The 57,671-nt window shown below is 38.5% G+C and carries 56 protein-coding genes (2 of these 56 running past the window's edge); 24 read left to right on the forward strand and 32 right to left on the reverse strand.

The genetic code is table 11. The features are described from left to right. From BTA34_RS02020 to BTA34_RS02040, 5 genes are all read right to left on the reverse strand, one after another. Nucleotides 1–120 carry the 5' portion of an aldehyde ferredoxin oxidoreductase gene (locus BTA34_RS02020; RefSeq protein ID WP_151434294.1) on the reverse strand. Its footprint begins 1,983 nt before the window's first position, so the window shows 120 of its 2,103 coding nt (coding positions 1–120); it begins with the start codon at nt 118–120; its stop codon lies beyond the left edge, outside the window. Nucleotides 121–172: 52 nt separating this feature from the next. Continuing rightward, complete coding sequence (locus BTA34_RS02025) at nt 173–802, reverse strand: ferredoxin-like protein (protein WP_151434295.1); 630 nt, start codon at nt 800–802, stop codon at nt 173–175. 614 nt (nt 803–1,416) lie between these two features. Further along, nucleotides 1,417–3,177 carry a gamma-glutamyltransferase gene (gene ggt / locus BTA34_RS02030; RefSeq protein ID WP_151434296.1) on the reverse strand — a complete coding sequence of 587 codons (1,761 nt, stop codon included), beginning with the start codon at nt 3,175–3,177 and terminating at the stop codon, nt 1,417–1,419. A 304-nt stretch (nt 3,178–3,481) separates the two neighbouring features. Continuing rightward, nucleotides 3,482–4,084 carry a peroxiredoxin C gene (locus BTA34_RS02035; protein WP_151434297.1) on the reverse strand — a complete coding sequence of 201 codons (603 nt, stop codon included), beginning with the start codon at nt 4,082–4,084 and terminating at the stop codon, nt 3,482–3,484. 527 nt (nt 4,085–4,611) lie between these two features. Next, nucleotides 4,612–5,199: an ACP phosphodiesterase gene (locus tag BTA34_RS02040; protein WP_151434298.1), complete on the reverse strand. Its 588-nt coding sequence runs from the start codon at nt 5,197–5,199 to the stop codon at nt 4,612–4,614. Between the two features lie 107 nt (nt 5,200–5,306). On the opposite strand from BTA34_RS02040, the gene queA reads away from it, so the two are divergent. The 10 genes from queA (at nt 5,307) to thiL (ending at nt 14,989) form a co-directional block, all read left to right on the forward strand. Then, the gene (gene queA, locus BTA34_RS02045) at nt 5,307–6,380 is read left to right on the forward strand and encodes a tRNA preQ1(34) S-adenosylmethionine ribosyltransferase-isomerase QueA (protein WP_151434299.1); all 1,074 of its coding nucleotides are present in this window, start codon (nt 5,307–5,309) and stop codon (nt 6,378–6,380) included. 182 nt (nt 6,381–6,562) lie between these two features. Then, a complete protein-coding gene (tgt, locus tag BTA34_RS02050; protein WP_036911729.1) occupies nt 6,563–7,705 on the forward strand; it encodes a tRNA guanosine(34) transglycosylase Tgt in 1,143 nt (380 codons plus the stop codon). Nucleotides 7,706–7,790: 85 nt separating this feature from the next. Further along, entirely contained in the window at nt 7,791–8,126 is a 336-nt protein-coding gene (gene yajC, locus BTA34_RS02055) for a preprotein translocase subunit YajC (protein WP_006535133.1), read from the forward strand. Nucleotides 8,127–8,158: 32 nt separating this feature from the next. Further along, nucleotides 8,159–10,006: a protein translocase subunit SecD gene (secD, locus tag BTA34_RS02060; protein WP_151434300.1), complete on the forward strand. Its 1,848-nt coding sequence runs from the start codon at nt 8,159–8,161 to the stop codon at nt 10,004–10,006. Nucleotides 10,007–10,016: 10 nt separating this feature from the next. Further along, a complete protein-coding gene (secF, locus tag BTA34_RS02065) occupies nt 10,017–10,985 on the forward strand; it encodes a protein translocase subunit SecF (RefSeq protein WP_151434301.1) in 969 nt (322 codons plus the stop codon). A gap of 116 nt (nt 10,986–11,101) precedes the next feature. Further along, a complete protein-coding gene (nrdR, locus tag BTA34_RS02070) occupies nt 11,102–11,551 on the forward strand; it encodes a transcriptional regulator NrdR (protein WP_006535128.1) in 450 nt (149 codons plus the stop codon). A gap of 70 nt (nt 11,552–11,621) precedes the next feature. Further along, nucleotides 11,622–12,776, forward strand: a complete 1,155-nt coding sequence (gene ribD / locus BTA34_RS02075) for a bifunctional diaminohydroxyphosphoribosylaminopyrimidine deaminase/5-amino-6-(5-phosphoribosylamino)uracil reductase RibD (protein ID WP_265576153.1) — start codon at nt 11,622–11,624, stop codon at nt 12,774–12,776. Between the two features lie 213 nt (nt 12,777–12,989). Beyond that, entirely contained in the window at nt 12,990–13,460 is a 471-nt protein-coding gene (gene ribE, locus BTA34_RS02080) for a 6,7-dimethyl-8-ribityllumazine synthase (RefSeq protein WP_036932916.1), read from the forward strand. 28 nt (nt 13,461–13,488) lie between these two features. Then, nucleotides 13,489–13,902 (forward strand): transcription antitermination factor NusB, encoded by a 414-nt coding sequence (gene nusB / locus BTA34_RS02085; RefSeq protein ID WP_006535124.1) that lies wholly within the window; start codon nt 13,489–13,491, stop codon nt 13,900–13,902. A 103-nt stretch (nt 13,903–14,005) separates the two neighbouring features. Next, nucleotides 14,006–14,989, forward strand: a complete 984-nt coding sequence (gene thiL / locus BTA34_RS02090; protein ID WP_151434303.1) for a thiamine-phosphate kinase — start codon at nt 14,006–14,008, stop codon at nt 14,987–14,989. Between the two features lie 62 nt (nt 14,990–15,051). On the opposite strand, the gene BTA34_RS02095 is transcribed toward thiL, so the two are convergent. The 13 genes from BTA34_RS02095 to xseB all read right to left on the reverse strand — a co-directional run bounded on the left by BTA34_RS02095 (nt 15,052) and on the right by xseB (nt 27,264). Then, nucleotides 15,052–15,948: a hypothetical protein gene (locus BTA34_RS02095; RefSeq protein WP_151434304.1), complete on the reverse strand. Its 897-nt coding sequence runs from the start codon at nt 15,946–15,948 to the stop codon at nt 15,052–15,054. Nucleotides 15,949–16,408: 460 nt separating this feature from the next. Continuing rightward, complete coding sequence (locus tag BTA34_RS02100; RefSeq protein ID WP_151434305.1) at nt 16,409–16,744, reverse strand: zinc ribbon domain-containing protein YjdM; 336 nt, start codon at nt 16,742–16,744, stop codon at nt 16,409–16,411. A 439-nt stretch (nt 16,745–17,183) separates the two neighbouring features. Continuing rightward, nucleotides 17,184–17,588: a type II toxin-antitoxin system tRNA(fMet)-specific endonuclease VapC gene (gene vapC, locus BTA34_RS02105; protein WP_151434306.1), complete on the reverse strand. Its 405-nt coding sequence runs from the start codon at nt 17,586–17,588 to the stop codon at nt 17,184–17,186. Next, nucleotides 17,581–17,823 (reverse strand): type II toxin-antitoxin system VapB family antitoxin, encoded by a 243-nt coding sequence (vapB, locus tag BTA34_RS02110; RefSeq protein ID WP_099074198.1) that lies wholly within the window; start codon nt 17,821–17,823, stop codon nt 17,581–17,583. The genes vapC and vapB overlap by 8 nt, the downstream gene beginning before the upstream one ends. Before the next feature lie 129 nt (nt 17,824–17,952). After that, the gene (gene rbsR, locus BTA34_RS02115; RefSeq protein ID WP_265576156.1) at nt 17,953–18,960 is read right to left on the reverse strand and encodes a ribose operon transcriptional repressor RbsR; all 1,008 of its coding nucleotides are present in this window, start codon (nt 18,958–18,960) and stop codon (nt 17,953–17,955) included. A 4-nt stretch (nt 18,961–18,964) separates the two neighbouring features. After that, on the reverse strand, nt 18,965–19,891 hold the full coding sequence (gene rbsK, locus BTA34_RS02120) for a ribokinase (RefSeq protein ID WP_151434307.1): 927 nt from the start codon (nt 19,889–19,891) through the stop codon (nt 18,965–18,967). Nucleotides 19,892–19,969: 78 nt separating this feature from the next. Then, the gene (gene rbsB, locus BTA34_RS02125; protein ID WP_151434308.1) at nt 19,970–20,860 is read right to left on the reverse strand and encodes a ribose ABC transporter substrate-binding protein RbsB; all 891 of its coding nucleotides are present in this window, start codon (nt 20,858–20,860) and stop codon (nt 19,970–19,972) included. 42 nt (nt 20,861–20,902) lie between these two features. Further along, complete coding sequence (gene rbsC, locus BTA34_RS02130) at nt 20,903–21,868, reverse strand: ribose ABC transporter permease (protein WP_069368591.1); 966 nt, start codon at nt 21,866–21,868, stop codon at nt 20,903–20,905. Nucleotide 21,869: 1 nt separating this feature from the next. Further along, nucleotides 21,870–23,378, reverse strand: coding sequence for a ribose ABC transporter ATP-binding protein RbsA (gene rbsA, locus BTA34_RS02135; RefSeq protein WP_151434309.1), 1,509 nt, complete (start codon nt 23,376–23,378; stop codon nt 21,870–21,872). 7 nt (nt 23,379–23,385) lie between these two features. Then, nucleotides 23,386–23,805, reverse strand: a complete 420-nt coding sequence (rbsD, locus tag BTA34_RS02140; RefSeq protein ID WP_151434310.1) for a D-ribose pyranase — start codon at nt 23,803–23,805, stop codon at nt 23,386–23,388. Between the two features lie 339 nt (nt 23,806–24,144). Beyond that, a complete protein-coding gene (dxs, locus tag BTA34_RS02145) occupies nt 24,145–26,010 on the reverse strand; it encodes a 1-deoxy-D-xylulose-5-phosphate synthase (RefSeq protein WP_151434311.1) in 1,866 nt (621 codons plus the stop codon). 66 nt (nt 26,011–26,076) lie between these two features. Beyond that, nucleotides 26,077–27,000: a (2E,6E)-farnesyl diphosphate synthase gene (gene ispA, locus BTA34_RS02150; protein ID WP_151434312.1), complete on the reverse strand. Its 924-nt coding sequence runs from the start codon at nt 26,998–27,000 to the stop codon at nt 26,077–26,079. Beyond that, on the reverse strand, nt 27,001–27,264 hold the full coding sequence (xseB, locus tag BTA34_RS02155; RefSeq protein ID WP_023580876.1) for an exodeoxyribonuclease VII small subunit: 264 nt from the start codon (nt 27,262–27,264) through the stop codon (nt 27,001–27,003). A 201-nt stretch (nt 27,265–27,465) separates the two neighbouring features. Between xseB and thiI the strand changes: the two genes are divergently transcribed. Then, nucleotides 27,466–28,917 (forward strand): tRNA uracil 4-sulfurtransferase ThiI, encoded by a 1,452-nt coding sequence (thiI, locus tag BTA34_RS02160; RefSeq protein ID WP_151434313.1) that lies wholly within the window; start codon nt 27,466–27,468, stop codon nt 28,915–28,917. Between the two features lie 71 nt (nt 28,918–28,988). On the opposite strand, the gene BTA34_RS02165 is transcribed toward thiI, so the two are convergent. From BTA34_RS02165 to panE, 4 genes are all read right to left on the reverse strand, one after another. After that, nucleotides 28,989–29,369, reverse strand: coding sequence for a type II toxin-antitoxin system YafO family toxin (locus BTA34_RS02165; RefSeq protein WP_151434314.1), 381 nt, complete (start codon nt 29,367–29,369; stop codon nt 28,989–28,991). A 6-nt stretch (nt 29,370–29,375) separates the two neighbouring features. Then, a complete protein-coding gene (locus tag BTA34_RS02170; protein WP_151434315.1) occupies nt 29,376–29,957 on the reverse strand; it encodes a hypothetical protein in 582 nt (193 codons plus the stop codon). Between the two features lie 181 nt (nt 29,958–30,138). Beyond that, nucleotides 30,139–30,756 carry a protein deglycase YajL gene (yajL, locus tag BTA34_RS02175; protein ID WP_151434316.1) on the reverse strand — a complete coding sequence of 206 codons (618 nt, stop codon included), beginning with the start codon at nt 30,754–30,756 and terminating at the stop codon, nt 30,139–30,141. After that, a complete protein-coding gene (gene panE / locus BTA34_RS02180; RefSeq protein ID WP_151434317.1) occupies nt 30,725–31,645 on the reverse strand; it encodes a 2-dehydropantoate 2-reductase in 921 nt (306 codons plus the stop codon). The genes yajL and panE overlap by 32 nt, the downstream gene beginning before the upstream one ends. A gap of 226 nt (nt 31,646–31,871) precedes the next feature. Between panE and BTA34_RS02185 the strand changes: the two genes are divergently transcribed. Beyond that, a complete protein-coding gene (locus BTA34_RS02185) occupies nt 31,872–32,363 on the forward strand; it encodes a YajQ family cyclic di-GMP-binding protein (RefSeq protein ID WP_109391993.1) in 492 nt (163 codons plus the stop codon). Between the two features lie 77 nt (nt 32,364–32,440). On the opposite strand, the gene BTA34_RS02190 is transcribed toward BTA34_RS02185, so the two are convergent. The 7 genes from BTA34_RS02190 to BTA34_RS02220 form a co-directional block, all read right to left on the reverse strand. After that, nucleotides 32,441–33,811: an MFS transporter gene (locus BTA34_RS02190; protein WP_151434318.1), complete on the reverse strand. Its 1,371-nt coding sequence runs from the start codon at nt 33,809–33,811 to the stop codon at nt 32,441–32,443. A 174-nt stretch (nt 33,812–33,985) separates the two neighbouring features. Next, nucleotides 33,986–34,870: a heme o synthase gene (gene cyoE / locus BTA34_RS02195; protein ID WP_100159245.1), complete on the reverse strand. Its 885-nt coding sequence runs from the start codon at nt 34,868–34,870 to the stop codon at nt 33,986–33,988. A gap of 11 nt (nt 34,871–34,881) precedes the next feature. Beyond that, complete coding sequence (locus BTA34_RS02200) at nt 34,882–35,214, reverse strand: cytochrome o ubiquinol oxidase subunit IV (protein WP_006535101.1); 333 nt, start codon at nt 35,212–35,214, stop codon at nt 34,882–34,884. Beyond that, nucleotides 35,214–35,825, reverse strand: a complete 612-nt coding sequence (locus BTA34_RS02205; protein WP_036932890.1) for a cytochrome o ubiquinol oxidase subunit III — start codon at nt 35,823–35,825, stop codon at nt 35,214–35,216. The genes BTA34_RS02200 and BTA34_RS02205 overlap by 1 nt, the downstream gene beginning before the upstream one ends. Further along, a complete protein-coding gene (gene cyoB, locus BTA34_RS02210; RefSeq protein ID WP_151434319.1) occupies nt 35,825–37,807 on the reverse strand; it encodes a cytochrome o ubiquinol oxidase subunit I in 1,983 nt (660 codons plus the stop codon). The genes BTA34_RS02205 and cyoB overlap by 1 nt, the downstream gene beginning before the upstream one ends. Nucleotides 37,808–37,811: 4 nt before the next feature. After that, entirely contained in the window at nt 37,812–38,762 is a 951-nt protein-coding gene (cyoA, locus tag BTA34_RS02215) for a cytochrome o ubiquinol oxidase subunit II (protein WP_151434320.1), read from the reverse strand. A 496-nt stretch (nt 38,763–39,258) separates the two neighbouring features. Further along, complete coding sequence (locus BTA34_RS02220; RefSeq protein ID WP_151434321.1) at nt 39,259–40,020, reverse strand: outer membrane protein OmpK; 762 nt, start codon at nt 40,018–40,020, stop codon at nt 39,259–39,261. Between the two features lie 386 nt (nt 40,021–40,406). Here BTA34_RS02220 and dbpA point away from each other — a divergent pair, with 386 nt between their 5' ends. Then, the gene (dbpA, locus tag BTA34_RS02225; protein WP_151434322.1) at nt 40,407–41,780 is read left to right on the forward strand and encodes an ATP-dependent RNA helicase DbpA; all 1,374 of its coding nucleotides are present in this window, start codon (nt 40,407–40,409) and stop codon (nt 41,778–41,780) included. Nucleotides 41,781–41,872: 92 nt separating this feature from the next. Here the strand turns inward: dbpA and ampG are convergent, their stop codons facing one another. Together ampG and BTA34_RS02235 are read right to left on the reverse strand one after the other, a co-directional pair. Then, nucleotides 41,873–43,393: a muropeptide MFS transporter AmpG gene (ampG, locus tag BTA34_RS02230; RefSeq protein ID WP_151434323.1), complete on the reverse strand. Its 1,521-nt coding sequence runs from the start codon at nt 43,391–43,393 to the stop codon at nt 41,873–41,875. 56 nt (nt 43,394–43,449) lie between these two features. Then, nucleotides 43,450–44,028: a YajG family lipoprotein gene (locus BTA34_RS02235; RefSeq protein ID WP_151434324.1), complete on the reverse strand. Its 579-nt coding sequence runs from the start codon at nt 44,026–44,028 to the stop codon at nt 43,450–43,452. A 340-nt stretch (nt 44,029–44,368) separates the two neighbouring features. Between BTA34_RS02235 and bolA the strand changes: the two genes are divergently transcribed. From bolA to BTA34_RS02280, 9 genes are all read left to right on the forward strand, one after another. Beyond that, nucleotides 44,369–44,683 (forward strand): transcriptional regulator BolA, encoded by a 315-nt coding sequence (gene bolA / locus BTA34_RS02240; protein WP_151434325.1) that lies wholly within the window; start codon nt 44,369–44,371, stop codon nt 44,681–44,683. A gap of 321 nt (nt 44,684–45,004) precedes the next feature. Next, entirely contained in the window at nt 45,005–46,309 is a 1,305-nt protein-coding gene (gene tig / locus BTA34_RS02245) for a trigger factor (RefSeq protein WP_023580863.1), read from the forward strand. 256 nt (nt 46,310–46,565) lie between these two features. Continuing rightward, a complete protein-coding gene (gene clpP, locus BTA34_RS02250) occupies nt 46,566–47,189 on the forward strand; it encodes an ATP-dependent Clp endopeptidase proteolytic subunit ClpP (protein ID WP_100159251.1) in 624 nt (207 codons plus the stop codon). Between the two features lie 146 nt (nt 47,190–47,335). Then, nucleotides 47,336–48,607, forward strand: a complete 1,272-nt coding sequence (gene clpX, locus BTA34_RS02255) for an ATP-dependent protease ATP-binding subunit ClpX (protein ID WP_023580862.1) — start codon at nt 47,336–47,338, stop codon at nt 48,605–48,607. Between the two features lie 259 nt (nt 48,608–48,866). Beyond that, complete coding sequence (gene lon / locus BTA34_RS02260) at nt 48,867–51,227, forward strand: endopeptidase La (RefSeq protein WP_075671981.1); 2,361 nt, start codon at nt 48,867–48,869, stop codon at nt 51,225–51,227. 214 nt (nt 51,228–51,441) lie between these two features. Further along, nucleotides 51,442–51,717, forward strand: coding sequence for a nucleoid-associated protein HU-beta (gene hupB, locus BTA34_RS02265; protein WP_151434326.1), 276 nt, complete (start codon nt 51,442–51,444; stop codon nt 51,715–51,717). Between the two features lie 476 nt (nt 51,718–52,193). Continuing rightward, a complete protein-coding gene (gene ppiD / locus BTA34_RS02270; RefSeq protein ID WP_151434327.1) occupies nt 52,194–54,071 on the forward strand; it encodes a peptidylprolyl isomerase in 1,878 nt (625 codons plus the stop codon). A 290-nt stretch (nt 54,072–54,361) separates the two neighbouring features. Then, on the forward strand, nt 54,362–54,733 hold the full coding sequence (locus BTA34_RS02275; protein WP_265576157.1) for a ComEA family DNA-binding protein: 372 nt from the start codon (nt 54,362–54,364) through the stop codon (nt 54,731–54,733). Nucleotides 54,734–54,983: 250 nt separating this feature from the next. Beyond that, nucleotides 54,984–55,388 carry an acyl-CoA thioesterase gene (locus BTA34_RS02280; RefSeq protein ID WP_099074223.1) on the forward strand — a complete coding sequence of 135 codons (405 nt, stop codon included), beginning with the start codon at nt 54,984–54,986 and terminating at the stop codon, nt 55,386–55,388. 172 nt (nt 55,389–55,560) lie between these two features. On the opposite strand, the gene queC is transcribed toward BTA34_RS02280, so the two are convergent. After that, nucleotides 55,561–56,259, reverse strand: a complete 699-nt coding sequence (queC, locus tag BTA34_RS02285) for a 7-cyano-7-deazaguanine synthase QueC (RefSeq protein WP_100159254.1) — start codon at nt 56,257–56,259, stop codon at nt 55,561–55,563. 158 nt (nt 56,260–56,417) lie between these two features. On the opposite strand from queC, the gene BTA34_RS02290 reads away from it, so the two are divergent. After that, a complete protein-coding gene (locus BTA34_RS02290; RefSeq protein WP_036911686.1) occupies nt 56,418–56,879 on the forward strand; it encodes an Lrp/AsnC family transcriptional regulator in 462 nt (153 codons plus the stop codon). A gap of 55 nt (nt 56,880–56,934) precedes the next feature. Continuing rightward, nucleotides 56,935–57,671, forward strand: partial view of a SmdA family multidrug ABC transporter permease/ATP-binding protein gene (locus tag BTA34_RS02295; RefSeq protein WP_151434328.1) — the start only. 1,009 nt of this gene lie beyond the right edge of the window; only the first 737 of its 1,746 coding nucleotides appear in the window; the start codon lies at nt 56,935–56,937; its stop codon lies off the right edge, out of view.

Here is a 57,671-nt window from a genome sequence, read left to right on the forward strand (position 1 = left end):
GATTTTGTAGCCAAAGCCCATACCACCAATTAAGGATTTATATTGGCTTGAGCTTGCACGAGTGATGGCACCGGTAGTTAAATTGATCCTTAGAATATTTCCAGTCCAGCCGTTAGTCATAATATTGCTTCCTAATCTAAATGTGGGTCAGTGATGTGATTGTCTGGATTTATTAAATAGTAATTTCTTTCCATTCAATGATTTGCAGAGCGCCTGTTGGACACGCGGATGCACACTCACCACATAAATTGCATTTTCCGGATTTTTTAGTTTGTGGATTGACGGTAGCCATCATCCACGGGCAAGCTGTTGTACAGGCGGCACAACCAATACAACGACGAGTATCAACGACAATACAGCCGAACTCTTCTTGATAACGGATAGCTTTGACTGGGCAGACCTTCATACATTCAGGATCTTTACATTGGCGACATGTATCCGTTGTAAAGTTTAAATCGCCATAAAGCCCCCCACCGGAGCCAATACCTTTATCACCAAAATAAAAATGACGATGGATTTTGGTGCGTGAGAAGAATGATCCAACGCTTCCATCATTCCATGTTGTACATGCTGTTTCGCAGCGGTGGCATCCTGTGCAACGCGCTCTATTTGTGACTAAAACGCCTTTAGGTGTTGTGGTTAATTGAATTATTCCGCTGTCTATTTCTTCTTGCTTACAACCTAAAAGAGAAAGCAATGCGGGTGCTATTGTGATCCCTGCAAGCCCTTTACCGGATATTCGCAGAAACTCTAGTCTTGATAGTCCAATATCTAATATTGGACGATGATGTGTATCAGACATTAATATTTATCTCCGCTTAACTAATTTTATTAAGAAATAAGTTGTGATGATAAATTCTTTATTTACCCGCTTGCTTTATCGTTATATAAAAAATATAATAACGGTATCGTTAGCAGATAGATTATAGATTTCAACTCTTTTTATGATTAAAAGACACGTTGTAAGAAAATGTTAAATATTTGTGTTTACAATGTGTTATCTCCATTTTTTACGTATTTTTATTATCCTCTTTGATAGTGTGGGTATTAATAAATTAATACTGTGACTGTTATCATAGAAATAAAAACATCGAGTGTTATTAATTTTATTTAATTAAATGATTATTATTTTTATCTGTAATTAAGAAAGAGAATAAATACCATTTATATATATTCTATTATTGAAATTAAATTAAAGGTGATTTGTTCTTGTATTTTATTTGATATTATTATTTTAATAATAAATTGATATTCGATATTAATTATCGATTAAATGAAATGTGAGTTTTGATTATTATTAATAGCTCTAAATATGAATAAATTGTAAAACCATGACTAGATCATTTTTATAAAAAAAGAAACCTTATCTAATTAAGAGAAGGTTTCTTTTATTTGTTTTATCATTTGGTTTTATGGTTAGTAACCCACTGCTTTACCCGCAGGGCGACGCACATCATTTGATCCATAAAGATAACCTTCACGTACAGCACCAGAAACAGCAGAATCATTACCTGATGAAGCTGGGATCACACCTTCTTCTCCAGGAAGCCCAACCATAATCAGTTCAGCGGCTCCCCATGGTGTTTGTTCTACCATTTTATATCCCATAGCAGAGAGTTTTTCTAACGTGTCTTTTGATAATCCTCGTTGTTCATAATAAACCTCATCTGGTAACCATTGGTGGTGAATACGAGGGCTATTAACGGCTTCTTGTGGTGGCATACCAAATTCAATAATATTCAGTGCGGTTTGTAAGGTGATTGAGATAATACGAGAACCTCCCGGTGATCCTAAAATAAGGAAAGGTTTGCCTTCTTTAGTCACAATCGTTGGGCTCATTGACGACAATGGGCGTTTTAATGGTGCAATGCTATTGCGCTCACCTTGTACTAAACCATAGAGATTTTTTTCGCCGACTTTGGTTGTAAAATCATCCATCTCATTATTGAGGAAAAATCCGGTTCCCGGTGCGATGACAACAGCACCAAAACGACCATTTATAGTGTAAGTGGTTGACACTGCGTTACCATCTTTATCTATAACTGAGTAGTGTGTTGTTTCAGGGCTTTCATGAGGCGCGATACCAGGTTGTACATTTTCTGATGGTGTGGCTTTGTTGGGTTTTATTTGTTGGCGAATTTCTGTGGCATAAGCTTTGCTAAGTAACTTTTCTGTTGGATTGTTAATAAATTGAGGATCACCAAGAAAAGTGTTTCTGTCCATATAAGCATGACGCATTGCTTCCGTTAGAGTATGAACATATTCCGCTGAATTAAAACCCATCGATTTAAGATCATAACCTTCCAAAATATTCAGTGTTTGGCAGATAGTGACTCCGCCTGAACTTGGAGGTGGGGCAGAAATAAACTCATAACCTCGGTAAGTACAGGTGATAGGTTTGGTTTCTGTAATAGTAAAATTAGCAAAATCTTCTTGAGTTAACAGTGCATTATGTTGTTTCGACGCTTCTTCAACTTTTTTAGGGATCTCGCCTTGGTAAAATGCGTCAGAGCCTTGGTTTGCGATGAGTTCCAATGTATTGGCTAAGTCAGTTTGAATTAGGCGATCACCGGGTTGCCACGGTGTTCCATCTGGTTTCAAGAAAATTTTTGCCGACTCAGGATCTTGTTTAAAGCGCTCTGTTGTTGTTTCTAATACATCAGTATCGGCACGCGTTAAAATATAGCCTTCTCTTGCAAGTTTAATCGCAGGTGCCATCACTTCTTGGCGTGAAAGGGTGCCGTATTTCTCTAATGCGGAATTTAATCCTTTTACTGTACCGGGTACTCCTGAGGCGAGATAGCCATAAAGACTGGCATCTTTCACTAAATTTCCGTCTTTATCTAAATACATATTTTTAGACGCAGAAGCGGGTGCAGTTTCTCTGAAATTAATAAAGGTATTTGTGCCATCAGCAAGGTGTATTGTCATAAAACCACCGCCACCAATATTACCGCAGCAGGCATTAACGACAGCTTGTGCATAACCAACTGCAACAGCGGCATCAATCGCATTTCCCCCTTTTTGTAAAATATCACTTCCAACTTGTGAAGCTAAATGTTGAGAAGAGACAACCATACCATGCTGTGCTTCAACTGCGGGTTCATAGGCAGCATAAAGTGAATGTGAAAAAAGGGCAGTGAGCAACAGTAGATGAGTTTTTTTTATACTAATCATTATTATCCCCATTAATAACAGTGAGTTATATTGAATAACGACAAATAAAAATAGATGTGTATACGCTGTTATTAATATTAATTAACAATTGCGTAACAATAAGTATAGAGAGAGGTTATTGGTGAGGAGAATTTTTTTTGATGTGATGATCACAAAATCATCTTTAAGCAGACAAACAATAATCTTGCGTATAACAAATTGTAATAATAAATAGAATTGATAAGAGATAAATAGATAAGTGCTGAATAAATAAAAAAAGCCTGTTTTGCACAGGCTTTTAGAAAAATTGTAGCTTACTGAAATATTACAGTTTGCCAGAGTTTGCTTTCAGGTATTTAGCAACGCCATCTGGAGATGCGCCCATACCTTCTTGACCTTTTTCCCACTGTGCGGGGCAAACTTCACCGTGTTCTTCGTGGAATTGCAGTGCATCAACCATACGGATCATTTCGTCGATATTACGACCTAATGGCAGATCGTTAACGACTTGGTGACGAACAACGCCTTCTTTGTCAATCAGGAATGAACCACGCAGAGCAACGCCAGCTTCTGGGTGTTCGATACCATAAGCTTTGATAATGTCATGTTTGATATCAGCAACCATTGGGTATTTAACTTCACCAATACCGCCATCATCAATTGGTGTTTTACGCCATGCGTTATGAACGAATTCTGAGTCCATAGAAACACCGATGATTTCTACGCCACGTTTTTTGAATTCGTCAAAACGGTGATCAAATGCAATCAGCTCTGAAGGGCAAACGAAAGTGAAATCCATTGGCCAGAAGAAAATAACGGCAGGTTTGCCTTTGATAAATGAATGCAGGTTGAAATCGTTAACAATCTCACCATTACCTAAAACGGCAGCAGCTGTGAAATCAGGGGCTTTGCGAGTAACCAGAACCATAATGTACTCCTGTAAATTGAAAGAGTTTGTACTCGTCATATTTCAAGTTGTCGCGTTGTTGACTGCGTTCATTCGCACTAGTCACATACTTCTTGTATGCTCCTAGCGACTCATTCACTTGTCGCCTAGCTACACCTCGAACTATTTAGAGTAAATTCAGGATGTGTACCCTGTTTTTATTCGTCATATTTCAAGTTGTAGCGTTATCTTGAACTATTTAGAGTAAATTCAGGGTGTGTATCCTGCTTTTAAATGATGCATACAGCATAAATAATCAATCGCTATTGATAAAGTTAAACAGAACAATCTATTTGATAGATTGTAGCTATCAACTTAATACAATAAAGTAGGATTATTTATGACTCCTTGTATAGCGATTCATTCTAATCAACTTTGAAAATGAATACTATGCTTGTTAACAAATCGTTACGAATAATATGATAAATTGACTGAGTATCTTTTTGATATATCAAATGTAATCCTACGAGATGACAAAAAGATGAAATCCAAAATGGTAGTTAAATGTATCAGTCATCAAGTTGGTGATGCTGTGCTCTTTCTAGCAATTGTGGATAAAACTGCCAAAAAATCTCACTTAATTCATCGTAATGAGTTTCGAGTACGATATAAGAGCCTGCGAGTGCGCTTAATCGTGGTCTTCTTCTCGCCATGCCTTTCAATGTTTGAGCAATATATGCCTTATCAGCATAACGAATTAACCAAGATTGTGACCATAGATACTCATTAAGCTCTTGGAATTTTTCAGGTGTTTGCCATAAATCAGGTTCAATAATATTTCGGGTCTTGGTGACAAATTCTGCCAACGGCATATTTGGTTCAAATTTCAACCAATTTAAAGAAAGAAAATGATCCCAAAAAACATCTAAGGTAATTGGCGAAACTCGGCGATATTCATCAGGAAATAAAAGGCGAGCTTGTTTGACTAATGGATGAGTGTCAGTAAGCACATCAATACGTCTATGCATACGAATGCCCTCAATAACAGCTTGGCTGTAATCAGAGCTAGGTGCGCCTTTAACGTAATCTGCCATCATATTGCCTAATAGAGAGCTTTTTGCTCTAAAGGCCAGATGTAAGTGAGCAAGATAATTCATCACAGCATCATAGCGCTTTTTGAATAAAAAAGGGCTTCTTTCTTGCACTGATAAGCTGGCAGCACTAGACTAGTCCGCCTGTTTTTTATGAAAGTAGTCGTTTAATTATGCGTGTATCAGACTTTACATTTGAATTGCCAGAAGCCTTGATTGCTCACTATCCACAACCTCAACGCAGTGGTTGTCGTTTGCTCTCTTTAGAAGGTGAGACTGGTGCTTTATCACACGGTATTTTTACCGATGTATTAGATAAAATAAATGCCGGTGATCTGCTGGTTTTTAATAATACGCGCGTGATCCCTGCGCGTATTTATGGGCGTAAAGCGTCAGGTGGTAAAATCGAAGTGTTAGTTGAGCGTATGCTTGATGAACATCGCGTTCTTGCACATGTTCGAGCCTCTAAATCACCGAAAGAAGGCGCTGCGCTTGTGTTAGGTGAAGATGAAAGTGTACAAGCAACTATGGTTGCGCGTCATGATACACTTTTTGAAATTCGCTTTGATGATGAAAGAGATGTTCTTACTATCCTGAATAGTATTGGGCATATGCCTTTACCTCCTTATATTGATCGTCCTGATGAAGAATCTGATAAAGAGCTTTATCAAACGGTTTATAATGAGCGTCCAGGCGCTGTTGCCGCACCTACTGCGGGATTACACTTTGATGAACCATTACTTCAAGCCTTAAAAGAAAAAGGTGTTGAGATGGCATTTGTCACACTGCATGTTGGAGCGGGAACTTTCCAACCAGTGCGTGTTGATAATATCGAAGAACACACAATGCATTCTGAATACGCAGAAGTACCACAAGAAGTGGTTGATGCTGTATTAGCGTGTAAAGCGCGTGGTAATCGAGTGATTGCGGTGGGGACAACATCTGTTCGCTCATTAGAAAGTGCCGCTAAGGCAACAAAAGATGCGTTAATAGCACCTTTCTTCGATGATACCCAAATCTTTATTTATCCGGGTTATCAATATCAAGTTATTGATGCATTGATTACCAATTTCCACTTACCTGAATCTACTTTAATCATGCTGGTTTCTGCTTTTGCTGGGTATAAAAATACCATGAATGCTTATAAAGAAGCGGTTAAGCAAGAGTATCGTTTTTTCAGTTATGGTGATGCGATGTTTATTACGGGTAATCCTTTAGCTATCAATGAAAAAGTAGGACAAGAATAAAGATTTATTATTTTTTTAGTGTTTTTCTTCTTTTTATGAATTGTTATTTCAATTTTATTGCTTAATCCCTTTGACTAAGCACGGGTTTTTGTTGAAGTAACATATACAGCCGTCTAACAAATGATTAGAATATGCTGTTTTTTAATGCGCATTGGACTGTTTTTCTGATGCTTGGAGGATGAGTGAAATACGAATTAGACAAAACCGACGGTAATGCTCGTCGCGGTCGCCTTATTTTTGAACGTGGTGTTGTTGAAACACCTGCATTTATGCCTGTGGGTACTTATGGCACAGTAAAAGGAATGACACCTGAAGAAGTGAAAGCGACAGGTGCACAAATTCTTTTAGGTAACACCTTCCACTTATGGTTACGCCCGGGTCAAGAAATCATGAAATTACATGGTGATTTACATGATTTTATGCAATGGCAAGGTCCTATTTTAACGGATTCAGGCGGTTTCCAAGTCTTTAGTTTAGGCGCAATGCGTAAAATTAAAGAAGAGGGCGTTCATTTCCGTAACCCTATTAATGGCGAAAAGATTTTCTTAAGCCCAGAAAAATCAATGGAAATCCAATACGATTTGGGTTCTGACATTGTGATGATTTTTGATGAGTGTACGCCATATCCTTCAGATTGGGATTATGCGAAAAACTCAATGGAGATGTCATTACGTTGGGCTAAACGTAGTCGTGCGCGCTTTGATGAACTCAATAACAAAAATTCATTATTCGGTATTATTCAAGGCGGTGTTTACGAAGATTTACGTGATATCTCAGTAAAAGGGCTAGTCGAAATTGGTTTTGACGGTTACGCTGTTGGCGGCCTTGCAGTCGGGGAGCCTAAAGAAGATATGCATCGTATTTTAGAGCATGTCTGCCCTCAAATTCCTGCGAATAAACCGCGTTATTTAATGGGTGTTGGTAAACCAGAAGATTTAGTTGAAGGTGTTCGTCGTGGTATTGATATGTTTGACTGTGTTATGCCAACACGAAATGCACGAAATGGCCATCTGTTCGTAACCGATGGTGTTATTAAAATTCGTAATGCGAAACATCGCTCTGATACATCAACGCTTGATGAACATTGTGACTGCTATACCTGTAAAAATTATAGCCGTGCTTATTTACATCATCTTGATCGTTGTAACGAAATTTTAGGTGCAAGGCTGAACACTATCCACAACTTACGTTATTATCAGCGTTTGATGGCTGAAATTCGTCAGTCTATTGAAGACTCGCGTTTTGAAGAGTTTGTACACGAATTCTACGAACGTATTGGAAAACCTGTCCCACCGCTAAATGGCAGTGCGACTAAGTGTGAATAATGTATACGAGAAAGCCCAATACTGTGTATGATATTGGGCTTATAACTTGAATATCGTCGATATCGACAACAATGAGGAAAAGTGAATGAGTTTTTTCATTTCTGATGCTGTTGCTTCTGCTGGACAAGCAGCACCTGAAGCTAGCTTTATGTCTATTTTACCGATGTTAGTGATCTTTATTCTGATTTTCTATTTTATGATCCTACGTCCACAGCAAAAACGTACTAAAGAACATCGTAAACTGATGGATTCTATTGGTAAAGGTGATGAAGTTTTAACGACGGGTGGTTTAATTGGTCGTGTTGTTAAGGTTTCAGATAACGGCTATATCGTTGTTGCTCTGAATGAAACAACTGAAGTAACTATCAAACGTGACTTTGTTGCCGCTGTATTACCTAAAGGCACAATGAAAGCTATTTAATAACATTTCCCCAAAGGGAAAAGGGAACTGCCGTGCTAAACCGTTATCCTTTGTGGAAGTACCTGATGTTGATATTCGCTATCCTCATCGGTCTGCTTTACGCACTTCCTAACCTATATGGAGAGGATCCGGCTGTTCAAATCACTGGCGCGCGGGGAACCGCCGCCAATGAGCAAACACTGGATCAAGTTCGATCTTTATTAGATAAAGAAAAAATTGAAGCGAAATCTATTGCACTTGAAAATGGTGCGATTTTGGCTCGTTTCGGTAACCCTGATATTCAGTTACGTGCTCGCGAAGTGTTGTTGCCTGCATTAGGCGACCAGTTCATTGTTGCACTTAACCTTGCTCCGGCAACACCAAAATGGTTAGAAGCCATTGGTGGGGAGCCGATGAAACTGGGATTAGACTTACGTGGTGGTGTTCACTTCTTGATGGAAGTTGATATGGAAACCGCGTTAGGTAAACTTCAGGAACAAAATGTTGAAAGTCTACGTACATTATTACGTGACGAAGGCATTCCATATTCATCTATCCGTAAAACGGATAACTATGGCGTTGAAATCCGTTTCCGTAATTCGGATGATCGCTCTAAAGCTTCAGATTACCTAACTCGTCGTAATCAAGATCTCATTTTTAGAGATGGCGCAAATAACTCATTAAGAGCTATTTTTACTGACGAACGTTTACGTGATGCGCGTACTTATGCAGTACAGCAAAATATCACAATCTTACGTAATCGTGTTAACCAGCTAGGTGTTGCAGAGCCATTAGTCCAACGTCAAGGTGCTGACCGAATTGTTGTTGAATTACCAGGTATCCAAGATACCGCGCGTGCTAAAGAAATCTTAGGTGCGACAGCAACATTAGAATTCCGTTTAGTCAATACCACTGTTGATCCTTCTGCTTTAGAAACAGGTCGTATTCCGGGTGATTCAGAAGTGAAATATACCCGTGAAGGTAGACCAACTATTCTTTATAAACGCGTTATTTTAACGGGTGACCACATTACTGATTCAACTTCTCAAGCTGATGAATATGGTCAACCTCAAGTGAATATTTCACTTGATAGCGCGGGTGGTTCTATCATGTCTAACTTTACGAAAGACAACGTCGGTAAACCGATGGCGACACTGTTCGTAGAGTATAAAGACAGCGGTAAGCGCGATGAGAATGACCGTGCGGTATTAGTTAAAAGCGAAGAAGTTATCAACGTTGCGAATATTCAGAGTCGTTTAGGAAATAGCTTCCGTATTACGGGTATTTCAAATGCCAATGAAGCACGCCAATTGTCTCTGTTATTACGTGCTGGTGCGTTGATTGCACCTATTCAAATCGTTGAAGAAAGAACGATTGGTCCAACTTTGGGTCTGCAAAATATTACCCAAGGTTTAGAAGCGTGTTTATGGGGTCTGATTGCGTCTGTTGCCTTTATGATAATTTATTATCGTAAATTTGGTGTGATTGCGAGTACTGCATTAATGGCAAACTTAGTGTTAATCGTTGGGGTAATGTCACTATTACCGGGCGCAACACTGACTATGCCGGGTATTGCAGGTATCGTATTAACACTTGCCGTCGCCGTCGATGCCAACGTACTGATAAACGAACGTATCAAAGAAGAGTTACGTAATGGACGTTCAGTACAACAAGCAATCCATGAAGGTTATAAAGGTGCCTTCTCCAGTATTATTGATGCGAACTTAACCACATTAATTACAGCTGTGATCCTTTATGCAGTCGGTACCGGCTCAATTAAAGGCTTTGCTATCACAACTGCAATCGGGGTTGCAACATCCATGTTTACCGCTATCGTCGGTACTCGTGCGATTGTAAACCTGTTGTATGGTGGTAAACGCGTTAAGAAACTGTCTATTTAAGGAGCACGTTGTGGCACAGGATTATACTGTTGAACAATTAAACCATGGTCGTAGAGTCATTGACTTTATGCGTTGGGACAACGTCGCCTTTACTATTTCGTTTCTGCTTTTGATAGCGTCAATTGCTATCATTTCCGTGAAAGGATTTAACTGGGGACTGGATTTTACAGGTGGTACAGTAATTGAGATCAATCTCAGTCAACCAGCCGACCTTGATAAAATGCGTGATAGCCTAGATGCAGCGGGTTTTAAAGATCCTCTGTTACAAAACTTTGGTAGCAGTCGCGATATTATGGTGCGTATGCCTCCTGTTGAAGGACAGGCAGGTCAAGAATTAGGTAAGAAAGTCATCGATGTTATCAATGCTGAAGTTGATAACGATGCAGTGGTAAAACGTATTGAATTTGTGGGGCCTAGTGTTGGTAGTGAATTGGCTCAAACAGGTGCAATGGCGTTATTATCCGCACTTATCTGTATTCTTATCTATGTTGGATTCCGTTTTGAATGGCGTTTGGCGTTAGGTGCGGTTATTGCACTTGCGCATGACGTGGTGATAACACTGGGTGTTCTTTCACTGTTCCACATAGAAGTTGACTTAACCATTGTGGCGTCATTGATGTCTGTTATCGGTTACTCACTGAACGATAGTATCGTTGTATCAGACCGTATTCGTGAGAACTTCCGTAAAATTCGTCGAGGAACATCATATGAAATTATGAACGTTTCTCTTACGCAGACGTTAAGCCGTACCATCATGACATCAGCAACAACATTATTAGTTGTATTAATGCTGTATATCTTTGGTGGTTCAATGCTTCAAGGCTTCTCTTTAGTTATGTTAATCGGTGTTTCAATCGGTACTATTTCTTCTATTTATGTGGCTTCTGCATTAGCACTGAAAATGGGAATGAAACGTGAACACTTGATTGTGCAAAAAGTGGAAAAAGAGGGTGCCGATCAGACAACACTCTTACCATAATAGAGCGTTTTTCTGATAAAACATCGCAAACACCCTGCCAGTATATACTGACAGGGTGTTTTTTGTTCACTGAACAGGTACACTGTTTATGAGTGTTGTCAAAAGTAGGAATAACTATGCATTGCCCATTTTGTGGAGCCGTAGATACCAAGGTAATTGATTCCAGACTTGTTGGTGATGGTTCACAAGTGCGCCGTCGTCGCCAATGTCTTGTTTGCCATGAACGTTTTACTACCTTTGAAGTAGCAGAGTTAGTGATGCCTCGTGTTGTGAAAAGTGATGAAATACGTGAGCCTTTTGATGAAGAGAAACTTCGTCGAGGCATGCTTAAAGCATTAGAAAAGCGTCCAGTGAGTTCAGACGATGTTGAAGCTGCAATAAGCCATATTAAATCACAATTAAGAGCCACGGGTGAAAGAGAAATCCCTTCAAAAGAAATTGGCAATTTTGTTATGGAACAACTAAAGAAACTCGATAAAGTGGCTTATATTCGCTTTGCTTCTGTTTATCGTAGTTTTGAAGACATCCGTGATTTTGGTGAAGAAATTGCAAAATTACAGGATTAATACATTAATATTGTGCTTTATTTAATGATTTGAAAAATAACGATAAATAATAAAATTACATGTAATTATTATGATAAATAACAACAGCAACAATCCAAGTGAAAATGAAAGTCTGCAAGATGAACACTATATGCGTCGAGCCATAGAGCTTGCAGCATTAGGTCGTTTTACAACATCGCCTAATCCTAATGTGGGGTGTGTGATTGTAAAAGAAGGTGAGATTATTGGTGAAGGTTATCACCATCACGCAGGTGGTCCTCATGCTGAAGTCAATGCCTTAAGAATGGCTGGAGATAAAGCAAAAGGGGCGACAGCTTATGTCACACTAGAGCCTTGTAGCCACTTTGGTAAAACACCACCTTGTTCTGATGCTTTGATTAATGCAGGCATAAAACGCGTTGTTGCTGCGATGCAAGATCCCAATCCTCTGGTTGCAGGACGAGGATTACACAAATTATTATCAGCCGGAATTGATGTTTCACACGGTGTTTTAATGCAAGAAGCTGAGAAATTGAATGTTGGCTTTTTTAAACGCATGAGAACCAGTTTCCCTTATATCCAGCTAAAATTAGGTGCATCTTTAGATGGTAAAACGGCATTAGCGTCAGGTGAAAGCCAATGGATAACCTCTAAAGCATCTCGTCGGGATGTACAAAATTTCCGAGCAAAAGCTAGCGCTATTTTAACCACAAGTGCGACAGTGCTTGCTGACAACCCTTCTATGAATGTACGTTGGGAAGAGCTTTCAGATGAGATAAAAGCCATTTATCCAGAAGAAACATTACGTCAACCTATTCGTATTGTTGCTGATAGCCAAAATAGAGTGACTGAAGATCATAAAATCACTCAAATTGAAGGCGAATGCTGGTTGGCGCGTACAAAATCACAGCCAAGTGACTGGCAAGGCAATGTATCTGAAATCCTATTGCCAACGAATGGCAAAAACAGTGGCGTGGATTTAGTTTTATTAATGATGCAATTGGGTAAACGCAATATCAATACCGTATGGGTTGAAAGTGGCGCTCATTTTGCTGGTGCATTATTAGAGGCTGGGCTTGTTGATGAGCTTATTATTTATATTGCACCTAAAATTTTAGGCGATGATGCGCGTGGATTATTTGCACTTTCTCCACTTTCATCATTATCAGAAGCACCTGAATTTACAGTAGATTCTCTTCAACAAATTGGCTCTGATATCAGAGTTTGTTTAAAACCTCGTTATTAATAGACGTAAATAAGTGTGTCTACGGCGCTATTTGTAGTAAAATGGCGCCGTGTGTGTTATTTCCTGTCGTTACGACATCGTTATCAGCCAACTAAATGCCTTGATTTATCAAGGGTTTTTGGCTCCTTTGCTGTGTAATAATAAAACAGAGCGCAGTAAGGGAAAGAATATGATAAAATCCGCGCCCCCGCGGATAGGAGAAAAAGGTAACCTATGAACGTAATCAAAGGTGTTGTCGCGGCGCCAAACGCACGCGTAGCAATTGCAATTGCCCGTTTTAATAACTTCATCAACGACAGCCTATTAGAAGGTGCGGTTGATGCATTAGAACGCATTGGACAAGTTTCCTCTGAAAATATTACCGTCGTTTGGGTTCCAGGCGCTTATGAGTTGCCCTTAACGGTTAAAGCATTAGCCGAAAGCGACAAATACGATGCAGTTATCGCGTTAGGTACTGTTATCCGTGGTGGAACCGCACATTTTGAATACGTTGCTGGCGAATGTAGTTCTGGTTTATCTCAAGTTGCGATGCAAAGTGAGATCCCTGTGACTTTTGGTGTTTTAACCACTGAAAATATTGAACAGGCTATTGAACGCGCTGGAACGAAAGCGGGCAACAAAGGTGCTGAAGCGGCAATGACAGCACTTGAAATGATCAATGTACTTAAAGCCATAAAAGGCTAATCATCTGTTTTAACTTAAGGGGAATTTTGTGAAACCTGCTGCTCGTCGTCGTGCTCGTGAGTGTGCTGTTCAGGCTATCTACTCATGGCAATTATCCGGAAATGACATCGCGGATGTGGAATTGGAGTTTTTATCCGAGCAGGATACCCAAGGTGTAGATATTGCTTATTTTCGTGAGCTTTTAGTGGGTGTTGCCATTAATGCAACACGTTTAGATAAGGCGATGGAACCTTATTTATCCCGCCAACTTGAAGAGTTAGGTCAAGTTGAAAAAGCAATTTTACGTTTAGCAATGTTTGAACTTAGCTTCCGTGAAGATGTTCCTTACAAAGTTGCGATTAACGAAGCGATTGAACTGGCTAAGGTATTTGGTGCTGACGATAGCCATAAATTTGTTAATGGCGTGCTTGATAAAGCTGCACCAACTGTACGTAAAAAATAACGTTTTTCACGTTTCCTCTATGGTAAATAATTCAAGGCCGGTATTTCCGGCCTTTTGTTTAATAAAACTCGTTTAGTATGCACAGCTAAATAGGAAATAGATAATGCCTTGTGGTGAATTCTCCCTTATTAAGCAATATTTCACTTCACAGCCTGTAAAACGAAAAGATGTGAGTACAGGAATTGGAGATGACTGCGCAATCTTGACGGTACCTGAAAAGCAGCAAGTCGCGATTAGTACCGATACTTTAGTGAGTGGCATTCACTTTCTTCCATCTATCTCACCTGAAGATTTAGCCTATAAAGCACTTGCTGTAAATATTAGTGATTTAGCTGCCGTTGGTGCAGATCCTTCTTGGGCTTCATTGGCTTTAACGCTTCCTGATACAAACAGTGAATGGCTTGAGGCATTTAGTCGCTCCTTCTTTGCGTTAGCTGAGTATTATGCAATCCAGCTAATCGGTGGTGATACCACTCGTGGCCCTCTGAGCTTAACAATTACAATACAAGGGCTTGTCCCACAAGGAACTGCATTACTTCGTTCCGGTGCTAAAATTGGCGATTGGATCTATGTTACGGGTTTTTTAGGTGATAGCGCGGCAGGGCTTGCTGTATTACAAAATCGATTACAGCCGACAGAAAAAGAGCATAGTGATTATTTTGTTGCAAGGCATTTACGTCCTCAACCTCGTTTATTGCAAGGTCAAGCATTACGCCATTTAGCGACATCTGCGATTGATATTTCTGATGGGCTGATTTCAGATTTGGATCATATTCTCACAGCAAGTGGTTGTGGTGCGCGTTTAAATTTAGATGCATTACCTTACTCACCAGCGATGAAAGCGGAAGTGAGCGAAGAACAAGCAGAGGTTTGGGCATTAAGTGGCGGTGAAGATTACGAGCTTTGCTTTACCGTACCTGAAATCAACCGTGGCGCTTTAGAGATTGCATTAGCGCATACAGGTGCAGATTTTCATTGTATAGGGCAAATAATGCCGATTGCTGAAGGTATTCGTTATTTACGAAATGGCAAAGATGTTTACCCTAATCTTAAAGGTTTTGATCACTTTAGTGAGAGTAACGAGTAAAGTTTATCTACACAAAAGGCGCTTAATAAGCGCCTTTGAAGATCTTTTGAAGAAACCGCTAATTAGCTTCTCGTAGCTTTACGTTTAGCTATACGATTTTTTATTGAAGCTATATCGAGTATAACACCTCTGTTTGCGCCTGATGTTTTTACTGCAACTCTTGTTGGGGGCTTAGTCGAATCATTCATGCGAGAGTCTCCTTTTAGTTGCGGATCCTTGATTGGATTATGCTCATGAGAAAATAAGCTGTCAATAGATTTGATTTCTCGTTCTAATTCCTCTTGATCTCTTTCTCGTTCATCATCCATCATTGATATTAGTTCACTCAATTCTTTTTTATTACCACAATTTTCTCTAATTAAATCGAGAATTTTTTGATTATATTGCTCTATTGTTTCTGTATCCAACCAATTGAGTTTATCAATAATGAGATCTTCTTCTAACCACTTAATATAATCAAATCCACCACCTGAACATCGATCTCTTGTAGACGCTGAATCCATACTTATTTTAATAAAATGATCGCCATATTTGATAAAATCATAATAATGACCATTTATAGTGATAACTTGGATACTATTAATATAACATTCAATCGCATATTCAGAGCCGGAGCCAGCACCATAAAAAATATAATTACCGTTTTCTTGTGTAATTGCACCTTGAAAATAGACAACTTCCCCATTAGTTCTATCTACTTCAATAAATTCACAGATATCTTCATCCATATTTGAAAGAATGCCTATTAATGTAGCGTATTCTTCATCTATACCTATATTATCTCCAATATAAAATGCTAATATCGCTAATATTGCATTGATATAACCTGAATAGAATATAATACTATCGTCAAGAATATAAAACTTTTTAAAAGGAGGTGGAGCAGGATTATCATTACAATCAGTCCATAATCTATCGGCAGCTACAAATGTTAAATTCTGAGAGATAATCGTTGTCATTAGTTGTAATGGTATGATCTTATTAAAAAAAGAGAATTTAATTATTCTATAGTGTTGAGGGTAAAAAGTGAAAATAATTATGATGTTTAAATACTTAAATACTTAAATACTTAAATACTTAAATACTTAAATACTTAAATACTTAAATACTTAAATACTTAAATACTTAAATACTTAAATACTTAAATACTTAAATACTTAAATACTTAAATACTTAAATACTTAAATACTTAAATACTTAAATACTTAAATACTTAAATACTTAAATACTTAAATACTTAAATACTTAAATACTTAAATACTTAAATACTTAAATACTTAAATACTTAAATACTTAAATACTTAAATACTTAAATACTTAAATACTTATTTATAATTTTATATAAAAAGGCGCTTAATAAGCGCCTTTGAGAATGCTGATAATATCTGAATGAATTAATAAAAGTATTATTAATTTATCTTAGTTTTTCTTCACAAATTCAGATTTTAATTTCATTGGTCCAAAACCATCAATTTTACAATCAATGTTATGGTCGCCTTCCACTAAACGGATACCTTTTACTTTAGTACCAATTTTTAGCATGGTTGAGCTACCTTTGACTTTGAGATCTTTAATCACAGTCACTGAATCGCCATCGGCTAATAAGTTACCGTTAGCATCTTTAACAATCAATTCATCGCTTTCAGCAACAGGTTCAGCATCGTTCCATTCATGGGCACATTCAGGACACATATACATTGCACCATCTTCATAGGTGTATTCTGAATTGCACTTAGGACAAGAAGGTAATGACATAATAATACTCTCAAATTTTATCAAAATGGGAAGCGATTAATCGTCACAATGAGGATAACACTTGCCCCATAAATTAAAGGACACATTATCGTTTAAGAGTGAAAGTTCTAAGCAATCCCCTAAATGGTACTGCTTCTGATAATGTGAAAGGGCGATAGTATAATAGATTTGATGGAAATTTGCATCTTTCACGGGTTATGACATAACGAATGAGGAAAAGTAGATTAGATATAGAGAGCTAAGTTGAAAATAAAGACAAATAGAGGTGATTTTAGTTTTTAATTAACTTATTGATATTAAATTAATAATTTTATAAATATCACTAAAAATAAATGCCCTCATCTTAAATGAGAGCATCATTAATAATAGTGTTAATCTTCTTGTTATTATTTTATGAAATCTATCACCGAGTCACGCTCTATAAGTTTGGATATCTGAATTAATGATGAGTCCAATCCTCAATCCTTAATCCATCAACTCTTTCAAATTCTCGAGTATTATTTGTCACTACGATTAGCCCTTTACTTCTAGCATGTGCTGCTATGTGTAACTCATTATCACCAATGCGTTTTCCTTGTTTCTCAAGTGTTGCTCTTATATCTCCGTAATGAAAAGCGGCTAGCTCATCGTAAGATAAAACAGTGAGTCGAGAAACAAAGTCGTTAACTGTAGCTAAGTTTTTAGTTGAATTTAAACTTTTTTCAGCACCAAAAACTAGCTCAGCGAGTGTGATTGTAGAAATAGCTAATTGTTCTGCATGTTGATTAAATTTCGGTAGCAAAAACTCAGGTCTGCGTTTAATGGTAAATATAACGATGTTTGTATCTAACAGGTATTTAATCATCAAAGGATTCTCTTTCACTTGTGACTTGATCAGGTCTTTCAGATAAAAAATCATCTGTTACAGACTGATCTGATAAGAAAAAGCTATCCCATGCATTTTGTATAGGTGTGATTATTCTTTCTTTTCCTTTGACGCGAACAAAAACTTCTTTTACATCATCAGGAAATCGAGTCTCAGCGGGTAAACGAACATTTTGTGTTCTATTGCTCATAAATACTTTGCCATGCTGGATCATAGTAATAGCTCCTATCAATTACTGCTATATAGCATAAGTATATAGCATAAGTATATAGCAGTTTTAATAGGATACCAAACATGTTGTATTTAATATATACACATCCTAGTAACTTATTAATATAATAGGTTATTTTCTATTATTTATCACCGAGCCACGCTCTATAAGTTTGGGTGTAAGCACCAGAACATTATCATCAGCATCGATATTTTCCATGCGATGTAATAATTGGCTGACAGCGAGTTTTCCCAATTCATCTTTAGGTTGGTGAATAGTCGAAAGCGGTGGGATCATATAAGAGGCTAGGTCGATATCGTCATAACCCATGACGGAAATATCATCTGGGACACGCAACCCCTTTTGATAAATGGCTTGATAAGCACCAACTGCCATCGCGTCATTACAGGTAAAAACAGCTTGCGGTAAGACAGAAAGTGAGAGTAATTTTTGCATTGCGTTAAATCCACCTGCAAATTCAAAATCACTGGTCAACACAAACTCTTCTCGAATAGCTAATCCCGCTTTTTGCATCGCATTGTAATAACCTTGCAAACGATGTTTTGCCGGGAGTTTATCTTGCGGACCTGCAATACAGGCAATTTCAGTAAAGCCTTTTTCAATCAGATAATGGGTTGCGATTTCTCCTCCGAGCAAAGAGTTATCTTGAATAATATCTCCCCCGTATTCAAACGGGGACCAATCCATCATAACCATAGGTAAACGAGGATAACGATTTAGAACTTCATGAGAAGGCGCTCTGGCTTCTGTTGACATCAATAATAAGCCATCAACACGTTTTTGTAGCAAGGTTTCAAGGCTACTATCCATGCGCTCGTAATCACCTTCGGTGTTACATAAAATAAGGCTATAACCTTTTTCGTAACAACTGCGTTCAACACCGCGAACAACTTCTGCATAGAACGGGTTACTACTGGCTGTTACTAACATTCCAATAGTGTGAGTACAGTTCATTTTTAAACTGCGTGCTAAAGCAGAAGGCGCGTAATTTAAGGTTTCGATAGCGTCGTTAACCTTTTTACGAATACCTTCGCTAACATAACGATTGTTATTGATAACGTGAGAAACAGTTGATGTCGAAACGCCCGCCAAACGGGCGACATCTTTCATTGTTGCCAAAGTACTATGCTCGCTCTGCTAAAAATGATCCGATTTCATGACGCCAAGGAACAGAAGATTGCGCACCATGACGTGTAACTGCAATTGCTGCTGCTGCGTGAGCAAAACGGATAGCCTCAACGGAAGGTTGCCCTTCTAATATTGCAGTGACAAATGCACCGTTAAATGTATCACCTGCGGCAATGGTATCAACAGCATCGACACGAAATCCAGGAATTATCATGCCTTGCCCATGTTCACTAAACCATACGCCACGGCTACCCAAAGTGATAAGTACTTGTTTGATACCTTTACGATGTAAAATTTCGGCCGCTTTTGCTGCACCCGCTTCATCATGCACAGAAACGCCTGTTAATATTTCGGCTTCCGTCTCATTTGGAGTGATAACATCAATAAAACTCAGAAATTCATCAGATAAAGGTTGTGCTGGTGCGGGATTTAAAATGACTTTAGTTTGATGTGATTTTGCCAGTTTTGCGGCTTCAAAAACAGTCTCTAACGGTGATTCTAATTGCATCAGTAAGGCATCAGCATGCTCTACAACATGATGATACTGCTGAAAATGTGTAGGCGTTAATGCGCCATTCGCACCTGCAACAATACTAATTACGTTTTCACCTTGCTCATTAACAAGGATCATCGCAACACCCGTTGGTGTCTGCGGAATAATACTAATTGCATCAATATGAATATTATCTGTTTTAAGCTGAGAGATTATTTCACTACCAATTGCATCATCACCGACACAAGCAATAAAGGTAATATCAGCGCCACTTCGACCACAAGCCACAGCTTGATTTGCACCTTTACCACCAAAGGCTATTTTGTATTGATGACCAATAATGGTTTCACCGGGTTTTGGAAATTGTGAAATATTCATAATGTGGTCAACATTGATGCTACCTAGAACAGCAAGGCGAGGTGTTGTCATAGCCTTTATCCTTGTGAAAACGTGTTTTAATGATTAAAACTACCACGGAGCAATATCACTCCGTGGTATTTATTGTTGTTATTTTTTAATAACTAACTCAAGCTCGACAGGGATTGTTGCATCCACTTTCTCGCCTTTGAGAATTTTATCTGCAGTTTGAATGCCGATAATACCAATTTGATCTGGGCGTTGAGCAATGGTTGCACCTAACATGCCACGGTTTACTGCTTTGATCCCATCATCGGTACCATCGAAACCAATGACTAATACATCAGTACGACCGGCAGTTTGCAATGCACGTAATGCACCTAATGCCATTTCATCATTTTGCGCAAAAACAGCTTGAACCGCAGGATATGCAGTTAACAGATTTTGCATCACGTTAAGACCTTTTGTGCGATCAAAATCAGCGGGTTGGCTTGCAAGTATATTCAGTTTATGAGCATCAACGGCTTGTTTAAAACCTTCACCACGCTCACGAGATGCCGATGTTCCAGTGATCCCTTCTAATTGAATGACTTTGGCGTCATTAGCAACTTTTTCAGCAATATAATCGCCCGCCATTTTACCGCCAAGGCGGTTATCTGAAGCGACGTGGCTGACGACTTCACCTTTGTTTGCAACACGGTCTAAGGTGATAACTGGGATTTTGGCTTTATTGGCTAAAATAACGGCATTCCCCACAGCATCTGAATCTGTTGGGTTAATAAGCATTAAGCGTGTGCCTTTCACTGTGAGATCTTGCACGTTAGCAAGCTCTTTAGCCGGGTTATCCATAGAGTCTAGAACAACAAGGTCGTAACCTAATCTATTTGCCTCTTTCTGCGCACTGTCTTTCATGGTGACAAAGAAAGGGTTGTTCAGTGTTGAGATAACAAGCGCGATCGATTCTTTTGCTAATGCATTGGCGCTGATTGTGGCGCTTAATGCAACAACAGAAAGAAGTGTCGCCATTTTTTTGAGTTTCATAATATAAGTTCCTGTCGGGGTTCGGATTAAGAGAATAGAGAGTTATTTTTTGTTATCTACCAAAACAGCAAGTAAGATGACCACCGCTTTTACTATCATTTGATAGTTTGATGATATTCCTAATAAATTCAGTGCATTATTTAAGAAGCCTAGAATAAGCGCACCAATTAATGTACCGATAATACGACCTTTACCGCCCGCAAGACTGGTGCCACCCAGAACAACGGCAGCAATTGCATCTAGCTCATAACCATTACCTGCCATTGGTTGTGCTGATGAAAGTCGAGCAACTTCAATGACACTCGCAAGGGCGGCTAATAAACCACATAATGAATAAACGATGATTTTGATTTTATCGACGCTAATGCCTGATAAGCGAGTGGCAGATTCATTACCCCCTAGTGCATAGATATAGCGACCTAAACGGGTGTGATGTAGTAAATACCATGCGCTCAAAAAGACAATCATCATGAGCCAAATTGGGGTTGGAATACCAAACGGGCGACCAATACCAAACCAACTAAACAGATCAGCATTATCGCTAAATCCAGTATTTATTGGGCTACCATCGGTATAGACGCGAGTCACACCGCGTAGTAATAACATCATGACTAAAGTTGCAATAAAGGCTTGAACTTTACCTTTAGCAACGATAATTCCTGTTACACCACCAATCGCGGCACCTAACGCTAATGCCCCAACAACAGCAACAAGCGCATTAACATCTGCCCCCACCATAGAAGCGGCAACGGCACCTGTTAATGCAAGCAATGACCCAACAGAAAGGTCAATGCCTGATGTTAAAATAACTAGCGTCATTCCAACCGCCATAATGGCGTTAACCGAGGTTTGTTGGAGAATATTGAAAATATTATTTAAGGTAAAAAAATTAGGGCTGAGGGTAGAAACCACAACAATCAGCAGTAGCAATGCAATTAGCGATTTTTGCTCTAATAGCCAAGCTTTTGAGAACCAACGTTTTGACGCTGGAATTGAATTCGTGCTCATATCAAACTCCTACTTTAGCGTCATATTGTTTACCAACAGCCGCTGCCATTAGCATTTCTTGTGTGACATTGTGAGCGGAAAACTCACCACTAATACGACCTTCATGCATAACCAAAATACGGTCACTCATTCCCATTACCTCAGGCATTTCAGAAGAAATTAAAATGATGCTTAATCCTTCTTGTTTAAATTTATTAATTAGCTGATAAATTTCTTTTTTAGCGCCTACATCAACGCCACGAGTGGGTTCATCAAGAATAAGCACTTTAGGGCGAGTCATTAGGCCTCTTGCGATAGCCACTTTTTGTTGATTTCCCCCAGATAAAAAGCCAATAGTTTGATCCATTGAAGGGGTTTTTATATTGAATAATTTAATAAAATCACCGACAGTGAGTTGCTCTTCTTTATGATTAAGAACCCCCATACCGCGGCTAAAATAGCGCAGTGCAGTCAAAGACATATTTTCTTTTACTGACATGCCAAGCACTAAACCATCACGCTTTCTATCTTCAGAGATGTAAACAATACCTTGTTCTAATCCTTCAACCGGCTTTTTGATTTGGCAGGGTTTACCATCTAATTCAACAGTGCCATTGGTTTTGGGTAATGCACCGTAGATAATTTTCATTAACTCAGTACGACCAGCGCCCATTAATCCTGAGATACCCAGAATTTCGCTTTCATGTAATGAGAAACTAACATCGTGAACATCTTCACCACTGAGGTTAATGACGTTAAGTTTGGTTTTTCCTTGAGGGATATTAATACGGGGGTATTGGTCTTCTAACTTACGGCCCACCATCATTTCAATCAGAGTGTCTTCTTTTAATGAGGCAACAGGTTTTTCACCAATAAACTGACCATCTCGCAACACTGTCACATCATCACAAATCTCAAAGATCTCTTTTAAGCGGTGTGAGATATAAACAATGCCACAGCCTTGATCTCTTAGCTCACGAATAACACTAAACAGCGATTCTGTTTCAGTATCCGTTAAGGCATCCGTGGGTTCATCCATAATAATCACTTTGGAACCAAAGCTAAGCACTTTGGCGATTTCAACCATTTGCTGATCACCAATCGATAATTCAGACACTAAACGATGACTACTGTAAGCAAGGTTTAATCGGGCTAATAACTTATCAGCCTCTGCATACATTTTCTTCCAATCTATAGCGCCAAAAGCGCGTGTAAACTCACGACCTAAGAAGATATTTTCTGCGATGGTTAATTCTGGAATAAGGTTAAGCTCTTGATGAATAATACCTATTCCTGCTTCTTGGGAAGATTTGGGACCATTGAAAGCACAACTTTCACCTTGATAAATCACTTCGCCAGCATCTTTTTTATAGATCCCAGTGAGTACTTTCATCAGTGTTGATTTGCCTGCCCCGTTTTCACCGACTAAAGCCATTACTCGGCCAGGGTAAATTCGCAAAGTTGCACCTGATAGTGCTTTTACACCGGGGAATGACTTATCAATATCTTTAAGTTCAAGTAAAGGTTTCATATTGCCCTCAAAAAGTCACACCAGAAAACAACACAATATTGGCATAAGGCGTACATTCACCGGTTCTGATAACAGCTCTATTTTCAGTGAGTTGCTTTTTAAATGCTTCATGTGAAACATATATGATTTGAATAGGTTTCTTCTGCTCTTGTTCTAATAAATGAAGGTAAGAGATGATTTCATTAAACAGAGAAGGATTGATGGTTTTAATTTCTTCCGCCAGCATCACCGCTTCGATTTGCATTTCATGAGTAACGGTTTGCAAGACTGACATAAAGTCAGGAATACCCTGAGTAAGAGCAAGATCAATACGTTCAACAGAGGAGGGAATAGGCAATCCGGCATCTGCAATAGTGATTTTGTCAGTGTGCCCTAAACGTGAAATGACACTCGAAATAGGACTATTAAGTAATACACCTTTTTTCATGTTTCCTCCTCAGCGAAACGTTTCGCTGTCTACATAGTAGAAAAGAAAGGTGGGAAAACAAGTCTGATTTATTCAGATTGTGAGCGTGATCGAAACGTTTCGTTGGCAGGCAAAAAGAAAGAAAAATCTAACTGATTGAATAAATTAACGCTGAATGGATTCAAGAAGGGAAGTGGTTATTTTCAGTGAATTACATAAAAATGTGATGGCTAACAAGATTGTAATGGGGCGGCAATATGGGGTATGAAGACGTAAACCAGTATATAAAAGACAGCTTAGAAAATATATTAACCTCTCCTGTATTTAATTAGGAGAGGTTTTTTAATCATTTTAATTCAATCAGTTATCTTGATAAGCTTTAATCGATTTCTCAATACCTGCTGCATCTAATCCTAAGTCAGATCTGATCTCTTCTTGTCCACCTTGTGGTACAAACAGATCAGGTATACCTAAGTTTAAGACAGGTACTAAGCAACGCTCTTGCATGAGTAACTCATTAACACCACTGCCAGCACCACCCATAATGGCATTCTCTTCCAGTGTTACCAACATATCATGCTGTTCAGCCAGAGAAAGGATAAGTGATTTATCAAGAGGCTTAATAAAACGCATATCAGCCACAGTTGCATCAAGTTTTTCAGCCACTTCTAACGCTTCTGGTAGTAATGTACCAAAGTTCAAAATTGCGATGCCTTTGCCTTGGCGACGAATAATGCCTTTACCCATAGGCAGTGGATTCAGTGGTTGCAATTGCGCCCCAACACTAGAGCCTCTTGGATAGCGTACGGCAACAGGGCCATCTTGATAGTGATAACCGGTATGAAGCATTTGGCGACACTCATTTTCATCACTTGGTGCCATAATGACCATATTAGGAATGCAGCGTAAGAATGAGAGGTCAAAAGCACCTTGGTGAGTTTGCCCATCTGCGCCCACAATACCACCACGATCGATAGCAAATAAAACAGGGAGTTTTTGAATGGCAATGTCGTGGATCACTTGGTCGTAGGCGCGTTGTAAGAATGTTGAGTAGATCGCAACAATCGGCTTATAACCACCAATAGCTAAACCTGCTGCAAAGGTAACGGCATGTTGTTCTGCGATCGCAACATCAAAGTATTGTGATGGGTATTCTTTTGAAAAACGCACCATACCAGAGCCTTCACGCATAGCCGGGGTAATCGCCATGAGTTTTGGATCGGTTAAGGCTTCTTCACATAGCCAGTCACCAAAAATTTTGGAAAATGTAGGTCGTGCATTCGGGCTTTTAGGTAATGTACCAGCTTGTGGATCAAACTTAGGTACAGCGTGCCAACTAATAGGATCACGCTCTGCAGGGGCATAGCCACGACCTTTTTTAGTCATAATATGCAGAAGCTGAGGACCTTTTAGATCACGCATATTGGCGAGTGTTTGTACTAACGCAATAACATCATGACCATCAACAGGGCCGATATAGTTGAAGCCCAACTCTTCGAACATAGTGCCTGGAACAACCATACCTTTAATATGTTCTTCGGTCTTTTTCAGTAATTCCTTAATGGGTGGAATACCAGAAAAGACTTTTTTTCCACCTTCACGCAAGGTGGTATACAGTTTGCCAGACAACAATTGTGCAAGGTGATTATTCAATGCACCAACGTTTTCTGAAATTGACATCTCATTGTCATTAAGTACAACGAGCATATCTGGTTCAATATCCCCTGCGTGATTCATTGCTTCAAAAGCCATACCCGCAGTAATTGCACCATCACCAATCACACAAACTGTTTTTCTGTTCAGCTTTTCTTGTTCGGCGGCGACAGCCATACCTAAACCAGCACTGATAGAGGTTGAAGAGTGACCGACACAAAGTTTGTCGTATTCGCTCTCTTCACGCCAAGGAAAGGGGTGTAACCCATTCTTTTGACGGATAGTATCAATGCGGTCACGGCGACCTGTTAAGATCTTATGAGGATAGGCCTGATGACCCACATCCCAAATCAGGTTATCAAAAGGGGTTTTGTAGACGTAATGAAGAGCAACCGTTAACTCAATAGCACCTAAACCTGAGGCGAAGTGACCACTTGAGCGGCTGACACTGTTAAGAAGAAATAGCCTTAGCTCATCACAGAGTTTAGGTAAACTCTCTTTTGGTAATAGGCGCAAATCTTCTGGTGTTTCAACCAACGCCAATGTGGGATATTTTTCGATATCAATGCTCATGTGATGCCTATTAATTAATCACTTGTAATAGGGAAAGAACAGGTAAGCTGCTCTCTTTATTTTTTATTAGTTTTTCCGTTCGACGATAAAACTCGCTAATTGTTTAAGCGTGGTCGTATCGTACTCGTATTGCTCAAGAAACGCTAAGGCATCCAGTGCTTCGTTATACAATTCCTGTGCTTTCTTTTGAGCTTGCTCTAATCCAAGGAGTGCTGGATATGTGCTTTTCCCTGACTCTTGGTCGCTACCTTGGCGTTTCCCTGTTTCTTCCGTACTGCCAATGACATCTAAAATGTCATCTTGTACTTGAAATGCAAGACCAATAGAGTGGGCATATTTATCTAGCGCGGGTAATACTTCATGACCTTTGGAGCCAGCACTAAATGCACCTAAGCGAACAGCTGCACGAATTAATGCACCTGTTTTGTGTAAATGGATTTTTTCAAGAGATGCTAGATCAATCGATTTATCTTCGGCTTCAAGATCAAGAGCCTGACCGCCACACATACCAGCAAGCCCGCTGGCTGTTGCTAATTCTGAAATCATTGCAACACGATCGGCCATTGCAACATCAGGCATCGGATTTTTTGCTAAGATTTCAAAGGATAGAGTTTGTAATGCATCACCCGCTAAAATGGCGTTGGCTTCACCAAACTCAATATGACAAGTCGGTTTACCACGACGTAAATCATCGTTATCCATCGCAGGTAAATCATCATGAATGAGAGAATAAGCGTGAATACATTCTACTGCAGCGGCGGGTGCATCAAGGTTAAGTGCGGGGACTTTAAACATTTCACCCACTACATAAACAAGGAAAGGACGTAAGCGCTTTCCACCTAAAAGCGCACCATAATGCATGGCTTTACCTAGAGGCATGTCAGTGAATGGTAAAGCTGATAGCGCTTGGTTTAATGCATCATCAACACGCTGGTGGGCGGAATCTAATTTATGACGGAACGCATCCGTACTTGAAGTTGCGTTACTCAATTATTCTGCCTCTTGGATAAAATCATCAGGAGTTGCGTTATCGTCTTCTTTTAGAAGAATACGAACACGCTGTTCAGCGTCTTGTAATGTTTTTTGTCCAACACGGGCTAGACGAACGCCATGTTCAAATTCATTAAGCGCTTCTTCTAAAGGGAGTTCGCCGGATTCTAAACGGTTTACGATTTGCTCAAGTTCTTGCATAGATGCTTCAAAACTTGGTGCTTGTGCGATGTCTTCGTTAATTGGTGTCGTTTTCTTAGCCATAATATTTTTGATAATAAAGCATGTTAGCGCTGAATAATAGCGATCATCTTACTACAAGTAAGAAGAAAATTTCTTATTCAGTCGATGATTTTTGCGGGTGAGCCCTAAATATTGGTGATATACTTTGTGACTTTTATAAACTCCAGTCAATTAACATCACTGTAGTTTATGTTTCTACTTAATAACCTATGACCATTGACTATGAAGTTTATTATTAAATTATTCCCCGAAATTACGATCAAAAGCCAATCAGTTCGTATCCGTTTTATCAAAATTCTTACTAGCAATATTCGTAATGTACTCAATACATTAGGTGATGAAATCACAGTTGTCCGCAATTGGGATAACATTGTTGTTGTTAGTAAAGATGAAAGCAAAAGTGAAGCGGTATGTGATGCACTCACACGTATTCCTGGTATTCATCACTTCTTACAAGTAGAAGAGCATCCATATACTGATCTACATAATATTTTTGAGCAAACTTTTGCAGCGTTTAAGCATTTAGTTGAAAACAAAACATTTTGTGTTCGTGCCAAACGTCGTGGTAAGCACAGTTTTACTTCAAATGAAGTTGAGCGTTATGTCGGTGGTGGCTTTAACCAACACGTCGAAAGCGCAAAAGTGAAATTAACGCGTCCAGATGTCACCATTAATTTAGAAATTGAAGATGACAAACTTATTTTAGTAAATGCGCGCTATGAAGGTATTGGTGGCTTCCCTATTGGTACGCAAGAAGATGTATTGTCGTTGATTTCTGGTGGCTATGACTCTGGCGTATCAAGTTATATGCTGATGCGTCGTGGTAGCCGTGTTCACTATTGTTTCTTTAACTTAGGTGGCTCTGCACACGAAATTGGCGTTAAACAAGTTGCTCATTATTTATGGAATCGCTTTGGTCGTTCTCATAAAGTGCATTTCGTTGCGGTTGATTTTGAACCTGTTGTCGCAGAAATCTTAGAAAAAGTCGATGATGGTCAAATGGGTGTTGTATTAAAACGTATGATGGTACGTGCAGCATCCCGTGTTGCAGAACGCTATGGTGTTCAAGCGATTGTAACGGGTGAAGCATTAGGTCAAGTTTCAAGTCAAACCTTAACGAACTTACGTTTAATTGATAATGCGACAGATACACTAATTTTACGTCCTCTTATCACACACGATAAAGAAAACATTATCAATATTGCTCGCCAAATAGGCACAGAAGATTTTGCTCGTACAATGCCGGAATTCTGTGGTGTGATTTCAAAAAGCCCCACAGTGAAGGCGGTCAAAGCGAAGATCGAAGCAGAAGAAGAGAAGTTTGATTTTTCTATTCTTGATAGTGTTGTTGAAAACGCCAAGAATATGGATATTCGTCGTATTGCAGAAGAAACTGTACAGCAGGTTACTGAAGTTGAGATGGTATCTGAATTTGGCGCTAACGATGTTATTTTGGATATCCGCTCACCTGAAGAGCAAGAAACTGCTCCATTAAAGATAGACGGTGTTGATGTTAAAGAGTTACCTTTCTATAAATTAAGCACTCAGTTTGGTGATTTAGATAAAGCCAAAACTTATTTGCTCTATTGTGATCGCGGAATGATGAGCCGCTTACAAGCGCTTTATTTGCGTGAACAAGGTTTTGAAAACGTTAAAGTCTATCGTAAAAAATAATACGCTAGCGATTTGATCTTGCGAATAAAAAAGCCACTGAAAGTGGCTTTTTTAGTTACTGATATAGCTTATTAGAAATTATTTTGAAATTCTTCTGCTCTTTTCTCTAATACAGCCAGAAATGATGTTTTTGCTATCTCATGAGCATTGGGCGACATAATAGCAATAATTTGATATCTGTTTGGGTAAAGCCAATGTTGACAGTAAACTAAGTAATGATTTGATTTTCTTTGTATTTGAGGTGTCTTTTTATTCCATCCTGGTTCAAGTGGTATTCTAATATGTATTTTAGAAATAAGAGATTGACATAACTTGGCATTATTTTCCCAGCGACCATTGGCACCTAAATAATTAGATAATATATTGTCTTCTTTCCAAAGTTTTAATAAATGAGCATATTCATTGGCGATAGTTTTATGTTCAATATCAGGATGTATTGATATTTGAGTCATAAAGTATCAATTACTATTAAACTTAGGTATATCAAGCCCTAATTTTATATGCTCAGATTGTATTAATCTCTGCATCTCAGCATTAGTTACATTGGGTTTTTTATTTGTTGTTTTTAATGGCTGATGAGTTTGTTCTATAAATGAAACAATCTCAGTTAATACACTTCTATACATTGCTAAAGAGCGACCAAATAAAAGAATACTTTCTTTTTTTAAGATATCGTTATTTAAACACGATGCAAGGACATTTTTTATATCAACTAAAGAGGTATCTATATCTTTTATATTTTTATTTATTTGTTCATAAATGTGTTGGCTAATAAATAAATTTTCATGGTTTTCCCATTCTTTTTTTAATCTAATTAAGTCACTATTGAGTAACTCAGCTAAAGTGCTCATTTTTTCAGTAGCATCATCAATCGGAATAGCAACAAGTTGATTAGATACAGGAGATGCAAAAGAGTATTGAATATTGGGGATCAACGATGATTGTTTATGTCTAAAACTTTCAGCAGGAACAGTGGCTAATCCCATAGAAATTAAAGTAACAAGTTTAGGTAAGTTCTTGCGGTATTGAAGAGTTTTCATTTTGCCACATCCTTTAGAAGTTGGTTCTATTTTAACCTCTCAACACTTATTTTAAAATCTGATATGAAGAAATAACGACTGAAATAGGTCTTAAAAATTAATCCCCAACTAATAAATAATATACCTATTAATAAGATAAATGAATTAGGTGGGGATATTTTGTTATGAGTGTACAGTTTATCTATTTATCCCCAAACCCTGTAAATTCATCTTGATAATTATAAATACCGGGTGGTAATACAAGCTGTTTGGCAACATCTGCTGCAGCTTCTTTGCCTTTTAAGCGTTCGATAATTTTTAGTGCAAAATCGATAGATGTTGCTGGAGCTTGGCTAGTAATTAAGTTAACTCTTTCATCATAATAGACGCGATAATCAACCCATTTTTTCGATGAGATTTTATCTTTTAATGCAGGAAAACCCGTCATATTGCCGATGGGAAAAATATTATGGGATTCAAGGATCATTGCGGGTGCTGCACAAATCGCGGCAACAAGCTTATTTTCGCTGTGCATGCGACGTACTTTCTCAACGACTAAAGGGCTGTCTCTTAATGTTTCAGTACCTTGTAATCCACCGGGTAGAATAATAACGTCATAGTGGTGATCGGCAATACGAACTAAAGGAGCATCTGCGACAAGTTTTATGCCTCGGGAACCTGTAATTATAAGTTCATCAACATCATCTTCTGCACTTGCAAGCACGACATTAATACCTGCCCTTACCAGCAAATCTGCGGTAGTTACGACTTCGGTTTCTTCACTTCCATTAGCTAGGCAGATGAGCGCTGATATGGTCATAATTGCCTTCCTGTTGTTTAATAAATTGGAAAAGATGGTTATTTTCTGGCAATACAAGCCCTTGTTCTGAAGCTCGACGTAATAAATAACCCGTAATATAGTCAATCTCTGTATGGCGTTGATATTTCACATCTTGATACATAGAAGAATAATTATTTGCTGTTTGTTCTATCGTATCAATAATATAGCCATGAAGATGGGTTTGAGATGTTGGTACAACACCTTCACGTTCCATCACTAGGTAAACTTCATCGCATATTTTTTGAATATGTTCAGGATAACGCAATAAATCCCCATTACGGCATTGATAATAAACGGTAAGAGGGTTGATAACACAATTAACAGCAAGTTTTAGCCAACTAATTGTATGAATATCATTGTGCCAAGCGACATCGGGTAAAGCATGATGCAAGGTTTCTGCTAAATAGCTATATTGTTGAGCTGCATGATTTAATGGACCTATATGTGTTATTCCTGTTGCGGTATGAATAACATCTTGTCCTTGTTGATAAGCACCATGAGTAATGATGCCTTGTAAGATTGGTCTGGATATAGAGTGCTGTGTTGCTGTTAATTCATCTGCTGTTCCCATGCCATTATGAATTAATAAGATAGGACATTGTGCAGATAAAAAAGGTAGAAGAGCATTAACCGCATCTGAGACTTGCCAAGATTTTAAGCAAACAATAAGTAATTCGCTTTGTTTTAACCATTCAAGTTGATTTGCAGTAATACGTTGATAAAAAGGCTCGCCATTAATGTTATCAACACTTACATCTAAAAAAGGCTGAGGTACTCTTAGCCAACCTTGTACTTCATGAGATTGACGTGTTAAAGCTGCAACCCAAAGTTTACCAATCGAACCACACCCTAAAACGGTAATTTTCATTGTGCCTCTTTTTACAAATCGTAATAGCGTAAGGTGGCTACTGACGGTCATTAGACTATTTAGCTAAAATTATAACATTGATTGCACTTCTCTGTTTAAAGTATGTTTGCGCTTTACCATAAAGGTAAAACAGGGGGGATAAATTTGTTATTGAATGTGCAATGCTTTTTTGCAACCCTAAAAGAAGCTATTATTTGGGTTGTATTTATTTATTGAGGAAGAAAGAATGCCATCTTTTGATATCGTATCTGAAGTTGACTTACATGAAGTGCGTAATGCGGTGGAAAACGCGCAACGTGAACTGACTACTCGCTGGGATTTTCGTAACGTTGAAGCAAGTTTTGAATTAAACGAAAAAGCAGAGTCAGTGAAAACGACCAGTGTATCTGAATTTCAGGTTCAACAATTATTAGATATTCTGCGTGAGAAAATGGCAAAAAGAGGGATTGATGGTGCGGTATTAAATATCCCTGAAGAGATGACTCACAGCGGAAAAATGTACAGCGTAGAAGCTACCTTAAAACAAGGTATTGATTCAGCATTAGCTAAGAAAATTGTTAAGCTGATTAAAGACAGTAAATTGAAAGTTCAGGCTCAAATTCAAGGTGAGCAAGTGCGTGTTACAGGTAAATCGCGTGATGACTTACAAGCTGTGATGAAATTAGTAAGAGAAGGTGAGCTAGGACAGCCATTCCAATTTAACAATTTCCGTGACTAATTTTTTATCTATTTAGTCATAAAAAATGCGCTGGTTTAACAGCGCATTTTTATTTTATCCAGTAAATTTATTGATCCTTAAACTAAAGGGATCAGAGACTCTAATGTTGTTCTTGGCGTCTGTTTAGTATCAACCTTGATATAAGCACTCTGTTCATCTGCCATAATCACCACTTCATTAACGCCCGCTTGTTGCTTAAATAATTGTTGTAGTTGCTGCTGTTGGCTTGAAGATAAATTCTCAGGTAATTCAATGCGTAAGCTACTAACATAAGAGGGTTGGCGTAATGTTAGGCTAATGAAAAACCAAATAAGCCCAATCACTAAACAGCCTAAAAATACAGTTTGTGCATTATAATGCTGGTAAAGCCATCCGCCTAATATTCCGCCCAATGCCACACCTAAAAATTGGCTGGTGGAATAAATTCCCATCGCTGTACCTTTATAACCTGCTGGTGCTTCTTTACTGATTAATGAAGGAAGAAGAGCTTCCATAATATTAAAACCAATAAAGAAAATTTGAATACCCGCAATAATTAACCATAAGCTAGAGCCTGAAATAATAAGAATGGCTTGAGCAATAATAAGTAATAAAATACAGAATAAGAAAACTTGTTTCATCTTTCGTTTCTTTTCTGCATAGATAATAAAAGGAAGTACAGTAATAAAGGCAATAAGCATAGTGACTAGATAAACAATCCAATGCTTCTCTTTTGCTAAACCGGCATTACTCATAACCAGAGGAAGTGCAACAAATGCAGCCATTAATAAGGTATGTAGTGAAAAAATACCTGTATTAAGTTTAAGAAGCTGTGCATCAAATAAAACCTTTTTTACACTGCCACGAACAAAACCTGATTCTCGATTAAGAATATGGTGTTCGCTATTCGGTACAGTAAAAAGTGTAATAATAATGCCACCAAAGGCGAGTAGGGCAATTCCCCAAAATAGCCCATGTAAGCCAAAGATATGCGTTAAAATAGGTCCTAGAACTAAGGCTAAAGCGAACGTTATTCCAAAGCTAATACCAATAAAGGCCATTGCTTTTGTTCTATTTTGTTCTCGTGTTAAATCTGACAATAAAGCCATTACCGCGGCTGATATAGCTCCCGCTCCTTGTAATGCTCTACCAATAATAATGCCGTAGATATTGTCACTGAGAGCTGCAATCAAACTACCAATAATAAAAATAATTAAGCCAAAAACAATCATAGGTTTTCGACCAAATTTATCAGAGAAAATACCAAAAGGAATTTGGAATATAGCTTGTGTTAATCCATAAATACCGATGGCTAATCCAATGAGAGATTCTGTTGCGTGTTGTAGTTGAAGCCCATAGGTGGTTAAAACTGGGAGTACCATAAACATGCCAAGCATGCGAAGAGAAAAAACAGTGCCTAATCCCCATGTTGCTTTGCGCTCTAATGGAGTCATTTTATTATCATTCATGGATTACCTCGAATTACTGATCCTCCTCATTGTAATGGCAAATCTTGGCGAGGTTAATCAATAAATGGGATACAAAAAAGACAAAACTGTACTGATATCATGCGAAGTCATAAAAAAGATAAAAAAATACCAGTCAGAAAGCTGACTGGTATTTAGGTTACTTTAATAAATACATTATCTTAGATACGCAAGAACTGCTTCTGTGGAGCTTGTTGGATCAACAGACATCATTACGCTTAATGAAGTTATTGCGACAATAGAGAAAATAAATAATTTTCGCGCCCACACAATATCATTGGTTGCTTTGTAACCAGATAATGCCATGCCTAACCACCAAATACTGACGGCTGAAGCCACAATCAGGTATTTATAGCCTGCGTAACCAACTAATGTCAGCATTAAGGTTGCAATCATAAACGCCAGAATATAGAGAATAATATGACGTTTAGCGACTGAGATCCCTTTAATCACAGGTAATACAGGGATATTTGCAGCTTGGTAGTCTTTAAAACGGAAAATAGCAATGGCATAAGAGTGGGGCATTTGCCACAAACTAAAGATAAGTAATAGGATTGCCGCGCCTGCATCAAATTCACCGCTAACGGCACAATAACCGATAACAGGCGGTGCAGAGCCAGATAAACTTCCAATCAGTGTGCCATACACAGATTTACGCTTCATATAGAGGCTATAAACCCCAACATAAATAATAAAACCGAATACAGCGATAAACATTGCAAGTGGGTTGGCTGCTACATAGAGCAGCACAACACCTGCAATACCTAATACTGAGGCATAAATCAGGCTAATTTGAGGGTCAATTAATCCTTTAACTAATGGACGATTCTTCGTTCTTTCCATGATACGGTCAATATCACGGTCAATATAGTTGTTAAAAACACAACCAGAAGCAACGACCAGAGACACCCCAAGTAGAGTCGCGAAAAATAGGGAGTAATCAATCTCACCTTTAGAAGCGAGTAGAAAACCACCTATTACAGAAATTAAATTTCCGAAAATAATTCCTGGTTTGGTGACTTGTAGGTATTGCTTAATCATAGCGACAACTCTTAATCCATCATCATATTGATGTTCAGGTTGTACATAATCCACAACGAGCCTACGACAACAATGCCGATAATAAGCAGTGTGAACAGGAATGCGACGACGTTCCAGCGCTCTTCTGATGACGTATTCATATGCAAGAAGCAGACTAAGTGAACCACAATCTGCACAACTGCCATACCGACAACAGTCCATAGAATTGTTGCTGGTGTCGCGGTTCCTTCCATCACCATCCAAAATGGAATAACGGTGAGGATAACAGACAGAATAAAGCCGATCAGATAAGACTTCATGCTGCCGTGGCTTGCGCCTGAAGGAGAAGTATTTGGATGACTCATTACATCGCTCCCATCAGATAAACTACGGTGAACACACAGATCCAGACAACGTCAAGGAAGTGCCAGAACAGACTTAAACAACTTAAACGAGTGCGGTTAACTTCAGTTAAACCACGGCGTGATACTTGGATCATCATAATAACAATCCAAATTAAACCCGCAGTTACGTGAAGACCGTGCGTTGAAACTAATGCAAAGAATGCAGATAAGAATGCACTGCGATCTGGGCCATAACCTTCTGCGATTAGCTCATGGAATTCGTAAACTTCCATGATGACGAAACCTAAGCCGAATAAGAAAGTAACAAATAACCACAGATTAACTTGGCTAACGCTACCTTTATTCATGCTCAGCATAGCGAAACCAAAAGTGATACTACTAAATAGCAGTAAGAAGGTTTCAACTAAAACAAACGGTAAGCTAAAAATCTCTTTACCTGAAGGACCATCCGCAATCCCGTTAACAAGCACCGCATAAGTGGCGAATAAGCTGGCAAACAGGATAAGGTCGCTCATTAGGTAGATCCAGAAGCCGAAAACTTTCGTTGCTCCTGCATCGTGGTGCCCATGATGCTCATGGGCGTTTGTGTTATTTACAGTTTGAGTAGACATTATTTCACACCTGCTTTTTTCAGTTCTTCATAATGCTTATTCTCGAGAGCTTCAATTTCAGGTACTTGGACATAGTAATCCACATCTGTATCAAAGCTTTTCACGATCCAAGTGACAATCATGCCAGCGAAACCAACGATAGCTAACCACCAGATATGCCAGATCATGGCAAAACCAAGTACTAGACTGAATGCTGAAATAATCACACCAGCGCCTGTATTTTTAGGCATATGGATTGGTTCGTATTTAGTTGGACGCTGATAAGCTGTGCCTTTTTCTTTCTGATCCCACCACTCATCACGAGTTTGAACATTAGGTTCAACGGCAAAGTTATAGAAAGGAGCAGGTGAAGAAATCGACCATTCCAGAGTACGACCGCCCCATGGATCTCCCGTTAAGTCACGGTTTTGATCACGGTCACGGATACTTACGTAGATCTGGATAACTTGACAAGCGATACCGATAGCAATCAACGCAGCACCACCCGCAGCAACCATCAGCATTGGATGGAATTCTGGGTTGATGTTTTGGCTGATACGACGAGTCATACCCATAAAGCCAAGAATGTACAGTGGCATAAAGGCCATAAAGAAGCCGATAAACCAGAACCAGAATGCACGGATACCCCATTTTTCATTCAGTGTGAAACCGAATGCTTTAGGGAACCAATAAGTCATACCTGCGAAACAGCCAAATACCACACCACCGATAATAACGTTATGGAAGTGAGCAATTAAGAATAAGCTGTTATGTAAAACAAAGTTTGCACCCGGAACGGCTAACAGAACCCCTGTCATACCACCAACAGAGAAGGTGATAAGGAAACCGATAGTCCACAGCATTGGGCTTTTATATTCGATACGACCTTGATACATCGTAAACAGCCAGTTAAAGATTTTAACCCCTGTTGGTATAGCGATGATCATTGTGGCGATACCGAAGAAGGCATTGACGTTTGCGCCAGAGCCCATGGTAAAGAAGTGGTGTAACCAAACGATAAATGACAACACGGTAATAACGACAGTTGCACCGACTAATGAGGTATAACCGAATAACCGTTTTTTAGAGAATGTTGCTGTAACTTCAGAGAACACACCAAATACTGGCAGAACAAGGATATAAACTTCTGGATGACCCCAAGCCCATACAAGGTTGATGTACATCATCATATTACCGCCCATATCATTGGTAAAGAAATGCGTACCAAGATAGCGGTCTAAAGTTAACAGCGTGATAGTGACTGTTAAAATTGGGAATGCAGCAATAATCAGGACGTTAGTACATAAAGCCGCCCAAGAGAATACTGGCATTTTCATCATGCTCATACCCGGCGCACGCATACGCAGGATAGTTGCGAAGAAGTTAACCCCTGTTAGAAGCGTACCAATACCGGATATTTGTAAACTCCATATCCAATAATCGACCCCGACTCCCGGGTTATATTCCAAGCCAGAAAGTGGTGGATAAGCTAACCAACCTGTTTGTGCGAATTCACCAACACCTAAAGAAAGGTTAATGAGTACCACACCAACAACAAAGAACCAGAAGCTCAGTGAGTTAAGGAACGGGAAGGCAACATCACGAGCGCCGATTTGTAAAGGCACAACAAGGTTCATCAGACCCACAACGAAAGGTGTTGCCATGAAGAAAATCATGATAACGCCGTGTGCGGTAAAAATCTGATCATAGTGATGAGGTGGTAAGAAACCTGCTTCGCCGGCAGAGGCGAGCGCTTGTTGGCTTCTCATCATAATCGCATCGGCAAAGCCACGGAACATCATGACCATTGCAACGAGGATATACATAATACCAATTTTTTTATGGTCAACGCTGGTTAACCATTCAGTCCACAACCATTTCCATTTACGAAAATAAGTTAGCGCACCAACAACAGCAAGCCCACCAAGTACAATACCGAGTAAAGTAACTACGATAATTGGCTCGTGTAGCGGGATTGCATCAAGAGTTAATTTTCCGAACATGCCTTTATTCCTCTGCTCCTGCATGCGCCGCATGGCTCATGTTCATATTCATTGTTGCATCAGCATGTGCTGTCTGATTGCCACTGGTGTGAGCGCCATGACCTGTATGACCAAATTTAGAAATGGTCTCTTGGAATAACATTGGCTTCACGCTTGAATAGTAGGTCACTGGATTTTTCTGGCTTGGTTTAGCAAGTTCATTAAATGCAGCGGTCGTATTTAACGTATCTGACGATTGTTTGACTTTTTCAACCCACGCATCGAAACCGGCACGATCAGGTGTCGCAATCGCTGTAAATTTCATATCAGAGAAGCCGTGTCCACTATAACTTGCTGACATACCTTGATATTCACCTGGTTCATTAGCAATTAAGTGCAGCTTAGTTTGCATTCCTGCCATCGCATAGATTTGTCCACCTAAGCGAGGGATAAAGAATGAGTTCATGACAGAGTCAGAAGTGATTTTGAAATTAACAGGAACATTAGTAGGGAAAGCCAGTTCATTAACTGTTGCAATACCTTGTTCTGGATAGATAAATAACCATTTCCAATCCATTGAAACAACTTCAATGGTGACAGGTTTTTCTGTGGACTCTAATGGTTTGTAAGGATCAAGTTCATGGGTTGTTTTCCATGTAATACTCGCCAAAATCACAATAATGATAATTGGCACCGTCCAAACGACGAGTTCAATTTTATTTGAGTGAGCCCAGTTTGGGCGATAGGTGGCTTTAGTATTGGATTCACGGTAGCGAAAAGCGAAAACAATCACCATCAGTATTACCGGTATCACAACAATTAACATTAAACCAAGCGCAATGAGGATTAATGTTTTTTGCTCAGCGCCGATAGCGCCTTTGGGATTCATTAACGCCATATCACAGCCACTTAATAGAAGAGCTGCTGCTAATAGCGAAAGTGTCCCAATACTTTTTATGTATTTCATAAGTCTCATCCAACGACCCAAATGACAAAGGTTCTATTGTTGTTTCATCAGTATCAGTAAGGACATTTTACGGTAAGGTTGCGACAGTGTAAACAATTGTAATGGTAAGTAAGAGGTTGGTTAGTCTTTTGTGTTAATGTGATCACAAGTAATCAAACTATTAAATAAATGTTAATTTAATTATTGCGTATTAACTATAATTTCATAAAGTACCATGTTTTTAAAATAAATACATATTTTTACAAATAAAAATGCAGTAAAAAGTGTAAGAAAACGTATTTTGATTAAAAAAGTAACAAATTAGAGGTCGGAGGAGAGTTGATAGGTAAAATCCTTTTTATCTTGATGTTTAATATCTATATTTGATGCTTGTGTGATTTTTAATATGGGCAATTAGTGATTTAATGAATGTTTGTATCCAATGAGAAAGTTTTTCATTAAGTGATAAAAAGAGGTTACAGCGAATAAAAATGCTTTCGCTGTAATAAAAATTAACAATTAGTGATTAAAAGTTATATTTCAAGCTATATACAATGCCGTCTTGCAGGAAATCTTCGCCTAACTTTTTATAAGCATAACGATATTGAATACCTGTGGTAATAGAGGTCGTTGGATGCCACCAAAAAGCTAAAGCGCCATTAAACCCATTTTGCCCGCCATTGCCATAACGCTTATGACGGCTAAATTCCATTTCATGCCAATTGCTAATGCTAAATTTTTGATCTCTAATAGAAAAATCATATCCAGCAACCCAGCCAACGACGTAGCCATTATTTCCTGAATAATAAGTTTGATCGACATAATGAAGCGCAACGAATGGTTTAAACCATAAATTATCAATTTGTGTGTTATAGCCTAAACCGTAGAGCGTATTAACTTCATGGAAATTACCATTATTTTCTTTACCCGGAAGTGACCATGTGCCGTAAACATGCCCATATAAATTAAAATGACTTTCACCTAAATAAATACGGCTTGTTGTTTTTACGGTATAGCGTTGGTTATCACCCGGTTGTGTTTTTCGAGGGTTAAATAGGTTTTCTAGATCAAAGAAGCCATAAAACTCGCCCCATGAAAAATTGGCACCGCCTTCAAGTTCTAAATAGGCAAAATCATCTTTATGAGAAGATTGCCCTGTTTTGTGTGTTGTATGAGAAGTCCAATCAAGATAATTGATGCTGGTATTAGCGAAGCCACCTAAATAGCTAGCTTGAGCCGATAAAGAAAGTGTACTTGCGATGGTTAATAAAAATGTTTTTTTTATCATGAATAATCTCAATTAAATTTAATGAAATAATTTTGCGGTGAATTTGTTTTTTAATTTATTTTGAAATTATAACCCAAAGAATTCACATTTATAGATCATAATGTTGAAATTAGGATCTATTTCTAGAATATTAAATTGATAATAAAAAGTGGGATTTTTAGTATTGTTTAGTTTATTTTTATAATTTTATCTATTTTGAATGAATTAAGCGCTTAATAATGGTTTTTTGGCAAGTAAAACAGGAAGTAGAACAGGAAGTAAAAAAGGAAGTAAAAGAAGAAAGAAAAATATGCAGTAAAAGTTGCGTAAAAATACCTCACGACACAGGAATAAAGGGATAGTATCATTAAGCAATATTCGTTTTTATCTTACTTGGAATTTTCATTGTGACCTCATTTGCTGAACTTAACGCACTTCCTGCTGAACAACTCGCTAACCTTAATGAATTGGGTTATCTCACTATGACTCCAGTTCAAGAGGCCGCTTTACCTGCCATTCTTGAAGGAAAAGACGTTCGCGCTCAGGCAAAAACAGGCAGCGGTAAAACAGCTGCTTTTGGTTTGGGGCTTTTGCAACACATTGATGCAAAACAGTTTAATACTCAATCACTTATTTTATGCCCAACGCGAGAACTTGCTGATCAAGTTGCAAATGAATTACGCCGTCTTGCTCGTTACCTTCCAAATATCAAAGTATTAACGCTGTGTGGTGGCGTTCCATTTAGTATCCAGCGCGATTCATTAATACATGCTGCGCATATTATTGTTGCAACACCGGGCAGATTGCTTGATCACCTAAAAAAAGAGACTGTTACGTTAGATGATGTGAAAACATTGGTATTGGATGAAGCAGACAGAATGTTGGATATGGGATTTTTTGATGATATCAACGATATTATTTCTCGTATGCCAACAGCACGCCAAACGTTGCTCTTTTCTGCAACTTGGCCAAATGAAATCGCAACAATTAGCCGTAAGATCCAGCAAAACCCAGTCACTATTGAGATAAATTCTGTTGATGAACTTCCGGCTGTTGAACAGCAGTTTTATGAAATATCTCGTCATGGAAAAATAGGATTACTGCAAAAGCTTTTAAGTCGTGAGCAGCCTGCCTCTTGTGTTGTGTTTTGCAACACAAAGCGAGATTGCCAAGATGTGTATGAAACACTGACAGAAAGCAACCAAAGTGTGCTTGCTTTACATGGTGATATGGAACAAAGAGAGCGTGACCAAACGCTTATTCGCTTTGCTAATGGAAGTTGTCGTGTATTAGTAGCAACAGATGTTGCGGCTCGTGGACTTGATATTAAAGCATTAGAAATGGTGATTAACTACGAATTGTCGTGGGATCCTGAAGTACATGTTCACCGAATTGGTCGTACAGCCAGAGCGGGTGAAAGTGGATTAGCGATTAGCTTTTGCGCACCAGAAGAAATTCAGCGTGCTAACGCTTTAGAAGAGATGCTTCATATGAAGATAAATTGGTTACCAGTGCCTACTGGGCTACAAATTACGCCTCTTGAAGCAACAATGGCAACATTATGTATTGATGGTGGTAAAAAAGCCAAAATGCGCCCAGGTGATATTTTAGGCGCACTAACGGGTGATATGGGTTTCAATGGTGCCGATATTGGTAAAATTATGATCAACCCAACTCATGCTTATGTTGCTGTAAAACAATCTATTGCAAAACAAGTCTGGAAACAGCTGCAACAAGGTAAAATCAAAGGTAAAGCCGTAAAAGTAAGATTATTTAGATAAATTATCTTTACTAAGAATACAAAACTAAGAATACAAAAAGGACAGCCTAAGCTGTCCTTTTTTATGGTGCATATCTTGAAAAGACAATAAAACTAATATGTTGTTTTTTTAAGGGCTAAATAATCTAAGATTGTGCCAAAGACAAGGCTTACCGCACCAACAATCACACCATATAAAAAGAGTGTTGAAGCCCAAGCGCTTAATCTATCAGTATCTATTGATTGAATAAAATCGACAGACTGGAACATTTCTAAAGTTGGTAGTGAATTTGTAATTACAAAAATTAAGCTACAAAGAAAGAAAAGAACAGTCAGCATCAAACCATAAATAGCAAAACGGTATTGTTTAATAAACAAGGTTCTTCTAAGAAATTCACCTGTTTTTTGCGTGTAAATAAGCGTGTTTTTCGAAATCAACAGCAAGATAAGACCGGGTACAGAAGCAACAATAGAAAAAAGGTAAAATGCTTCCCAACCATGGCTTTCAACATACCAGCCTGCAACTGGACCAACATAAACACGACCAATGGCAGAGAGAGCCGAGAGCAACGCAAATTGTGTTGCTGAAAAAGAGAGATGGCAAAGCGTCATTAAGAGGGCAACAAATGCTGCTGTTCCCATACCGCCACAGATATTTTCAAATGCAACTACGGCACCCATGCTGTAAATACTTTGCTCAGAAATAGCTAAATACCAATAACCGATATTTGAACCGCCTTGCAAAATACCAAAAATCATCAGTGCTTTAAATAAACTCCAACGGCGCATTAATAAACCACCTAGTAATGCCCCAATAATAGTGGCGGCAAGTCCAAGTGTTTTATTCACTAATCCTACTTCACCCGCATCAAATCCAGCACCGCGAATAAGAAAAGTGGTACTTAAACTTAGGGCAAAAGCATCTCCCATTTTATACAGCACAATAAGCAGTAAAATTAGCCAAGCATTATTACGAGAGAAGAACTCATATAAAGGTTCAATAACAGCTTCATAGAGTGTACGTGGAGGCTTTACTGCGGTTTCTGGCTCTTGGGCAAGTAATGTGGCAATAATACCAATACCCATTAAAGCAGCCATTAACCAGTACATGTTTTGCCAGCCAATATATTTATCAGCTAACCAAAGCGCCATGCCCCCAGAAACAAGCATTGCTATGCGATAGCCTAATACAGAAACTGCAGCACCTGTACCACGCTCATCTGCTTTTAATATATCTGTTTTATAGGCGTCAAAAACAATGTCTTGTGAAGCGGAACAAAAGGCAACAATGACAGCTAAAGAGGCAAGCCACCATAAATGATCATTCGGATTTAAAAATCCCATTCCTGCAATACCAAGCACTAACCCTATTTGAGTCAGTAACATCCATCCTCGGCGGCGACCAAGAAAAGAGGGGGTATAGCGATCCATAAAGGGCGACCAAAGGAATTTAAACACATAGGCTTGTCCCACCAATGAGAAAAAACCAATGGTTTTTAAATCGATATCTTCTACTGTCATCCAAGCTTGTAATGTACCTGCTGTTAACGCCAGAGGTAATCCAGAAGTAAAGCCAAGTAATAGAAGAATAAATGATTTATACCAAGTGGTTTGTTTGAAGGCGGGCTGAACCATGCAAAAATTCCTTTCAACGACCCGTTTGAGATAACAGGTCGTTTGTTCTAATAAAATTAACGAGCGTTAGATTTGATAAATTGACTGACTGAAGCGTCTTTTGCCATATCGCTAACGAGTTCACTTAAGACATTGTTAATCGCGGCGGCAATTTTCTCATTAGTTGCACCAAATGGACCTTGAACATTGTAGCTAGTACGGAATGTTTTGGTATTAGAACTGCCATTCGGTAAGGTGACGATAACTGAAATATCCGCTTTTGCACTGATATTATGACGAACACTTCCTTCTCCCACATCTGCATTGAGTTTATTGATAACAATAATCACATCAGCAGCAGCAGGAGAGCCCATCATAAAACCACGGGCTGCCATTTGTTTTTGTAGAACTTCTTGCATTAAAAATGCAATGTCACGAGTTGGAACTAGAACTTCTAATTTACCGTTGCGGTTGATTTCCGCTAGGTTTTTTGATGCACGTTTGTCTTGGCTTGAAATATTCAGTGAAATAGGGCGCATTGTTGGGTCGGCCGCAGGAACTGACATTACAGGTTCAATAGATAATTTGTTACTAGGAGTTGCACAACCTGAAAGCAGTGTTAATGCAAAAACAGCACAGAGTAAATTTTTAATCATGAGGTAATCTCGGTTAAATATGTCTGTTATGTTAACAAGTAGAATAGGCTTCAAACTTTAGCCTATCATACCACTGCTGATAGGTTGCTAATATCCCCTTAACGAACGAAATTATCTGATTTTATCAATTGATTTTATTTCAAATTACTCTCATTTTTGCTCATGCATTTGACAATATTTGGTCAATGGTTTTACTCAAGATGAAAAATAAGCGATTATCATCAGCAAAATTAAAAAGAATAAGCCCATCATTGTGTATTGATAAAGACTAAATCAATATAGTCTGGTTGACTTGTTTTTTGTTCACCATGGTATAAAGGCTAGAGTATTAGGGGCAGAGATGATCCGTGATGATATTGAGAATAAGCTGATTTCACGCTTTTCACCGCATTTTTTACAAGTAATAAACGAAAGCCATCGCCATAATGTGCCCGAAGGCTCTGAAAGCCACTTTAAAGTCATTATCGTGAGTGATGATTTTAATGAGAAACGTAGTGTTTCGCGCCATCGTGATGTGTACCAAACATTAGCTCATGAAATGGAAAGTGGTGTTCATGCATTAGCATTACACACTTTTACTTTGAGCGAATGGAATGAACAGCAGGATAAAGCATTGCGCTCTCCTGGGTGTCGTGGCGGAAGCCAAGAAGATTAACAACCTTATCGTTAATCGTGAGTAAATAGATCCTAAGATGCGTATTTTTTGTTCTTTATAGAGGGAAAAAGGGGCGAGTTGCTCGATTTTATGAAAAAATTGAGGAATAAAACGGCTCTTTCTCGACTCAACCCCTCTAGATCGTTATAATGTCGCGTCTAATTTTCAGTAAGGTTTCGGGATGCTTCTGATATCAGGGATCCTCGTTTTTTTAAATGTGGCGGCCCCGGTTCTGAAAGGAAAATAAATCTAAACATGTCAATATCATGTTAGTTTCCTTTAAAGTAGACCGAGCACTAAAACTTATTTTGAGGTAACAAGATGCAAGTTTCTGTTGAAACGACTCAAGGCCTAGGGCGTCGTGTCACAATCACCGTACCAGCCGCTGATATCCAAACTGCTGTAGACAGTGAACTGAAAAAAGCTGCTAAAACTGTTCGCATTGATGGTTTCCGTAAAGGTCACGTTCCAATGTCAATGGTTAAACAGCGTTATGGTATGTCAGTATTGAATGATGTTCTGGGTGACCTGATGCAGCGTAATTTCATTAACGCTATCATCGAAAACAAAGTAAACCCAGTTGGCGCGCCTGACTACAAACCAGAGCAATACAAAGAAGGTGAAGACTTTGTTTACTCTGTAGAATTCGAAGTTTTCCCAGAAATCGAACTGAAAGATCTGGAAAGCATTGAAGTTGTAAAACCTGTTGTTACTGTTAAAGACGAAGACGTTGATAACATGTTAGAAACACTGCGTAAGCAACAAGCAGAGTGGAAAGACAAAGACGGTGAAGTTGCAGCAGAAGATCGCGTAACTGTTGATTTCAACGGTTCTATTGACGGTGAAGAATTCGAAGGCGGAAAAGCTGAAGATTTCGTACTGGCAATGGGTCAAGGTCGTATGATCCCAGGTTTCGAAGAAGGCGTTATCGGTCATAAAGCTGGCGAAGAATTCACAATTGATGTGACTTTCCCAGAAGATTACCACGCTGAAAACCTGAAAGGTAAAAAAGCACAATTCGCTATCAACCTGAAAAAAGTTGAAGAGCGTGAACTGCCAGAATTAACTGAAGAGTTCATCAAGCGTTTTGGTATTGCTGATGGTTCTGTTGATGGTTTACGTGCAGAAGTACGTAAAAACATGGAACGTGAACTGAAAAATGCAATACGTACTCGTGTTAAATCACAAGTTATTGATGGCTTAGTTAAAGCAAACGAAGTTGACGTACCTGCAGCTGCTGTTGACAGCGAAATCGAAGTTCTGCAACGTCAAGCAGCTCAACGTTTTGGTGGCGACGAGAAACAAGCTCTACAATTACCACGCGAACTGTTCGAAGAACAAGCTAAACGTCGTGTAATCGTTGGATTACTGTTAGGTGAAGTGATCAATAGTAATGAACTGAAAGCAGAAGACGACCGTGTGAATGCACTGATCGACGAAATGGCTTCAGCTTACGAAGATCCATCAGAAGTTGTTGAGTTCTACAACAAGAACGAACAACTGATGAATAACATCCGTAATCTTGCGTTAGAAGAGCAAGCGGTAGAAAAAATCTTAGCAAATGCTAAAGTAACTGAAAAAGAAACTAACTTCACTGAACTGATGAACGAAGTTCAAATGGGTTAATTCTTAACCGCGATATCGGTTTTAAGCAAAAACCCGTGGTTTTTACCACGGGTTTTTTTCAGTTTGTGTATATTTATCAAATTTTGCCTTGAAATTTGAGCGATTATCTCCAGATAATTCTATATTCTCTTTATCACTCCTCGCGAGGCGCCTTGAATGTCTTGTGAGAGATTAGATCATTAGAAATGGTCATGATCAATTATCTCAAGTAAAATTGTTGTCATTGGCACCAATAAGAATGCAATAGGAGACAGACATGTCATTTAACGACACACAGGAACAATTCGCACCTAATATGGCTCTGGTGCCGATGGTTATAGAGCAAACTTCGCGTGGAGAGCGTTCTTACGACATTTACTCACGTTTATTAAAAGAACGTATTATTTTCCTGACTGGCCAAGTTGAAGATCACATGGCTAATCTTATCGTTGCTCAAATGCTATTTTTAGAAGCAGAAAATCCAGAGAAAGACATCAACCTTTATATCAATTCACCAGGTGGTGTCATTACTGCAGGTATGTCTATTTATGACACCATGCAATATATCAAAGCAGATGTAAGTACCATTTGTATGGGGCAAGCGTGCTCAATGGGTGCTTTCTTATTATCTGCTGGTGCGAAAGGTAAACGTATTTGCTTACCTAACTCTCGTGTGATGATCCACCAACCATTAGGTGGTTTCCAAGGTCAAGCAACAGATATTCAAATTCATGCTCAAGAAATTTTGAAAGTAAAATCTCGTATGAATGAGCTAATGGCTCAACATACAGGTAAATCTATTGAAGAAATAGAAAGAGACACTGAGCGTGATCGTTTCTTATCCGCTAACGAAGCGTTAGAATACGGATTAGTGGATAAAGTCTATACTCAACGTAGCTAATTATTACTCGTTGTAATAGCAATTGAATTAACACGTTTCCTTTGTTATAGAATCGCGCAAAGGAAACGGCTATTAATATCTCTATGTAAAAAGTCTTTCTTCTTCTTATTAATTGAATAAGAAGAATAACTAAGTGAGGTTGACTGATGACAGATAAGCGCAAAGATAGCTCAGGGAAGCTTCTGTATTGCTCTTTCTGCGGTAAAAGCCAGCATGAAGTAAAAAAATTGATCGCTGGTCCGTCGGTTTATATCTGTGATGAATGTGTCGATCTTTGTGTTGATATCATTCGTGAAGAAATAAAAGAACTGGCACCTCATCATGAACGCAGTGAATTGCCAACGCCACATGAAATCCGTAAGCACCTTGATGACTATGTTATCGGTCAGGAATTGGCTAAAAAAGTTTTGGCTGTTGCCGTTTATAACCACTATAAACGTCTGCGTAATGGCGATAAAGCCAATGGTGTAGAGCTAGGGAAAAGTAATATTTTGCTGATTGGTCCTACTGGTAGCGGTAAAACGTTATTAGCAGAAACATTAGCACGCTACCTTGATGTTCCTTTTACTATGGCAGATGCCACAACGCTGACAGAAGCGGGTTATGTGGGTGAAGATGTTGAAAACATCATTCAAAAACTGCTACAAAAATGCGATTACGATGTGCAAAAGGCACAACGTGGTATTGTTTATATTGATGAAATTGACAAGATCACCCGTAAATCTGAAAACCCATCAATCACTCGTGATGTGTCTGGTGAAGGTGTACAGCAAGCATTATTGAAATTAGTTGAAGGCACAGTGGCTTCTGTTCCACCACAAGGCGGACGTAAGCACCCACAACAAGAGTTTTTACAAGTTGATACTTCTAAAATTCTCTTTATTTGTGGTGGTGCATTTGCAGGGCTAGATAAAGTTGTTGCACAACGTTTAAATACGCATTCAGGTATCGGTTTTGGTGCAGAAGTTAAAAGCCAAAAAGAGAAAGCTAGCGAAGGTGAATTATTAGCTCAAGTAGAGCCAGAGGATCTGATTAAATTTGGTCTTATCCCTGAATTTATTGGTCGTTTACCTGTTGTTGCAACACTCGGCGAATTAAACGAAGAAGCGTTAATCCAAATCTTACAAGAACCTAAGAATGCACTGACTAAGCAATATCAGGCATTATTTAAATTAGAAGGTGTGGATTTAGAATTCCGTAAGGAAGCGCTGACTGCGATTGCGAAAAAAGCCATGGTACGTAAAACGGGTGCGCGTGGTTTACGTTCGATTGTTGAAGCCGCATTACTTGATACGATGTATGACCTTCCTTCATTTGAAAATGCAGAAAAAGTGGTCATTGATGAAGGCGTTATTAATGGAAAATCTGAGCCACTGATTATTTATAGTCAGCTAGAAAACCAAGCGTCTGGTGAATAATGCATCGTAATTTGGCAATGTCTCTTGTCTGACATTATCTGGTTTTCTCTCAAAATAAGAGGAAAATTTAAGATAAGGCGCGCCAACGCAATAAAAATGAGGGAATTTTCCCTCATTTTGTTTTTTTAATGGGTAAGGCTATTGAATGTCAGAAAAGTGCCCTTATATATTTTGACAATCCGTGGAATTAATTTTATTTGGTGACATGCGAATAAAATTACCTGTAAAAGCGTTAAGCTAAAAACGAAGAGAGAGCTCTATGAATCCTGAGCGTCCAGAACGTATTGAAATACCTGTATTGCCATTACGTGATGTCGTTGTATATCCGCATATGGTGATCCCGTTGTTCGTTGGTCGTGAAAAATCTATTCATTGCTTAGAAGCTGCGATGAACGACAACAAACAAATTATGCTGGTTGCGCAGAAAGATGCATCTACTGACGAACCAGGTGTTAATGATCTTTTTTCTGTTGGTACAGTTGCGTCTGTTTTACAGATGCTAAAACTGCCTGATGGAACAGTGAAAGTCCTTGTTGAAGGTATTCGTCGTGCCAAAATTACGACGTTATCTGACAATGGTGAATACTTTCAGGCGAAAGCAGAATACCTTGAAACGCCTGCTGTTGATGAGCGCGAACAGGAAGTCTTAAATCGTACAACGATTAATCAGTTTGAAGGTTATATCAAACTGAATAAAAAAATTCCGCCAGAGGTATTAACCTCATTACATGCTATCGAAGAATCAGCGAAATTAGCAGATACCATTGCTTCTCATATGCCGCTGAAATTAAAAGATAAGCAAGCTGTACTTGAAATGTCTGATGTCACAGAACGCCTTGAATATTTAATGGCGATGATGGAATCAGAAATCGATCTGCTACAAGTTGAAAAACGTATTCGTAACCGCGTTAAAAAGCAGATGGAAAAGAGTCAGCGTGAGTATTATCTCAATGAGCAAATGAAAGCTATTCAAAAAGAATTAGGTGAGATGGATGATGCACCTGATGAAATGGAATCGCTGAAACGTAAAATCGACGCTGCTAAAATGCCAAAAGAGGCAAAAGAAAAGACAGAAGCGGAACTTCAGAAATTAAAAATGATGTCGCCAATGTCTGCAGAAGCCACGGTTGTACGTAGCTATATTGATTGGATGGTTCAAGTTCCTTGGAATAGCCGTAGCAAAGTTAAAAAAGACTTAGTGAAAGCACAAGAAGTCCTTGATACTGACCATTACGGTTTAGAGCGTGTTAAAGAGCGTATCCTTGAATATCTCGCGGTACAGTCTCGAGTTAGCAAAATTAAAGGGCCAATCCTGTGCTTGGTAGGACCTCCAGGTGTCGGTAAAACCTCACTGGGTCAATCTATTGCTAAAGCAACAGGCCGTAAATATGTTCGTATGGCGTTAGGTGGTGTACGTGATGAAGCTGAAATTCGCGGTCACCGTCGTACTTACATCGGTTCTATGCCAGGTAAATTAATTCAGAAAATGGCAAAAGTTGGCGTTAAAAACCCACTTTTCCTGTTAGATGAAATTGATAAAATGTCATCAGACATGCGAGGCGATCCGGCTTCTGCACTGTTAGAGGTGTTAGATCCAGAACAAAATATCGCATTTAACGACCATTATCTGGAAGTCGATTACGATCTGTCTGATGTTATGTTTGTGGCGACATCTAACTCCATGAATATACCGGCACCGTTGTTAGATCGTATGGAAGTGATTCGTTTATCAGGTTATACCGAAGACGAAAAACTGAATATTGCTAAGCAACATTTGTTACCAAAACAGATTGAACGTAATGCGTTAAAACCAAGTGAGCTGACAATTCATGACAGCGCAATTATGGGCATTATTCGTTATTACACGCGTGAAGCGGGTGTACGTAGTTTAGAACGTGAAATTTCTAAATTATGCCGTAAAGCAGTAAAACAACTGCTAATGGATAGCACAATCAAACATATTGAGATTAACGAAGATAATCTCAAAGACTACTTAGGTGTTCGTAAAGTTGACTACGGTCGTGCTGATACAGAAAACCGAGTAGGAATGGTAACAGGGCTTGCATGGACAGAAGTCGGTGGTGATCTACTGACTATTGAAACAGCTAGTGTACCGGGTAAAGGCAAGCTAACATTCACTGGCTCTTTAGGTGAAGTGATGCAAGAGTCTATTCAAGCGGCAATGACTGTCGTTCGTGCTCGTGCTGATAAACTTGGTATTAATGGCGATTTCTATGAGAAACGTGATATGCACGTACACGTTCCTGAAGGCGCAACACCAAAAGATGGTCCAAGTGCAGGTATCGCAATGTGTACTGCATTGGTATCAAGCCTAACAGGTAATCCTGTGCGTTCTGATGTTGCAATGACGGGCGAAATTACGTTACGCGGACAAGTATTGCCAATTGGCGGACTGAAAGAAAAGTTACTTGCTGCACATCGTGGTGGAATTAAGACAGTTCTTATCCCAGATGAAAATAAACGTGATTTAGAAGAAATTCCTGAAAATATTGTTGCTGATCTGGATATTCACCCGGTGAAAACAATTGAGGAAGTTTTATCGTTAGCCCTGCAAAACTCACCGTTTGGCATGGAAGTTGTGACTGATAAATCACACTAAAGAGTGATATTAGTCATAAATAATAGCTAAAAAAAAGGCTGGATAAGTAATAAAAGCTTGCCAGCCTTTTTTTGTGTCGCTAATTTAATGGCGATTTTAATTAAAAATGCTGTTTTATCGGTCTTGCTATATCTAAAAAGGCTTGATATAACGACGTTTGCAAAATTTGCCATTAATGGTGAAAAATAACGCATAAAATTATGGGGATGAAAGCGTGAATAAAACTCAACTGGTCGATAAAATTGCTGCAAATGCAGATATCTCAAAAGCGGCAGCAGGTCGTGTTGTAGATGCTCTGGTTGCTTCTATCACTGAATCTTTACAAAAAGGTGATGATGTAGCATTAGTAGGTTTCGGTACTTTCACTGTACGTGATCGTGCAGCTCGTACAGGTCGTAACCCACAAACAGGTAAAGAAATTCAAATTGAAGCTGCAAAAGTTCCTGCATTCCGTGCTGGTAAAGGCTTAAAAGACGCAGTTAATCAATAATAGTTGAACTTATTTTCTGCCAATTTGTTATTAGCTTAACGTTATGGGTAAACAGAAAACGACTCAATTAAAAAAATGAAGCGCATCTTTTTGAGATGCGCTTTTCTTTTTTAGGTTATAAATCACGATTAAACCTTGTATTCTCTGGCGATAAGACGTGAAACTGAAGTAGTCATTTGATAGAATGACGCGTTGTTCTATAACTGAAATAGACAACAATGAATGATTCAGTGGTGAGTTAAATGGTTATCGTAATCAATGAATCAAATAATGCTGTTTAGTTTTTTCTTAGTTATAGAAAGTGCGTGTTAAGACTGCGCATTAATACGGGACTGGCTGTTTTTAATGATTGTCGCGTGTCGCGACATTTTGATATTAAGCCAGCATGGGCATATTATCTTTTCGCTGTGCTCAAAATAGTCGTGTAACACCCATAAAAATAATTTTTATTTCACCAAACGGAGCCTCGTCTCGTTATGATGGACAACATTCGTTCCACTGCTAATAATCCATTTATAAAGATATTATTAGCTGTGATCATCCTCTCCTTCGTCCTAACCGGTGTGGGCGGATACCTCTTTAGTTCAGGCGTTAATGATGCTGCTGAAGTTAACGGATATAAAATTAGCCGTTCTCAATTAGAGCAAACTTATCAGCAACGTCGCGCTCAATTACAACAAGATATGGGTGAAAATTTTGCTGCTCTTGCTTCATCAGAAGAAGGTCAGAAACTTATTCGCCAACAAGCGCTTGATTTACTGATCAACCAAGCCTTACTTGATCAATTTGCACAAAATCTGGGTATTTCAGCCGGTGATCAGCAAATCAGAGATGCTATTTTTGCACTTCCTTACTTTCAAACTGACGGCAAATTTGACAATAAAAAATATGTCGATTTATTGAAAGGCAATAATATTGATGCAGATGCTTTTGCAGAAGGTATTCGTCAAAACCTTATTAATCAGCAATTAAAATTTTCTATCCAAGGTACAGATTTTGCCTTAGATAGCGAAGTTAAAGAATTTGCGGGATTAATGCTACAAAGCCGTAATGTACGTTTAGCATCATTAGACATTCAGCCATTCCTTGAAAAAGAAACGGCATCTGATGAAGAAGTGAAAGCGTTCTATGAGCAAAATAACCAAATGTTCATCGCGCCAGAGCAATTTAAAATTAGCTACATCCAATTAAATGCTCAAAAAGATTTTAATAATATCAACATTACTGATGAAGAAGCGAAGGCTTACTACGATAGTAATATTGATGAATTCACGGCAGCAGGACAGAAACAGTACAGCATCTTAGTATTAGCTGATGAAGCAGCGGCTAAAGCGGCAGAAGATGAGCTGAAAAAAGGCGCTGATTTTGTTTCGTTAGTGAAAGAAAAATCTATTGATAGCTTCTCTAAAAAACAAAATGGTTCTTTAGGTTGGATAACTATCGGACAAGAGTTACCAGAGCTGGCTAATGCAAGTTTGACAGAAAAAGGTCAAATCTCTGAGCCTGTTAAAATCAGCAATGGCTACGCAATTTTCCGCCTTGATGATGTCAAACAATCTGTTGTAAAACCATTTGATGAAGTGAAAACAGATTTACTGGCAAAAATGCGTGAAAATAAAGCGATTGATGATTTCTTCGCATTACAACAAAAAGTGAGCCAAGCTGCATCTAATGACAACGACACACTCGTGCCTGCTGCAAAAGCAGGTAACGTGACTGTGGTTAATACTGATTGGTTTGATGAAAATACGGTTCCTGCACCATTAAATAATGAAAAACTCACCCAGTTAATTTTTGGTGGTTCATTAGTGGATGAAAATGGCCCAACAGGCATGAATTCAGACATGGTGACGTTAGGTAATGACAGTGCATTTATCGTGCGTGTAGAAGGTTATAAGCCTTCAGCAACCCAACCATTAGACAAAGTACGTGATCAAGTTGTTATGCTGGTTAAACAGCAAAAAGCATCACAAGCAATGAATGCAGAAGCCCAAAAACTTTTAGCCGCCTTGAAAGAAGGCAAAGGCGAAGACGCACTGAAAGCCGCTAATATTTCGTTTGGTAGTGAAGAAAGCATTGTTCACTCATCCGCAACAGATGTAGTACAAACCGCGATTTTCTCTATGCCAAAACCCGCTGAAGGCAAAAAAGAGTATGGTATGACTAATGTGCCAGGCACTAAAGTCGTTCTTATTCAATTGGATAGCGTAACAGATGGTAAGCCAACATCTGAACAACTAGAGTTTATGACTAATCTCTATCGCGCTCAGATGGGCGAAGAAGCGTTACAACTCATGTTACGCGACCTAAAAGATAACGCTAAAATTGAAATTTTTGATAAAGACTATCAATAATCGAATTTGAGTTATTAAATTGAAAACCCAGCATCAAGCTGGGTTTTTTATGACTACTATTCTTGGTTATTTAAACAAATAAGGTTACCGCTTAAAAAAATTCATATTTGAGAGCCAGCACGATAATTTTTTGTAATGCTTCTTTTGTTCATTTTTATTTTTCCTAGTTTCTCGTAGTTTTCTTTTTATACAATTGCCGATTTATCAGTATATTGGCACTCTTTTTCTGCATTCAGAAATCTCTGTTTGTTATTGAATTTAAAATTATTGAATAAAAGGAAATGATGATTATGAAAATGGATAAAAAAATGTTGTCAGGTTTTATGGCTTCTATCTGTCTTGCCTTGGGATTAGGGCTTTCTCCTTTCTCTTATGCAGAAGAAACACCCGCTTCAACCCCAACGGTTTCTATTGAAACTCACTCATCTGTTGTTCGTGATGCTAAAGAAAATAAAGCCAGTACAGAAGGTAAAGTTAATTTAAATACGGCAACAGTAGATGAATTAATGGGATTAAAAGGGATCGGAAAAGCGAAAGCACAAGCCATTATTGATTATCGCGAGCAGTTAGGGCGTTTTACCTCTATCGATGAACTTGAAAAAGTTTTTGGAATTGGTATGAAGTTAGTTGATCAAAATCGTGATTTTATTGTTATTAATTAAGGTGTTCATTCTTATACGATATTGAGTATAAGTGATAGCAGAAACGTGAATATTGATTGAAAATCTCCGTGTTTCTCTTGGTTTGTATTTTGATAAGAGAAACACGTTTTCTTAGCGTTTGCTTTGTTAAAAGAAAACGAGATAAAACTATATCAAAAATTACTAAATTTATTTTCTTGGCTATATTTATGGTATCGCATAAAAAATTTATAAAAAGTTTATTAGAATAATCAAGAGGTAATAAATTGATATGAGTACATTAATTAAAGTTTATGGTTTTCATTTAGATGTTTTTGAACATGTGAATAATGCACGTTACCTTGAGTTTTTAGAGCAAGCTCGATGGGACTGGATTGAGCAACATTTAGATTTTGATTGGTTTAAGCGCAATGGTTTGGCATTAGTGGTTGCTAATATCAATATTAATTATCGCTTACCTGCAAGTTTAGGTGATGAGCTACTAATTGATTGTGATGTTGCTGAAGTGGGAATTAAAAGTGGCGTGCTTTCTCAAAAGATTGTGAGAAAAAAAGATGGCGCACTTATCTCTGATGCATTAATTACTTTTGTTCTTGTTGATATCAATACCAAAAAAGCACTGACATTAACAGAGCAGTTAAGAGAGAAGCTTGAATATGTACGCCAATCATCCTAATACACAAAGAGAGTATTAGAGATCTCTTATTAAACACTTCAGGCTAATCTAAGATGATTTAATGCAGTGATAATGTTTAATAAATTATCACTGCATAAGTGAATGCATAAATGAAAACATAAACGAATAGAATGGCAGGTAGCAGTGATAATTAATCAGGTAATTCTGATGATTATTTAAGACCCACTTTCTGTTTCATGGTCTGCATAATAGGTGTTTTATCGGCTAAGTAGGTGTTTAATCCTCGTTGTCTTAAATGACAAGCCGCGCATTCACCACAGCCATCCCCCTGAATACCGTTATAGCAAGTTAAAGTTTCATGACGAACGAAATCTAACTTTTTATAGTAATCAGCTAAAGCCCACGTTTCGGCTTTATCTAGCCACATTAATGGCGTGATAAATTTGATATCACGAGCAATACCTAGGCTGACAGCATGATTGAGTGCTTTTACAAATTCATCTCGACAATCTGGGTAACCAGAAAAATCTGTCTCACAAACACCCGTGATGACACTCTCAGCGCCAATTTGATAAGCGTAAATTGCAGCCAAAGTGAGGAAAAGGATATTTCTACCTGGTACGAAGGTACTAGGAATATCACTTTCTTCACTTTCTTTGAAATCAGGAACAGGAATATTGTCGCGAGTTAAGCTACTGATGGCGAGTTCGTTGAGTAAACTTACATCTAAAACTTTATGCGCTGTTGCGCCCAGTAATTGACTAACTTTTTGTGCTACCTCAATTTCTTCTTTATGGCGTTGCCCATAATTAAATGTAATGCAATGTACTTCATCGTACTTTTCCAACGCTTGAATAAGGCAGGTTGTCGAATCTTGTCCACCACTAAAGACAACGACCGTTTTTTTCATCAGAATACTCCTGAATATTGAATTTCTATAGGGATTAGTACGCATAAAAGTACATATATTATGGCAATTTATTACCGATTTATCATTAGATGATTACTCTTATAGTAAGGGGCAGGTTATCATTATTTTTTGTAGGGGCATATTTTGAAGGAGTATCTATGTTAGATAAGATTGACCGTAAACTATTAGCGCTGTTACAGGAAGATTCAAGCCTCTCACTGAATACTTTGGCTGAGGCTGTTAACCTAACCTCAACACCTTGCTGGAAACGATTGAAAAGATTAGAGGATGAAGGGTATATTCGTAAACGCGTTGCGTTGCTTGATAGTGAAAAAATCGGGCTAGGTCTAACAGTTATTGTTATGATTAGAACACAGCAGCATAATAGCGAATGGTACGAACAGTTTGTTTCATTTGTTAAGCAAATGCCAGAAGTACTGACATTCTATCGAATGGCGGGTGAGTGTGATTATCTAATGCATGTTGAAGTAGTAGACATGAAAAGTTACGACCTATTTTATAAGCGTATGGTTAATGGCGTACCGGGTCTTATTGATGTGACTTCTAACTTCGCAATGGAAAAAATTAAATACACAACGGCAATGCCGATACCTGAATAAGGTTCATCTTTACCAACTGGCACTTTTATTTTTGTATAACCTTAGGATTTAAGGCGTGGCTCTATTTTCACAGCTCAGTTGGTATTTTCTCAATGAATGGCGTCGTTATGTAGGTGCCATTTTCTTATTGATGGTTATCGCAGTATTACAGGTGATCCCTCCAAAGATTGTTGGGATCATTGTGGATGGTGTCGATAACCATAGTCTGACGTTTAGCCAAGTGATGAATTGGATTGGCGTGATGGTATTAATAGCCCTCGCGGTTTATCTTTTGCGTTATTTTTGGCGTCTTTGGTTATTTGGCGCATCTTATCAATTAGCAGTAAAACTGCGGATGCAAATTTACCAACAACTTAATCAACAATCTTCCTCTTTTTATCATCGTTATCGCACAGGCGATTTAATTGCACGTACCACCAACGATGTTGATAAAGTGGTTTTTGCCGCAGGCGAAGGTGTACTTACCTTAGTGGATTCTATGGTTATGGGGCTTGCTGTACTTGTCATGATGAGCATTCAGTTAAGTTGGGAACTGACACTGATTTCATTACTACCTATGCCAATCATGGCAATTTTGATTAAGCGATATGGTGATAAATTACATAGTCGCTTTAAAACGGCACAGGCACTTTTCTCTTCACTTAATAATCAAGCACAAGAAAGCTTGAGTAGTATTCGTATGATCAAATCATTCGGGCTAGAGCAACAACATGCCTCCCGTTTTGATGATGTGGCAAAAGAAACTGGACGACAAAATATGCGTGTTGCAAGAATTGATGCGCTATTTGATCC

It is taken from the genome of Proteus sp. CD3, assembly GCF_008808075.1.
GTDB lineage: Bacteria > Pseudomonadota > Gammaproteobacteria > Enterobacterales > Enterobacteriaceae > Proteus > Proteus appendicitidis.

Bases quoted from the DNA above. Each gene is read 5' to 3' on its own strand.
- BTA34_RS02235 (WP_151434324.1), bottom strand. From the start codon at position 44,028: ATGATTAAAAATTTACTCTGTGCTGTTTTTGCATTAACACTGCTTTCA.
- clpX (WP_023580862.1), top strand. From the start codon at position 47,336: ATGACAGATAAGCGCAAAGATAGCTCAGGGAAGCTTCTGTATTGCTCT.
- vapC (WP_151434306.1), bottom strand. From the start codon at position 17,588: ATGATTAAATACCTGTTAGATACAAACATCGTTATATTTACCATTAAA.
- BTA34_RS02100 (WP_151434305.1), bottom strand. From the start codon at position 16,744: ATGTCATTACCTTCTTGTCCTAAGTGCAATTCAGAATACACCTATGAA.
- BTA34_RS02280 (WP_099074223.1), top strand. From the start codon at position 54,984: ATGAGTACATTAATTAAAGTTTATGGTTTTCATTTAGATGTTTTTGAA.
- queA (WP_151434299.1), top strand. From the start codon at position 5,307: ATGCGTGTATCAGACTTTACATTTGAATTGCCAGAAGCCTTGATTGCT.
- lon (WP_075671981.1), top strand. From the start codon at position 48,867: ATGAATCCTGAGCGTCCAGAACGTATTGAAATACCTGTATTGCCATTA.
- vapB (WP_099074198.1), bottom strand. From the start codon at position 17,823: ATGATCCAGCATGGCAAAGTATTTATGAGCAATAGAACACAAAATGTT.
- yajC (WP_006535133.1), top strand. From the start codon at position 7,791: ATGAGTTTTTTCATTTCTGATGCTGTTGCTTCTGCTGGACAAGCAGCA.
- yajL (WP_151434316.1), bottom strand. From the start codon at position 30,756: ATGACCATATCAGCGCTCATCTGCCTAGCTAATGGAAGTGAAGAAACC.
- cyoE (WP_100159245.1), bottom strand. From the start codon at position 34,870: ATGATTAAGCAATACCTACAAGTCACCAAACCAGGAATTATTTTCGGA.
- BTA34_RS02275 (WP_265576157.1), top strand. From the start codon at position 54,362: ATGAAAATGGATAAAAAAATGTTGTCAGGTTTTATGGCTTCTATCTGT.
- cyoB (WP_151434319.1), bottom strand. From the start codon at position 37,807: ATGTTCGGAAAATTAACTCTTGATGCAATCCCGCTACACGAGCCAATT.
- ribE (WP_036932916.1), top strand. From the start codon at position 12,990: ATGAACGTAATCAAAGGTGTTGTCGCGGCGCCAAACGCACGCGTAGCA.
- BTA34_RS02205 (WP_036932890.1), bottom strand. From the start codon at position 35,825: ATGTCTACTCAAACTGTAAATAACACAAACGCCCATGAGCATCATGGG.
- rbsK (WP_151434307.1), bottom strand. From the start codon at position 19,891: ATGACAACACCTCGCCTTGCTGTTCTAGGTAGCATCAATGTTGACCAC.
- rbsA (WP_151434309.1), bottom strand. From the start codon at position 23,378: ATGAAACCTTTACTTGAACTTAAAGATATTGATAAGTCATTCCCCGGT.
- bolA (WP_151434325.1), top strand. From the start codon at position 44,369: ATGATCCGTGATGATATTGAGAATAAGCTGATTTCACGCTTTTCACCG.
- ggt (WP_151434296.1), bottom strand. From the start codon at position 3,177: ATGATTAGTATAAAAAAAACTCATCTACTGTTGCTCACTGCCCTTTTT.
- BTA34_RS02290 (WP_036911686.1), top strand. From the start codon at position 56,418: ATGTTAGATAAGATTGACCGTAAACTATTAGCGCTGTTACAGGAAGAT.
- nrdR (WP_006535128.1), top strand. From the start codon at position 11,102: ATGCATTGCCCATTTTGTGGAGCCGTAGATACCAAGGTAATTGATTCC.
- ampG (WP_151434323.1), bottom strand. From the start codon at position 43,393: ATGGTTCAGCCCGCCTTCAAACAAACCACTTGGTATAAATCATTTATT.
- dxs (WP_151434311.1), bottom strand. From the start codon at position 26,010: ATGAGCATTGATATCGAAAAATATCCCACATTGGCGTTGGTTGAAACA.
- panE (WP_151434317.1), bottom strand. From the start codon at position 31,645: ATGAAAATTACCGTTTTAGGGTGTGGTTCGATTGGTAAACTTTGGGTT.
- BTA34_RS02095 (WP_151434304.1), bottom strand. From the start codon at position 15,948: ATGACAACGATTATCTCTCAGAATTTAACATTTGTAGCTGCCGATAGA.
- clpP (WP_100159251.1), top strand. From the start codon at position 46,566: ATGTCATTTAACGACACACAGGAACAATTCGCACCTAATATGGCTCTG.
- rbsD (WP_151434310.1), bottom strand. From the start codon at position 23,805: ATGAAAAAAGGTGTATTACTTAATAGTCCTATTTCGAGTGTCATTTCA.
- BTA34_RS02165 (WP_151434314.1), bottom strand. From the start codon at position 29,369: ATGACTCAAATATCAATACATCCTGATATTGAACATAAAACTATCGCC.
- rbsB (WP_151434308.1), bottom strand. From the start codon at position 20,860: ATGAAACTCAAAAAAATGGCGACACTTCTTTCTGTTGTTGCATTAAGC.
- rbsC (WP_069368591.1), bottom strand. From the start codon at position 21,868: ATGAGCACGAATTCAATTCCAGCGTCAAAACGTTGGTTCTCAAAAGCT.
- cyoA (WP_151434320.1), bottom strand. From the start codon at position 38,762: ATGAGACTTATGAAATACATAAAAAGTATTGGGACACTTTCGCTATTA.
- BTA34_RS02035 (WP_151434297.1), bottom strand. From the start codon at position 4,084: ATGGTTCTGGTTACTCGCAAAGCCCCTGATTTCACAGCTGCTGCCGTT.
- BTA34_RS02185 (WP_109391993.1), top strand. From the start codon at position 31,872: ATGCCATCTTTTGATATCGTATCTGAAGTTGACTTACATGAAGTGCGT.
- thiI (WP_151434313.1), top strand. From the start codon at position 27,466: ATGAAGTTTATTATTAAATTATTCCCCGAAATTACGATCAAAAGCCAA.
- xseB (WP_023580876.1), bottom strand. From the start codon at position 27,264: ATGGCTAAGAAAACGACACCAATTAACGAAGACATCGCACAAGCACCA.
- BTA34_RS02220 (WP_151434321.1), bottom strand. From the start codon at position 40,020: ATGATAAAAAAAACATTTTTATTAACCATCGCAAGTACACTTTCTTTA.
- BTA34_RS02170 (WP_151434315.1), bottom strand. From the start codon at position 29,957: ATGAAAACTCTTCAATACCGCAAGAACTTACCTAAACTTGTTACTTTA.
- ribD (WP_265576153.1), top strand. From the start codon at position 11,622: ATGATAAATAACAACAGCAACAATCCAAGTGAAAATGAAAGTCTGCAA.
- BTA34_RS02025 (WP_151434295.1), bottom strand. From the start codon at position 802: ATGTCTGATACACATCATCGTCCAATATTAGATATTGGACTATCAAGA.
- thiL (WP_151434303.1), top strand. From the start codon at position 14,006: ATGCCTTGTGGTGAATTCTCCCTTATTAAGCAATATTTCACTTCACAG.
- queC (WP_100159254.1), bottom strand. From the start codon at position 56,259: ATGAAAAAAACGGTCGTTGTCTTTAGTGGTGGACAAGATTCGACAACC.
- BTA34_RS02190 (WP_151434318.1), bottom strand. From the start codon at position 33,811: ATGAATGATAATAAAATGACTCCATTAGAGCGCAAAGCAACATGGGGA.
- tig (WP_023580863.1), top strand. From the start codon at position 45,005: ATGCAAGTTTCTGTTGAAACGACTCAAGGCCTAGGGCGTCGTGTCACA.
- BTA34_RS02200 (WP_006535101.1), bottom strand. From the start codon at position 35,214: ATGAGTCATCCAAATACTTCTCCTTCAGGCGCAAGCCACGGCAGCATG.
- BTA34_RS02040 (WP_151434298.1), bottom strand. From the start codon at position 5,199: ATGAATTATCTTGCTCACTTACATCTGGCCTTTAGAGCAAAAAGCTCT.
- ppiD (WP_151434327.1), top strand. From the start codon at position 52,194: ATGATGGACAACATTCGTTCCACTGCTAATAATCCATTTATAAAGATA.